This window comes from Corynebacterium falsenii (assembly GCF_020099275.1).
Lineage (GTDB): Bacteria > Actinomycetota > Actinomycetes > Mycobacteriales > Mycobacteriaceae > Corynebacterium > Corynebacterium falsenii.
Genome location: NZ_CP083646.1, coordinates 57672 through 115342, shown reverse-complemented (window position 1 = coordinate 115342; position 57671 = coordinate 57672). Strand labels below are relative to the sequence as shown.

Annotated in this window: 50 protein-coding genes, 4 tRNA genes and 1 pseudogene (2 of these 55 cut by a window edge); 42 read left to right on the top strand and 13 right to left on the bottom strand. The window is 62.5% G+C overall.

The genetic code is table 11. The features are described 5' to 3' along the window. Together LA343_RS00595 and LA343_RS00590 are read left to right on the top strand one after the other, a co-directional pair. Positions 1–381: the 3' portion of a fluoride efflux transporter FluC gene (locus LA343_RS00595; protein ID WP_052337591.1), read on the top strand. The gene continues 120 nt to the left of window position 1, outside the view; the window shows 381 of its 501 coding nt (coding positions 121–501); its start codon lies beyond the left edge, outside the window; its stop codon occupies positions 379–381. Positions 382–384: 3 nt separating this feature from the next. Beyond that, on the top strand, positions 385–858 hold the full coding sequence (locus LA343_RS00590; RefSeq protein ID WP_025403626.1) for a fluoride efflux transporter FluC: 474 nt from the start codon (positions 385–387) through the stop codon (positions 856–858). Between the two features lie 9 nt (positions 859–867). Here LA343_RS00590 and LA343_RS00585 read toward each other — a convergent pair whose 3' ends face one another. Beyond that, the gene (locus LA343_RS00585) at positions 868–1833 is read right to left on the bottom strand and encodes a 1,4-dihydroxy-2-naphthoyl-CoA synthase (protein ID WP_025403625.1); all 966 of its coding nucleotides are present in this window, start codon (positions 1831–1833) and stop codon (positions 868–870) included. 44 nt (positions 1834–1877) lie between these two features. Between LA343_RS00585 and LA343_RS00580 the strand changes: the two genes are divergently transcribed. The 8 genes from LA343_RS00580 to LA343_RS00545 all read left to right on the top strand — a co-directional run bounded on the left by LA343_RS00580 (position 1878) and on the right by LA343_RS00545 (position 13543). Next, positions 1878–3005: an o-succinylbenzoate synthase gene (locus LA343_RS00580; RefSeq protein ID WP_025403624.1), complete on the top strand. Its 1128-nt coding sequence runs from the start codon at positions 1878–1880 to the stop codon at positions 3003–3005. Positions 3006–3011: 6 nt separating this feature from the next. After that, entirely contained in the window at positions 3012–3698 is a 687-nt protein-coding gene (locus LA343_RS00575) for an SA1002 family membrane protein (RefSeq protein WP_025403623.1), read from the top strand. 352 nt (positions 3699–4050) lie between these two features. Beyond that, positions 4051–6534 (top strand): Ig-like domain-containing protein, encoded by a 2484-nt coding sequence (locus LA343_RS00570; protein WP_224209178.1) that lies wholly within the window; start codon positions 4051–4053, stop codon positions 6532–6534. Positions 6535–6583: 49 nt separating this feature from the next. Then, the gene (locus LA343_RS00565; RefSeq protein WP_025403621.1) at positions 6584–8857 is read left to right on the top strand and encodes an Ig-like domain-containing protein; all 2274 of its coding nucleotides are present in this window, start codon (positions 6584–6586) and stop codon (positions 8855–8857) included. A 111-nt stretch (positions 8858–8968) separates the two neighbouring features. Further along, a complete protein-coding gene (gene menD, locus LA343_RS00560; protein ID WP_224209177.1) occupies positions 8969–10774 on the top strand; it encodes a 2-succinyl-5-enolpyruvyl-6-hydroxy-3-cyclohexene-1-carboxylic-acid synthase in 1806 nt (601 codons plus the stop codon). Further along, entirely contained in the window at positions 10771–11289 is a 519-nt protein-coding gene (locus LA343_RS00555; protein ID WP_025403619.1) for a DUF3592 domain-containing protein, read from the top strand. The genes menD and LA343_RS00555 overlap by 4 nt, the downstream gene beginning before the upstream one ends. Before the next feature lie 91 nt (positions 11290–11380). After that, a complete protein-coding gene (locus LA343_RS00550) occupies positions 11381–12751 on the top strand; it encodes a glycosyltransferase family 4 protein (protein ID WP_025403618.1) in 1371 nt (456 codons plus the stop codon). A gap of 63 nt (positions 12752–12814) precedes the next feature. Next, entirely contained in the window at positions 12815–13543 is a 729-nt protein-coding gene (locus tag LA343_RS00545) for a lipocalin family protein (protein ID WP_025403617.1), read from the top strand. Positions 13544–13551: 8 nt separating this feature from the next. Here LA343_RS00545 and LA343_RS00540 read toward each other — a convergent pair whose 3' ends face one another. Further along, on the bottom strand, positions 13552–15075 hold the full coding sequence (locus LA343_RS00540) for an SDR family oxidoreductase (RefSeq protein ID WP_025403616.1): 1524 nt from the start codon (positions 15073–15075) through the stop codon (positions 13552–13554). 132 nt (positions 15076–15207) lie between these two features. On the opposite strand from LA343_RS00540, the gene LA343_RS00535 reads away from it, so the two are divergent. Beyond that, the gene (locus tag LA343_RS00535; RefSeq protein WP_025403615.1) at positions 15208–15900 is read left to right on the top strand and encodes a demethylmenaquinone methyltransferase; all 693 of its coding nucleotides are present in this window, start codon (positions 15208–15210) and stop codon (positions 15898–15900) included. 30 nt (positions 15901–15930) lie between these two features. Here the strand turns inward: LA343_RS00535 and LA343_RS00530 are convergent, their stop codons facing one another. After that, entirely contained in the window at positions 15931–17292 is a 1362-nt protein-coding gene (locus LA343_RS00530; RefSeq protein ID WP_025403614.1) for a geranylgeranyl reductase family protein, read from the bottom strand. A 121-nt stretch (positions 17293–17413) separates the two neighbouring features. On the opposite strand from LA343_RS00530, the gene LA343_RS00525 reads away from it, so the two are divergent. The 9 genes from LA343_RS00525 to rplA all read left to right on the top strand — a co-directional run bounded on the left by LA343_RS00525 (position 17414) and on the right by rplA (position 22427). Then, the gene (locus LA343_RS00525) at positions 17414–18451 is read left to right on the top strand and encodes a polyprenyl synthetase family protein (RefSeq protein WP_025403613.1); all 1038 of its coding nucleotides are present in this window, start codon (positions 17414–17416) and stop codon (positions 18449–18451) included. Between the two features lie 138 nt (positions 18452–18589). Further along, a tRNA-Tyr gene (locus LA343_RS00520) sits at positions 18590–18671 on the top strand. Positions 18672–18964: 293 nt separating this feature from the next. After that, positions 18965–19037 (top strand) — tRNA-Thr (locus LA343_RS00515). A 71-nt stretch (positions 19038–19108) separates the two neighbouring features. After that, positions 19109–19185: transfer RNA gene (locus LA343_RS00510), tRNA-Met, on the top strand. 286 nt (positions 19186–19471) lie between these two features. Continuing rightward, positions 19472–19544, top strand: a tRNA-Trp gene (locus tag LA343_RS00505). Positions 19545–19600: 56 nt separating this feature from the next. Further along, on the top strand, positions 19601–19942 hold the full coding sequence (secE, locus tag LA343_RS00500; protein ID WP_025403612.1) for a preprotein translocase subunit SecE: 342 nt from the start codon (positions 19601–19603) through the stop codon (positions 19940–19942). Positions 19943–20144: 202 nt separating this feature from the next. Further along, on the top strand, positions 20145–21038 hold the full coding sequence (gene nusG / locus LA343_RS00495) for a transcription termination/antitermination protein NusG (RefSeq protein ID WP_025403611.1): 894 nt from the start codon (positions 20145–20147) through the stop codon (positions 21036–21038). 153 nt (positions 21039–21191) lie between these two features. Beyond that, the gene (gene rplK / locus LA343_RS00490; RefSeq protein ID WP_025403610.1) at positions 21192–21632 is read left to right on the top strand and encodes a 50S ribosomal protein L11; all 441 of its coding nucleotides are present in this window, start codon (positions 21192–21194) and stop codon (positions 21630–21632) included. 84 nt (positions 21633–21716) lie between these two features. Further along, the gene (rplA, locus tag LA343_RS00485) at positions 21717–22427 is read left to right on the top strand and encodes a 50S ribosomal protein L1 (protein WP_025403609.1); all 711 of its coding nucleotides are present in this window, start codon (positions 21717–21719) and stop codon (positions 22425–22427) included. 71 nt (positions 22428–22498) lie between these two features. On the opposite strand, the gene LA343_RS00480 is transcribed toward rplA, so the two are convergent. Next, positions 22499–23428 carry an esterase/lipase family protein gene (locus LA343_RS00480; RefSeq protein ID WP_025403608.1) on the bottom strand — a complete coding sequence of 310 codons (930 nt, stop codon included), beginning with the start codon at positions 23426–23428 and terminating at the stop codon, positions 22499–22501. A gap of 437 nt (positions 23429–23865) precedes the next feature. Between LA343_RS00480 and rplJ the strand changes: the two genes are divergently transcribed. The 17 genes and pseudogenes from rplJ to tuf all read left to right on the top strand — a co-directional run bounded on the left by rplJ (position 23866) and on the right by tuf (position 47074). Further along, positions 23866–24381: a 50S ribosomal protein L10 gene (gene rplJ / locus LA343_RS00475; protein ID WP_025403607.1), complete on the top strand. Its 516-nt coding sequence runs from the start codon at positions 23866–23868 to the stop codon at positions 24379–24381. Positions 24382–24519: 138 nt separating this feature from the next. Further along, positions 24520–24906 (top strand): 50S ribosomal protein L7/L12, encoded by a 387-nt coding sequence (gene rplL / locus LA343_RS00470; protein ID WP_025403606.1) that lies wholly within the window; start codon positions 24520–24522, stop codon positions 24904–24906. Positions 24907–25597: 691 nt separating this feature from the next. Further along, the gene (locus LA343_RS00465) at positions 25598–26710 is read left to right on the top strand and encodes a cell envelope lipid trafficking protein PgfA (RefSeq protein ID WP_025403605.1); all 1113 of its coding nucleotides are present in this window, start codon (positions 25598–25600) and stop codon (positions 26708–26710) included. Positions 26711–27043: 333 nt separating this feature from the next. Next, a complete protein-coding gene (rpoB, locus tag LA343_RS00460; RefSeq protein WP_025403604.1) occupies positions 27044–30556 on the top strand; it encodes a DNA-directed RNA polymerase subunit beta in 3513 nt (1170 codons plus the stop codon). 78 nt (positions 30557–30634) lie between these two features. Further along, on the top strand, positions 30635–34603 hold the full coding sequence (locus tag LA343_RS00455) for a DNA-directed RNA polymerase subunit beta' (RefSeq protein ID WP_025403603.1): 3969 nt from the start codon (positions 30635–30637) through the stop codon (positions 34601–34603). A 247-nt stretch (positions 34604–34850) separates the two neighbouring features. Continuing rightward, positions 34851–35624 (top strand): glycosyltransferase family 2 protein, encoded by a 774-nt coding sequence (locus tag LA343_RS00450; RefSeq protein ID WP_039910987.1) that lies wholly within the window; start codon positions 34851–34853, stop codon positions 35622–35624. Then, on the top strand, positions 35624–36655 hold the full coding sequence (locus LA343_RS00445) for a polyprenyl synthetase family protein (protein ID WP_144084525.1): 1032 nt from the start codon (positions 35624–35626) through the stop codon (positions 36653–36655). The genes LA343_RS00450 and LA343_RS00445 overlap by 1 nt, the downstream gene beginning before the upstream one ends. 85 nt (positions 36656–36740) lie before the next feature. Further along, positions 36741–37652, top strand: a complete 912-nt coding sequence (locus LA343_RS00440) for a phytoene/squalene synthase family protein (RefSeq protein WP_052337590.1) — start codon at positions 36741–36743, stop codon at positions 37650–37652. A 95-nt stretch (positions 37653–37747) separates the two neighbouring features. Further along, positions 37748–39472, top strand: a complete 1725-nt coding sequence (gene crtI / locus LA343_RS00435; RefSeq protein ID WP_025403599.1) for a phytoene desaturase family protein — start codon at positions 37748–37750, stop codon at positions 39470–39472. 4 nt (positions 39473–39476) lie between these two features. Next, positions 39477–39851 (top strand): lycopene cyclase domain-containing protein, encoded by a 375-nt coding sequence (locus LA343_RS00430; protein ID WP_025403598.1) that lies wholly within the window; start codon positions 39477–39479, stop codon positions 39849–39851. Continuing rightward, the gene (locus LA343_RS00425; RefSeq protein WP_025403597.1) at positions 39848–40252 is read left to right on the top strand and encodes a lycopene cyclase domain-containing protein; all 405 of its coding nucleotides are present in this window, start codon (positions 39848–39850) and stop codon (positions 40250–40252) included. Before LA343_RS00430 ends, LA343_RS00425 begins: the two co-directional genes overlap by 4 nt. Further along, a complete protein-coding gene (locus LA343_RS00420; RefSeq protein WP_025403596.1) occupies positions 40249–41250 on the top strand; it encodes a prenyltransferase in 1002 nt (333 codons plus the stop codon). Before LA343_RS00425 ends, LA343_RS00420 begins: the two co-directional genes overlap by 4 nt. A 34-nt stretch (positions 41251–41284) precedes the next feature. Beyond that, positions 41285–41835: pseudogene (idi, locus tag LA343_RS00415) on the top strand (isopentenyl-diphosphate Delta-isomerase). 308 nt (positions 41836–42143) lie between these two features. Further along, on the top strand, positions 42144–42515 hold the full coding sequence (rpsL, locus tag LA343_RS00410) for a 30S ribosomal protein S12 (protein WP_010268949.1): 372 nt from the start codon (positions 42144–42146) through the stop codon (positions 42513–42515). A gap of 3 nt (positions 42516–42518) precedes the next feature. After that, complete coding sequence (gene rpsG, locus LA343_RS00405) at positions 42519–42989, top strand: 30S ribosomal protein S7 (RefSeq protein ID WP_025403595.1); 471 nt, start codon at positions 42519–42521, stop codon at positions 42987–42989. A gap of 363 nt (positions 42990–43352) precedes the next feature. Further along, positions 43353–45470 (top strand): elongation factor G, encoded by a 2118-nt coding sequence (fusA, locus tag LA343_RS00400; RefSeq protein ID WP_025403594.1) that lies wholly within the window; start codon positions 43353–43355, stop codon positions 45468–45470. Between the two features lie 413 nt (positions 45471–45883). Continuing rightward, positions 45884–47074: an elongation factor Tu gene (gene tuf / locus LA343_RS00395; protein WP_025403593.1), complete on the top strand. Its 1191-nt coding sequence runs from the start codon at positions 45884–45886 to the stop codon at positions 47072–47074. 211 nt (positions 47075–47285) lie between these two features. On the opposite strand, the gene LA343_RS00390 is transcribed toward tuf, so the two are convergent. The 9 genes from LA343_RS00390 to LA343_RS00350 form a co-directional block, all read right to left on the bottom strand. Further along, a complete protein-coding gene (locus tag LA343_RS00390; RefSeq protein WP_025401756.1) occupies positions 47286–48602 on the bottom strand; it encodes an ISL3 family transposase in 1317 nt (438 codons plus the stop codon). 248 nt (positions 48603–48850) lie between these two features. Next, the gene (locus LA343_RS00385) at positions 48851–49354 is read right to left on the bottom strand and encodes a MarC family protein (protein WP_081737362.1); all 504 of its coding nucleotides are present in this window, start codon (positions 49352–49354) and stop codon (positions 48851–48853) included. A gap of 471 nt (positions 49355–49825) precedes the next feature. Continuing rightward, on the bottom strand, positions 49826–50623 hold the full coding sequence (locus LA343_RS00380) for a GntR family transcriptional regulator (protein ID WP_025403592.1): 798 nt from the start codon (positions 50621–50623) through the stop codon (positions 49826–49828). 3 nt (positions 50624–50626) lie between these two features. Continuing rightward, the gene (locus LA343_RS00375) at positions 50627–51184 is read right to left on the bottom strand and encodes an Asp23/Gls24 family envelope stress response protein (RefSeq protein ID WP_025403591.1); all 558 of its coding nucleotides are present in this window, start codon (positions 51182–51184) and stop codon (positions 50627–50629) included. Further along, positions 51184–51804, bottom strand: a complete 621-nt coding sequence (locus LA343_RS00370) for an Asp23/Gls24 family envelope stress response protein (RefSeq protein ID WP_025403590.1) — start codon at positions 51802–51804, stop codon at positions 51184–51186. The genes LA343_RS00375 and LA343_RS00370 overlap by 1 nt, the downstream gene beginning before the upstream one ends. After that, the gene (locus LA343_RS00365) at positions 51791–53143 is read right to left on the bottom strand and encodes an Asp23/Gls24 family envelope stress response protein (RefSeq protein WP_144084524.1); all 1353 of its coding nucleotides are present in this window, start codon (positions 53141–53143) and stop codon (positions 51791–51793) included. Before LA343_RS00365 ends, LA343_RS00370 begins: the two co-directional genes overlap by 14 nt. Positions 53144–53282: 139 nt before the next feature. Beyond that, entirely contained in the window at positions 53283–53477 is a 195-nt protein-coding gene (locus LA343_RS00360) for a hypothetical protein (protein WP_025403588.1), read from the bottom strand. 49 nt (positions 53478–53526) lie between these two features. Further along, positions 53527–53961: a hypothetical protein gene (locus LA343_RS00355; protein ID WP_039910986.1), complete on the bottom strand. Its 435-nt coding sequence runs from the start codon at positions 53959–53961 to the stop codon at positions 53527–53529. Between the two features lie 184 nt (positions 53962–54145). Then, entirely contained in the window at positions 54146–54694 is a 549-nt protein-coding gene (locus tag LA343_RS00350; RefSeq protein WP_025403585.1) for an Asp23/Gls24 family envelope stress response protein, read from the bottom strand. Between the two features lie 576 nt (positions 54695–55270). On the opposite strand from LA343_RS00350, the gene rpsJ reads away from it, so the two are divergent. The 5 genes in view from rpsJ to rplB are tightly spaced (at most 48 nt apart) and all read left to right on the top strand, a layout consistent with a single transcriptional unit that may run on beyond the window. Next, the gene (gene rpsJ, locus LA343_RS00345; protein WP_010120790.1) at positions 55271–55576 is read left to right on the top strand and encodes a 30S ribosomal protein S10; all 306 of its coding nucleotides are present in this window, start codon (positions 55271–55273) and stop codon (positions 55574–55576) included. 48 nt (positions 55577–55624) lie between these two features. After that, a complete protein-coding gene (gene rplC / locus LA343_RS00340; protein ID WP_025403584.1) occupies positions 55625–56281 on the top strand; it encodes a 50S ribosomal protein L3 in 657 nt (218 codons plus the stop codon). Then, complete coding sequence (rplD, locus tag LA343_RS00335; RefSeq protein WP_025403583.1) at positions 56278–56943, top strand: 50S ribosomal protein L4; 666 nt, start codon at positions 56278–56280, stop codon at positions 56941–56943. The genes rplC and rplD overlap by 4 nt, the downstream gene beginning before the upstream one ends. Continuing rightward, positions 56940–57245, top strand: a complete 306-nt coding sequence (gene rplW / locus LA343_RS00330) for a 50S ribosomal protein L23 (RefSeq protein ID WP_025403582.1) — start codon at positions 56940–56942, stop codon at positions 57243–57245. Before rplD ends, rplW begins: the two co-directional genes overlap by 4 nt. A gap of 38 nt (positions 57246–57283) precedes the next feature. Continuing rightward, on the top strand, positions 57284–57671 hold the 5' portion of the coding sequence (rplB, locus tag LA343_RS00325) for a 50S ribosomal protein L2 (protein WP_025403581.1). Its footprint extends 455 nt past the window's final position; only the first 388 of its 843 coding nucleotides appear in the window; its start codon is at positions 57284–57286; its stop codon lies off the right edge, out of view.

The window sequence follows — 57671 nt, the reverse complement described above, 5'->3', positions numbered from 1 at the left end:
CGCACTGTCGCCACAGAGGTGTGGGGCACGAACACGGGAGTGATGGTGTGCAACATCGTTGGCTGCCTGGTTCTCGGTGCCCTCACCCCGGTGATGGCGTCCACGAGTCACTGGCGCCGCCTCGTGTGCACCGGCCTGCTGGGAACACTGACGACCTATTCCTCCCTGGTGGTCTTGACCCTGGATAAGTCAGCCGGCTGGGGTTACCTGCTTGGCACGCTCGTCGGCGGACTCTCTGCTGCCGTGGTGGGGCTTGTGGCGGGCTTCGAGATCGTGCGTGCGCGAGCCATCCACGAGGACAAGCGTAACGAGGTTAACCGTGGTGCCGAAGACAGTGCCGACAGTGCCGACAGCGCAGACAGCACAGGGGAGGGCCGGTAACTCATGAGCGATCTCCCCTCCCTCCTCATCACCTCCATCCCCCTGACCATCGGCGCGATGCTTGGTGCCGTGGGCCGCGCCATGACAGAAAGCCTCACCGCCCCGCAACACGAGCGCTTCAGCGCAGCCCGGCGCTGGCCTGCCCCGTGGCCGCTGGCCACCTTCGTGGTCAACATTGGCGGTTCATTCTTGCTCGGCCTCGTCACGGGCCTTACCGTTCACTTTGGCGGTGGCTTCGGGTCCTCGCCGATCGTGGCCGCCCTGATCGGCTTCACTGGCGGTTTCTCTACCTTCTCGACCGCTCTTGTCGACGCCGCCAAGCCCGCCGTTACCGCAGGCCATGGACAGTATCGAACGAAGACCGGCGAACGGTTGGAACTGAAGCACCTACTTTCGGCACTCCTGCACGCCTTCGCAATGGTGGGGATCTGCCTGGCGGCGGCAGCACTGGGCATGTGGATCGGAAAGCTGGTCTAGCGCCAGCCCCTAGTAGTAGTACGGGAATTCCTCCCACCGCGGCGGGCGCTTCTCTAGGAAGCTATCGCGACCTTCCACAGCCTCGTCGGTCATGTACGCCAAACGCGTGGCCTCACCAGCGAACACCTGCTGGCCCATGAGCCCATCGTCCGTGAGATTGAACGCGAACTTCAGCATCCGCTGGGCCGTCGGAGACTTCGAGTTGATGGCTCGAGCCCATTCCACGGCCACGTCCTCCAGGTCGGCGTGATCGGCCACCTCGTTGACCGCGCCCATGCGGTGCATCGTCTCGGCGTCGTAGGTCCTGCCCAGGAAGAAGATCTCCCGGGCGAACTTCTGACCCACCTGCTTGGCCAGGTAGGCGGAGCCGTATCCGGCGTCGAAGGATCCCACGTCCGCATCTGTTTGCTTGAACTTGCCGTGCTCCCGGCTGGCCAGCGTGAGGTCGCAGACCACGTGCAAGCTGTGCCCGCCACCGGCCGCCCAGCCGTTGACGACCGCGATGACGACCTTCGGCATCGTGCGGATCAGCCGCTGGACCTCGAGGATGTGAAGCCGCCCACCCTCGGCCTTCACGCGCGCTTCGTCCACGCCGTCGGCGCCAGCTGCCTCCACGTTGCCGTCGTGCTCCGTGGCGTACTGGTAACCGCTGCGGCCACGGATGCGCTGGTCACCGCCGGAGCAAAACGCCCAGCCGCCATCCTTCGGCGACGGCCCATTGCCCGTCAGCAGGATCGTTCCCACGTCCGGGGTGCGGCGCGCGTGGTCGAGGGCGCGGTAGAGCTCATCCACCGTATGCGGGCGGAACGCATTGCGCACCTCCGGGCGGTCGAAGGCGATGCGCACGATGCCATCGGCCCGCTCCGTGCCCACGTGCCGGTGGTAGGTGATGTCCGTGAAGTCGAACCCCGGCACCGGCTTCCACTGCTCGGGCTTGAACGGATTGGTGCTGTCGCTGTTATCGCTGTTGGTCATGCCTCGCATTCTAACGACGGTCGAAGTTTGGCATTGTTAGAACCATGACGTCTGCACCCCACTCTGAACCCCACTCTGAACCTCATCCCGAACTCCACCTGCCCTCCTTCGATGAGCTCGCCGCCCGCGCCACCGTGGTCGCGCTGCCGATGCGCGTGCCGTTCCGTGGTGTTCGGCTTAGGGAAGCCATGGTGTTCGACGCCCCAACGGCCTGGTCAGAATGGGCGCCATTCGTGGAGTACGAAGCAGCAGAGGCCGCCACGTGGCTGCGCTCGGCGATTACCTTCGGGTGGGGTCCGGATGCGTCCGTCCGCGATTCCGTGGCAGTCAACGCGACCATCCCCGCCGTTGACGTCTCCCGCGACCCCGAGGTCATCGACGCCCTCATGCAGCGCTACCCCGGCTGCACCACGGTCAAGATCAAGGTTGCGGAGAAAGGCCAAACCGCCCAGCACGATCTCAACCGTATCGCGGCCGTGCGTCAATGGTTCACCGACAACGCCGGAGGCGCCGCCGCCACAGCGCACCCCACCATTCGCCTTGATGCCAATGGGGGTTGGAGTGTCGATGAGGCTGTTGATGTGGTGACCGCGGCGGCGTCGAACCAAGGGATCGACTACGTAGAACAACCGTGCCAGAGCATCGACGAGCTGGCCGAAGTGAGGCGCCGGCTGATGCGAGCCGGGGTGTTCGCGCGCGTGGCGGCTGACGAGGCGATCCGGAAGAGCGGGGACCCGCACGCCGCCGTCCGCGAGGTCGTGGACGCCGGTGCCTGCGACGTTGTGGTGCTCAAAGTGCCGCCGCTGGGTGGAGTGGACGTGCTCCTCGACGTCGCGGCGGACGTGGCGCGCAACGGAGTGGCCGTGACCGTGAGTTCCGCGCTCGATACGGCTGTGGGGCTCGGCGCGGGACTCCGCGCGGCGGCGAGCCTGCCGACCCTGACCGATGACGACGGCATGCTCGTGGAACCCCAACCCGCAGGGCTGGCGACTGGGTCGCTGTTCACCCACGACCTGGCGCGCCGGGAGATCATCGACGGACGTATGGACGCCCGAGCTGTGACTCCTGACCCGGCAGCACTCGACGACCTTGAGGTCACCGGTGCGCGGCGGGATTGGTGGCTGAATCGCCTCAAGGAATGCCGCCACGAGCTGCACCGTCGGGGGATGTGATCAACCATGATGGCGCTGCTGGCGATCGTGGTGATCGCACTGATTTTCTACGCGATCGACCACCTGGTGTACCGCGGGCAGAAAGATCTGAGCCCCACGACATTTCTCAAGGTGCTGTTCAATTTTCTGTTCATGCTCGTGACCAGTGCGGTATGTCTGCTGCTGATCATGACCGTGATTCTGGGTGGGTTGGCACTGTTCGACTGGGCTATTGACGGATTCTCGCAGGAACAGATCCTGGGGCGCATCAATGGAACGGAGATGCTCTTTTTCATCTTCGTCATCATCTTCCTGGGCGCGATGGTGCATTTCCTGTTCCGCGAGTTTCTCATCAAACACGGGTGGATATTCCGATTCCGAGACGACGACTACGTGATCAACGAGTACCTCATCCAGTGGTCGACCATTTACCTGGCTGTGTATCAGTTCATGTTCGACGGGGTGAAAAACGTGGCCAAAGAGCTGGTGGCCTCCGATAACACGCAGGAGATCTTCAACATCGTCCTGTCGCCGGAGAACATCAACTTGGCCGTGCAACCGCTGCTCATCTGCTCGTGGATCGCCTTAGTGATGGAGCGGCTGCGGTTCCGCAAGGGGCTGGGCGTGCACGCGGATGAGGACGTGGTGCGGGTTGCTGAAGAGGAGGAGGAAGAAGAGGCAGGAGAGAGAAAAGAACGGGAACGGGAGAAGTAGGGGCGCAAATAGGGGATGTGGTGGGGGATGTGGTGGGGGAGAAAAATTTTTCTCTAGCGGTTGTGAAGCCCTTTTGCTGGATTTAGTCTGAACGCGTTGATGACATCGCCCATGCTGGCATGACTATGGAGGGGATGCGGGGTCGGTCGACGTGAATATGCTTCGCGCGACTATCGCTTCAGTCCATCTCTATCTCTATTTCCGGCACATTCATCTGGGGATACGTCAACTTTAATCATTTTGTCGAGCAAAATATGGTTGACTACACGTGATTGCTAGTCACTACACGCTCACAGACTGCATCACCCTTGGGGCATGCCCCAAGACCATCACTCCACCCACAAAACCTAGGATGAGCATGCGCAAAATTTCCGCAATTGTTTCGGCCGCAGCGGTGGCCGTCACGGGCTTCATCGTCCTGCCAATGGCATCAGGAGATGAAGTCACAACGACCGCTTCCATCTCACTCACATGCAAGGCGACACCCAGCACAAGCCTGGCCGGGGCTCAGACCTTCTCCGCCGAAGATGTCGCTGTGAACGTCACGGCCCCCACCAACGTCGATGTCGGCGATAACTTCAGTACAACATTCTCGATTGACCCCGTCAGCGTCGAGGTTCCGTCGCTTCCCCTCGGTGCCCGGCTGGAAAAAGCATCGCGGTTGAAGCTGGACTTCGCACTTCCGGATGGCGTGACGTTCCAGAACGCAGAGATCGACGAATCCAATGCGAACCTCAAGGGGTTCACTGTGCTTCGCGTTAACGAGGCGGGTAGCCCCGATCCCAACGGCCGCATTTTGCGCCTGACAAGCGCTGATAATGCCACGATCGGCAATGGACCGAACTCCAGCAAGACTTCGCACGGTGGCATCGAGTACACCATCACCGGGTCGAAGATCGACCTTCGATTCCCCGTTGTGAAGCTCAACCTGAAGGCTGATACCGCAGGTGAGAAGAACTTCGGCGTGCGCACTGCAGGAGCAGCGGGCAACTTCGGCACGGACGAGAACTTCCTCACCATGAACGCTCAGACCTCGAGCATTGCCTTCGTCGGTCGCGTTTGGGCGCCGACGCAGTGCTCCCCACGGGCATCGGAAAGCGCTCCCATTGATCAGCGGGCGACCCGGCTCGCCACCGTCACGGTCAACCCGGAAGCGGCTGCTACCGAAACATCGGTGACGCTGTCTCGCCCGGCCGAGGCTGTGGCAGGTCAGCCGACAGAGCTGGTGGCCACCGTGGCGCCCCAAGATGCGCAGGGCACGGTCGTGTTCTCCTCAGGCCAGCTTTCGACCGCCCCAGTCGAGGTCAAGGACGGCCGGGCTACCGGCACCCTGACGTTCCCGGAAGCGGGCAATTACGACGTCACCGCCACCTTTACCCCCGCGAATGACAAGAACTTCACGGCATCGTCGATCACCGAGAACGTGACGGTTGCTGGCCAGGTGGCCGAGATGCAACTCAAAGCCCCGGCATCTGCGCCGGCCCGCAACAAGGCAGAAGTATCCGCGACTCTGCCGAAGGGCGCGAGCGGTACGGTGACGTTCCGCATTGGCGACGCCACCGAAGTGACCGCAGATGTGCAGGCCGCTGATGGTGTCGCCACGGCACCCGTACCCACGGGTACGGCCACCGGCCCCCAGAAGCTCACCGCCGTGTACCAGCCAAGTGCGGGTTCACCGTTTGCGAAGGCCCAGGCAACGGCCGACATCACGATTGACGCCGTGGCTGGAACGAGCCTCGAACTCGCCGGTTTGGATGGCTCCACCCGCCCAGGAGATCCCGTCACCATCTCCGCGAATGTCATCCCCGCAGAAAACACCGACTCTGCAGCAGGGCAAGTGATCTTCACTGTCGATGGACGGGATTTCCCTGTACAGGTTGAAGGCCAGCGAGCCGCCATCGAATTCACTCCAGATCGAGCTGGTGAATTCCCTGTGACCGCCCGCTTCGTTCCTGCTGACGCAACTCAAACACCCGCCGAGGCGACCGGCACCCTCAAGGTTGTTGGCGCCACCGAGACGTCTATCTCTGCGGCGGTGCCCAAGAACATCGAACCGTTGGTTGAGGCTCCCACGACGTTCACGGTCACCCCGGCTGCAGCCGGAACCCTCGTGGCCACGATTGATGGTCGCAAGATTTCTGGCGCAGTAGACGCTGCGACCGGCACCGTGACACTGCCCCTCGTCTTCCCCCGCGAAGGCGATTACGCCGTGCCAGTCGATTTCACTCCCGCCGACCCGCGTGCCGCCCGACCCGCGTCGACTGTGGTCAACGTTTCTGTCAAGGCTCCCAGCTACGACGCAGTCTCCGTTGCTCTCACGACCAACCCTGAGGGCAAGGTGGGGGACAAGCATGCCTTCCGCGCGAACGTGACTCCCAACACCGGCAGTGCGTCCAACGTCTCAGGTTTCGTCACTCTGACGAACAACGGGGAGAAGGTCACCAAAGATGGTGCTGAAGTCAGGATTTCTGTCGTCCGCGGCGTCGCGGAGTTCGACCTCACATGGAATGACGCAGGCACGAAGAACATTGTCGCCACGTTCGTCAACGCCGAAGGAACGTCCATGGGCTCTGGCAGCGCCACGGTGACCGTTGCAGATCCCAACGGCGAAGTTCCGCCCACCGACGGTGGTGGAACCGATAACCCCGGCACTGACAATCCGGATGTCGATGGAGATCTTTCTTCGTCATCGTCCAGCGGATCAGTCTTCTCCTCGATCATCTCGTTCTTCGAGAAGCTGTGGAAGTTCATCGTTGATCTTTTCACCGGCGCTGGCAGCCACGGTTCCTCAAGCCTGTCCAGTGGAACCCAGTCCACCCCGAATCCCACGATCTAACTAGTTCGTGACGAGCCACAACTAGTACCTACGCGACAAAGGAAAAGACGTGAAAGCTAAGAATCTCCGACTGCCCGCCGCAGTCGTAGCCAGCACCGGGCTGGCGTTCGGCCTCATCCATGTGGCCTATGCCCCAGAGTCCCACGCTGCACCCGTGTCAGAAGTAAAGCGAGTCAACCAAGAGTGCGTTGAAGACCGAGGGACGTTCTCGAACGGATCCGCACTCACACTGTCCCCCGACAATGTGGCAGTGGAGTACCCGGCTCAGGTGTACCCGGGCGAAACCTTCACTGTGAAGCTGCAACCCGGACAGATGGCCACCGGGGACAAGGACACCGGGCGCATGAAGTACGACGTCAAGCTGCCCGACAACGCCCAAATTTCCAACCTGCGCATCGCAGGCCAAGGAAGCGGATTCAACAACAGCGCAGTCGTGCAGCGGGTGGACGAGAGTGGAAACCCGAGCAGCACCGGAGCCTACGCCCGCATCTGGGACGGGGCGAACTCCGTCAACAACGGCGGCAACGAGAACAACAACTGGGGTCAGGTGTGGTTCACGAACCATCCTCGAGCTGGCCTCCAGGTGGACAAGAACAAGACGTGGCGATTCCCGCAGATCGCCTTTGACGTGACTGCGCCGAACACCGAAGGGGCGACCATCGTCACCGGCCTGCGAAACGCAGGTGGCGGTTCAGGACCCGCGAATAACAATAACCGCGCCAACACGATGTCCATGCTGGCTCGGGCAAACGTCACCGACGCTGTGTATTGCACCGCTGATGCAACGGGTAAGTTTTTGACCTCCACCCAGGTTGTTTCCCGCGGAACCGCGACTCAGTTTGCAGAAACTTCGACCAACCTCGAGGTCACCTCCGGTGGAGGCCCGACCACATTGACCGCGAACGTCACCTATGACGACGGTTCTCCCGTGACCGAAGGCCAAGTGGAGTTCGATTTCGGAGACGGCTCGGACAAGGTCACCGTGCCCGTTACCAACGGTGTAGCAACCACGAACCACACGTACCCGGAGCTGGATGACCGGAATCCCGTTGGCCACAAGGTCACCGCCCGCTATCTCGGAATCGAGGGACGCGTCAAGGGCTCGCAGGATGAAACGACCGTGACCGTCAACCCTGTGCCGCGCGAGCAAATCCAGGCCGTTGTGGACCTTGCCGCCAAGGCCCGACCTGCGGAAGCCAACGACGGGACTCTTCCCGTCGATCTTGATGCTTCCGTGACCACCAAGGACAACAAGACTCTTCCTGAGGGCACCGAAGTGACCTTCTACCAGGGAGAAAAGGAGGTCGGACGCTCCGCAGTTGTCGATGGACACGCGCGATTCACCGCCCAGGTTCCAGACCAGAAGGCAACTCTGACGTTCCGCGCCGTTGTTGCCAATGCAGAAACCGAGACTCAGGAACTCACCGGAGCTGAAGACACCGTTGAGGTCGCTATCGCTCCGGTATCGCGAACCTCGATCAGCGTGAGCGCCAACGAGGACGGAGCCCTTGTCGGACAGAACGTCACGTTTACCGCCAAGTATGCAGCTACCCCTGCCGTGCCAGAGGGAACGGTTGTTATCTTCCGCGCCGATGGCATTCGAATCGGCACCGCACCGGTGGCTGCAGACGGCACCGCGACGATCTCGCATGCATTCGACATCAGTGGCGCCAAGCGAGTAACCGCAGTCGTCGAGGAACGTACCGTCGATGACCGGCTCTATCCCCGCGCGGAATCTCAGCCTGCCGTCGTCACCGTAGCCGATCCCGCGAACCAGGATACGACCACGGAGCTGACCTACACCCGCCCCGATGTGGATGTGGAAGCCGAGGTTCTGACTGGCGATGTGATCCGGTTCGTGGCCCGCGTGGATGCTGGCGGTTCAGCCATTGAGCCGGGCGCGACCGTTTCCTTCTTCGATGGCCAGACCTTCCTAGGAACGGCGCCTGTCGATCCGGCTACGGGTACCGCCACCTTCGATCACCGTTTCGCTGAGCGTGGACAGCACCAGGTCCACGCAGTGTTCAACGGCCAGGAAAAGAAGGACGGCGAGGGCGTCATTACCGAGGTTCTGGAGCCATCGACATCCGAGGCAGTCACGCTCGACGTGAATGCGCACGAGGTGGTCATCGACAACCCTGAGCCCGGCAACAACCCGGATCCGGGTGCAGGTAGCGGATCTGGATCGGGTAGCTCTGAGGGATCGAGCGGCTCCAGCGGTTCTTCGAGTGGCTCTTTCCTCACTCAGATCCTCTCCTTCCTGACCGGGCTGGGCATCGTCAGCGCATTTATGGCGTTCATCGCCCAATTGACCGGCCGCTAGGACAAGGCCGGTTGGACGGACCGTGAGAAGGGTTGGGGTCGGCTAGCTTCGGTGAAGTCAAGCGCACGTCGACGACTATCGGGTAGCCGCAAAGCGGTAAATTAGGTAGCTGTGACTGACTTCCAAGCCGACCCTGACTCGAATCAAACAGCAAGAGTGGGATGCCCCGAATCTCTTGCGACGGCGCTGCGCATTGTGGATCAGCTCATCAGGCGCGGCGTTCAGGACGCCGTGGTCTGCCCTGGCTCGCGAAACTCGCCGCTCAGCTTGGCCCTTGTGGAAGCCGAACGTGCCGGTCGGCTCCGGCTCCATGTGCGCACTGACGAGCGGACGGCAGCCTTCCTCGCGCTCGGCTTGGCGAAATACGACGGTTCCCCGGCCCCCATCATCATGACGTCGGGGACAGCGGTGGCGAACTGCATGCCAGCCGTTGTCGAGGCCACCATGTCCCATGTTCCTGTTCTCGTCGTCTCGGCTGATCGTCCGCGAAAAATGGTGGGCACTGGTGCCAACCAGACGATTGATCAGGAAGGCATCTTCGGAAAGCACGTCGTTGCCAGTGTCACCGTCAGTGACGACGCGCGCGATCGAGTGAACGAAGCGTGCGATGCGGCGCTGGATCCCATCACGGGTGGCGCTGCCCACGTCAACGTCCCCTTCGCCGAGCCGCTCGTCCCCACCTCGCTCGATGCGCTCTCGCTCGCTGCGCAGGATCTCGCCTCCCAAGGCCCCGAGACGCACAACTCTGAGCCCCAGAGCGCAGCCCCGAAGGACCAGCCAACCCGCGGCCCGCGTCGGCCGCTCCCGCACGGCCAAGCGACCATCGATCTGGGGAAGCGCACTCTTGTCATTGCAGGCAGCGTCACCGATCGCGCCTGGGCTCGCGCCGTCATGGACGAGCTCGCGGATGTGCCGACCATCGCCGAACCCGTGGCACCGGCACCCGATTTCCCCGTCCACCCGGCAGCAGCCGGATTGTTCAGCAGCGGCCTCGTCTCCCAAGGTGAGTACTCCGCGCACACCACCCCAGAGCAGATCGTGGTGGTGGGCCGCCCCACGTTGCACCGCGCGGTGAGCCGCCTACTGGCCAACACCGATATCCGCGTGGTCGTTGTCACCGAGACGTCCACGGTCACCAACGTCACCGGCAATGTTGCCGAGGTCGCCAGCTCCGTCCGCGTCACCGGCGAACACCCGGCGGGTTGGGAGAGCGTGTGTCAGGCCGTGAGCGATCTCGGCGCCGAGGCCGTGCGGGAAGCCCTCAACGCTACGGAGTTCAGCGGCGCCCACGCCATGGCCGTGGTGGCTGATAGCCTGCGCGACGGTGATGCCGCTGTGATTGGGGCGTCGTCGACCATCCGAGACGCCGCCCGCGCCGGGATGCCCTTCGACGGTGTCGCAACGTTCGCCAATCGCGGCGCGGCGGGGATCGACGGCACGATTTCCACCGCGGTGGGCATTGCTATGTCCCATGCCCGGCAGCATCGCGACCTCGTGCGGGCGCCGCGCACGGTCGCTGTCATGGGGGACCTCACGTTCCTCCACGATCTCGGCGGCCTCAACATCGGCCCGTTGGAGCGGCGCCCCGAGAACCTGCTGATCGTCGTCATCAACGATGCCGGCGGTGGGATTTTCGAAACCCTCGAACCCGGCAGCGAGGATCTGCGCACCTTCACCGACGGCACAGCCGCCTACGAGCGCGTCTTCGGAACTCCGGTCGACGTGGATATGGCGGCGCTCTGCGACGGTTTCGGGGTGACCTATCACGTCGCGGATAGCCCCACTGACCTGGCCATCGCCATCGACGATCACGCTGAGGCGGGGGAGGCGGGCATCACCGTGATCGAGGCACGCGTGAGCCGCGCTGAGCGCGTCCGCGTCGACGAGCTCATTGCCGCGAAGGTGGCTCCGCGATGACTGATCACACTAGCCCTGCGCCGGAAGCTCCGCAGGCGGCACAAGCGGATCAGCCGGTGCGGTCGTTGCGGGAGAATGTAATTCGACGCCTCCGCCAGGCGATCCTGGCCCTCGGTGGATTAGCGGTGATTATTTGCGGCTCCATGGTCGTCACGGCGGCCATCGATGATGCCCGGATCGCTAGCGACAAAGCCGTGGCCACGGCTGAGGTCACCAGTGTCAACACGCTGCGCACGTACGTGAGTTTCCGCGACGAGCGGGGCACGTATCACCAGCCCTCGGTGGGTCTGAAATACCCCACGGGCCTGTCCGTGGGGCAGCACGTGACAGTGGAATACCAGGCCGATAATCCGGAGAACGTCGAGGTCCAGGGGCGAGGGTGGGCTCTCGCGATCATTCCGGCGCTGTCCTCCATCGCGGTAGTGTTGGTGATAGCCGGAGCGCTGTGGCTTCTTATTCGCCAGCTGGAACGCAAGCTCATGAGGCCGCCGGAGCGTTCCCATACTACAGAATAGCTTTCAGAGTAACTTTCAGTTCAAAAACAATTGGGCTGATCTTAACCTTGAGTTCCTGTGAACGTGGTTTGCGAAGGGAAAGGTAGTCGGTATGCGTGTAGCCATTGTCGCCGAGAGTTTCCTGCCCAACGTCAATGGAGTAACGAACTCCATTCTGCGAGTGTTGGAGCACCTTCGCCGCACAGGTCACGAAGCGCTGGTCATCGCCCCGGGCGCGCGCGACGATCAGGAAGAAATCTTTTCCTACCAGGGGTACCGCATCGCCCGTGTCCCCACCGTTGAAGTTCCCGGCATCAACTCACTGCCCATTGGCGTGCCGATGCCTTCCATCGTGACGGAGCTGCGCGCCTTCCAGCCGGACGTGGTTCACCTCGCCAGCCCCTTCGTACTCGGTGGGGCAGGGGCGCTGGCGGCAAAGTCCCTGCGGTTGCCCTGCGTGGCCGTGTACCAGACGGACGTGGCTGGCTTCGCGAATAACTACAAGATGCGGGCGCTCTCGCGCGCGGCGTGGCAGTGGACCCGTGCGTTGCACAACCGGTGCGCCGTAACGCTCGCGCCCAGTTCCCCGGCGATGGATGAGCTCAAAGCCCACGGCGTCAAGGGCGTGAACCACTGGGGACGCGGCGTGGATACCGTGCGATTCCACCCCTCGAAGCGCAGCGCTGACCTGCGGGCGGAATGGTTCGCCGCCGGTGAAATCAAGCGTGGAAAGGCCCGGCCCTCAGCAGCGCGCATCCAGGATCTCAGCACGACCCGCAAGGTGGTGGGCTTCGTCGGGCGCCTCACCGCGGAGAAATCCGTAGAGAAGCTCGCCGCCCTCGACGGACGCGATGACATCCAGCTGGTGATCGTGGGCGACGGCCCGGAAATGGGCCAGCTCAAGGAGCTCATGCCCACCGCAGTGTTCACCGGCGGACTCTACGGCGATGATCTGCCGCAGGCGTATGCCAGCCTCGACGTATTCGTTCACGCCGGGCAATTCGAAACCTTCTGCCAGGCCATCCAGGAAGCGCAAGCCTCCGGAGTCCCCACCATCGGCCCCGCCGCCGGTGGCCCCATCGACCTCATCGCACCCGGGTTCAACGGCTACCTGCTGGAACCAGACGAATTCGCCGCAGCACTGTCGGGCACGGTGGAATCCATCATCCACGGCGACCTCGACGCGTTCCGTCGTAACGCCTTCGAGGGAGTGCAGCACAAGTCCTGGGCAGACCTCTGCGACCAGTTGCTGGGCTACTACAAGCAGGCGATCATCGCTAAGCAGAACCGCACGTACGTTCCGGAGGCCGTGGCCAACGTGGCCGATTCGCTGCGCACCCGCCCCGCCCTCGCGCATTCCCAGCGAGCCAACTCCACACCCGTGGATGCCGCCTGCGCTACCGATCCCGGCCTGGCCGAGGAACTGGCTCGGGGTGGCGTCGGCAGTAAGAAGGCACAGCGGGAAGCGGCAGCACTCCGGTAGTTTGAAGGGAACGCTGGCGGGCACCACCGCCGGCGCAACCGACGCACACAGGAGACCACCACCATGCACCACCGCACCACTCGTTCTGCACGCACCACTCGGTCCACAGTGACCGGAGCGCTTTTCGCCGCCGTCCTCGGCGCCACCATTTCCGCAGCTCCCGCGGCCAGCGCGCAGTCCTCGTTACCCCAAGGAGACATCACCAACGGCGGGCGTGGCAGCTCCGTCCCAACCGGAACACGCTTGCCGGAGGGCGTGGCCATCGGCTCCATCGGCGGCACCGAGCTGACCCAAGTCGACCACCTGGACCCCGAGAAGTACGTGGGGAAGTGGTACCAAGTGGCCGCGATTCCGCAGCCGTTCTCGCTGCAGTGCGGTTCCAACACCACCGCCGACTACGGCGTGATCGATGCGAACACCATCTCCGTGAAAAACAGCTGCACCACGTGGCTGAACAACACCTCCAGCATCGACGGCAAAGCACGGATCAAGGACACGCAAACCAACGCCTCGCTCACCGTGGCCTTCGACGGAGTCCCCGTGCAGAACCTCGATGGTCCCGTGAACTACCGGGTGACCTACCTGGCGAGCGACTACTCACTCGCAATCGTGGGGGATCCGCAACGGCTCTCCGGATTCGTACTCAGCCGCACGCCCAATCTGAGCTCGGAACAGTGGGAGCTGGTGAAGAAGACCGTCACCGACCGCGGCTACTGGGATTGCGCGTTCTTCACCACGCCACAGGCCGGCGGGCGCTCTGACACGCTGCCGTTGTGCCTCGCGGTGCGTTAGCCGCCGACTTACCGGCCATCTGCCGCGGCTCGAAGAATATTCTTGCGCATCAACGGGAAGATGAAGCCGTGGAAGGGGTACACAGCCCACCAATATATGTGACCAAGTGTTCCCTGCGGGCAATAGATGGCACTTTGTTTGTAAAGCGAACCACCTCCATCGCGTGGTTGAACCTCTAGTTTCAGCCACGCCTTGCCGTTGAGCTTCATTTCGGCGCGTAGAACGAGGTGCTCGCCACGCTTAATGTCCTCAACGCGCCACCAGTCCACCCGGTCTCCCTCCTCGAGGTGCTGTGGGTCACGGCGCCCACCGAGACCCGGTCCGCCCACGATCTTGTCCATGAGACCACGGACTTGCCATAGGACCGGTGCGGAATACCAACCGTGCGAACCGCCGATGCCTTCAATAACTTTCCAGACCTGTTCAGGGGCTAGATCCGATTCGCCTTCGCGCACGTCTGTGTACACCTGTAAGCCGGCCCATTCTGGGTCTGTTGGAAGTGAATCGGCCGGATCTAGGGAGTACTTCCAACTGTCGTCCCACGACGTTGCGACGGCTCCGATTTCCTCCCGCTCTAGTGCAAGATCAACGGCAGTGGGGTAGTCGATGAGCCCCTCCGGCGGATCCGGAATGAGGGGCTTGATGGAGTATTCGGGATCTGTGACGGCATCCTCGGCCATCGACTGAGCAAGAGGGAATGCCAGTTGTGCGGGCACCGGAGTGACGAGGCCGATCCACATACCGGACAGTGTGTCCATGGGTAGCGGGATGGGTACTGAGGTGATGAAGCGGTGCATGTTGCGGGCACGAGCGTACAACCGAATGAGGTCAGCAAATTCGTACGTCTTGCCACAACCAACGTCATAAGCGCCATTGTTCGGATCGTCGAGATCCGCCACACTGACCAAGTAGTACAAGGCATCGCGGATGGCCAAGGGCTCGATCTTGTTCGTGATCCATTGGGGAGCCACCATCACTGGCAAGCGTTCTGCCAAGTGGCGGATAATTTCAAACGATGCAGAGCCAGATCCGATAAGTGTGGCGGCTTGAAGCACCACCGTCGAAACCTCAGAGTCCAGCAGTATGTGCGCAACACGTTCCCGTGAACGCATGTGTTTGGAGAGCTGCTCGAGGGATTTGTCTTTCGGGTGGAGGCCAGATAGGTAGACGATTTGGCTGACGTGCTCTTCTTCCGCTGCCTGGGCGAAATTTCGAGCGGCTCGGGACTCTGCTTCCTCGAAGTCCTCGTCCTTACCTCCCATTGAATGGACCAGATAAAACGCGACATCTACGTCCTTCAAAGCCATGCGGAGGGAGTCGAGGTTGTCGAGATCTCCTTCCACGATATCGACGTTCTCCGACCAGTCGAAGCGTTCAAGGCTGGAAGCATTCCGGGACATGGCGCGTACGCCGAATCCTGCTTCGAGGAGTTCTGGGATGACACGTCCGCCAACGTAGCCGGAAGCGCCGGTCACCAGAACCTTGCGCTCAGGGTGATGTGCGGTGATATGGAGAGTGGTGCGACTGTGCATAGCACCAGCATAGAGCTCGAGGTGTGCCGGACGTCTGCGTCGGCGTTGCTGCCGTGCCTGCTCACGTTCACGCCCAACAGCTAGATCGCCTGGCTGTCCGAACCGCGCGTGCAGGCAGGTAGGATGCAAAGCGTGTCTAGGGCAAGTTTGGATAAGAAGCCGCACGAGGTCGCGTCGATGTTCGACGCTGTGGGCAAAAAGTACGACCTCACCAACACCATTCTGAGCTTCGGCCAGGACCGCTATTGGCGCAAGCGCACCCGCCGCCGCCTGGGACTCAAGCCCGGCGACCTTGTGCTCGACCTCGCCGCTGGCACCGGTGTGTCCACCGAGGAGTTCGCCACCACCGGCGCCTACTGCATCGCCTGCGACTTCTCCTTCGGCATGCTTGCTGCGGGCAAGCGTCGCGACGTGCCCATGGTCTGCGGCGACGGCACTCAGCTGCCCTTCGCGGACAACACCTTCGACGCCGTGACCATCAACTACGGCCTGCGCAACATCGTGGACTTCCGCGCCGGGCTGCGCGAGATGGCCCGCGTCACCAAGCCCGGTGGCACCCTCGTCATCGGCGAATTCTCCACCCCGGTCGTCCCGATCTTCTCGACGATCTACAAGGAATACCTCATGCGCGCCCTTCCGCGAGTCGCCCGCGTGGTGAGCTCCAACCCGGATGCCTACGAGTACCTCGCCGAGTCCATCCGCGCCTGGCCTAACCAGGAAGAATTGGCCCGCGAGATCGCCGACAACGGCTGGGAGAATGTGGGCTGGCAGAACCTCACCGGTGGCATCGTGGCCCTCCACGCGGCTACGAAGCCCCTGGATTAGATCCAGAACTGGCCCCAGAACTAGCCCCACCTACCCGGCCGTCCCGAACAACGGCCGCGAATCCGCCGCCCACAGCGCATCCACGCCCCGGGACAACCGCCCCGCCCCGCGCCACAGCCGCGCGGCCACGTCGCGATCCTGCGGCGTGACCAAATTGCCCATGAGCCGCGCCGCCGTGCCCATCACCGAGCTCGCCAGCGGCCCGCGCATCCCCACCGGCCCAATCGCCGCCAGCAGCCCCGGCACCGTGAGGATCATGGCCAACCTCCGCGCCAGACTGAACGCATCGCCGTAGTGCTCCCGCAGCACGGTCGGCCACATGTGCGTGAGCCCCTCGGGGTTGCGCCCCGCATCGCCCAACAGGTCCACCACGAGCTGCGCCGACTCCAGCCCATAGTCAATCCCCTCGCCGTTGAGCGGATTGACCAGCGCGGCCGTATCGCCAATCGCCGCCCAGTTGCGCCCTGCCACGCGCGTGACCGCCCCGCCCATCGGCAGCAGCGCGCTCGCTACCTTCTGCGGCTCGCCGCTGATCTGCCACTCGCCGCGCACCTGGTTGGAGTACGTGACCAGCAGCTTCTTCGTATTCACCCGCGCCGGCCGGGACGTGGTAGCCAACGCGCCGCATCCCAGATTCGCCGCCTGGCCGCCGAGCGGGAACACCCACCCGTACCCCGGCTGAGCCACCCCGTCATCGTCGCGCAGTTCCAGGTGACTGTGGATCCACGGCTCATCACCCCGCGGGGTCGTGATGTAACTCCGCGCGGCCACCCCATGAACCATGCCCCGCAGCCACTGCACACCCATTTTTCGTGCGACGCCGCTACGCACGCCCTCCGCCAGCAGCACGAATCGCGCCTCGAATGTTGCTTCCCCACCGGAAGCAACGCGGCCGCGCAGCCCCGAAATGTGGTCTGGGTGGGGGCCCGTGGTGGCGTCGATAATCTTGACCCCGCCCACGAAACGCGCCCCGGCGGCCACGGCGTGGCGCAGCAATTGCGTGTCCAACGACCGGCGAGCAACGGCGCTGCCGCGCGCCGGAAACGCGCTGGGCTCGGGCCACGGGGCGGTCGCCGAGCCGCCGAACCCGTGCAGTTTGAGGCCGCGGATGGTGGGGGCGTCGTCGAGGATATGACCGGCCCCCATGGCCTGCAGAGCACCGACGGCGCGGGGAGTGAGCCCGTCGCCACACGTCTTATCGCGGGGCGTGACGAGCATGTCCGCCATGTCCACGACCAGCGTGTCGTAGCCCGCCCGAGCGGCGTGATACGCAGCGGCCGAACCGGCGGGACCGGCGCCCACAATGACCACGTCGGCCGAGTAGTGCGACCGGTCCCGGCGGGGCTGATCGCCGGACGGCGAGGCGGGGGTGGGCTGTGTTGTATCCATCATCGACATTCTTACACGCAATGGGGACGAAGACGGGTGGTGGGCTAAGGTATCGTGAAAGAGCGATACAAAGCGATACTCAAAACGCGAATGACGTTAACGAAGGACGAGGCTGACCACGGACATGGCAAGCACTGACCCTGCCGCTGCGACTCCACACTCCGCGGCCCCGAACCCAGCGGCACCGGATCTGGGAAACCCAGAGCTCAACGCCACGCTGGAAGCGGGGATGCAGCGCGTAGAGACGATGCTGCTGGACCAGCTCGCACAGGGTGAAGACTTCCTGGTCGACAAGATCAGGCACCTTGCGCTGGCCGGCGGTAAGCGATTCCGCGTGGCATTCGCCCTGCTCGCGGCTCAGTACGGTGACTCCCCGACGAACACGAATGTGGATCGGGCCGCAGTGGTCGTTGAGCTCACCCACCTCGCCACGCTGTACCACGACGATGTCATGGACGAATCCGACCGCCGCCGCGGTGCCGAGAGCGCTAACAAGCGGTGGGGAAACTCCATCGCCATCCTGGCTGGCGACTACCTGTTCGCCATCGCCTCGGACATCATGGCCGAGCTGGGTACGGAGACGCTACGGCACTTCGCTGCGACGTTCCGCGAGCTCGTGACCGGCCAGATGCGCGAGACTGTCGGCGCGAAGCCAGGCGAAGATCCCATCGAGCACTACATGCAGGTCATCCAGGAAAAGACCGGCGTGCTCATCGCTTCTGCCGGCTACTTGGGGTCACTGCACGCGGGTGCCGCACCGGAGCACCGCGAGGCGCTGTTCCAGTTCGGCCGGCACATGGGTCAGGTGTTCCAGATTGTGGACGATATCATCGACATTTGGGCCGACCCCGAAGTCTCCGGCAAGGTTCCGGGAACCGACCTGCGCGAGGGTGTGTGGACCCTGCCGGTGCTGTACGCGATGCGTCAGGAGGACGAGATCGGTGCCCGGTTGCGCGAGCTGCTCGTGGGGCCGGTGACCGACGACGCCACGGTGGACGAGGCCCTGGAGCTCATTAAACGGTCCCGCGGCAGGGAACTGGCCGAAAAGGACGTGGAGCACTACCGTGCGCTGGGCGAGCAGGAGCTCGACAAACTCCCCGCTAACGAGGTCACGGAAGCGCTGCGTCACCTCATGGGCTTCGCGCTGAAGCGCCTGGGCTAGATCACCCATTTCACTGCGATGAGCAGTGCATTTGTGAAAAAGTGGGGCGTTCATAGTAAGGTTACGAGCGCACCATCAAGGGGCGCGAGACACTGTGTGACATGCACTGTGACAATCGTGGCTGTTGATAGGACTGCTGCCAGATTGCCCGAGCGGCCAAAGGGAGCGGACTGTAAATCCGCCGGCTCTGCCTTCGTTGGTTCGAATCCATCATCTGGCACACTTTCCAGCCCTGGTTGGCGTGATCGTCGGATCGCGCCGGCCAGGGTTTTGTCGTTGCTGGTGCTCACTGGCCTTATGGGGCGGTTACTGGAGTTGAGTGACTGGATGAGTCGGGCGGGTGAGTCGGGTGGGTGCAGGACAGGGTGAATGTACCGACCGCTCACAAGTGCCATGTACCCCCGCCGAAACTGCCATTACGCTGCTGATTTGTGGAATGTGCAGTGGGCTGGTTAAGCTACATCAGGCTTCAACAGCAACGGGCATGCGCCCAGAAGCGCAGTAGAAGCGATTGCCCCCTTAGCTCAGTCGGCAGAGCGTTTCCATGGTAAGGAAAAGGTCGACGGTTCGATTCCGTCAGGGGGCTCTGTCAATTTTTACGGCCGTCGCGAGACGTGATTCCACAGACCGTGGTCGGTCCGTGAGAAGCTGACACGTGGCGGTGTAGCTCAGCTGGTTAGAGCGCACGACTCATAATCGTGAGGTCGAGGGATCGAGTCCCTCCACCGCTACCACCAACCCCGCCCCGGAGTTTCGATACGGAACACTGGGGCGGGGTTCTTTGCTGCCGTAGCTGTGCTTTCTGGTGCTTTCTTGTGTTTTCCTGCAGCTGGGCTCGGGCTCTTGCTGTGGCTTTTCCTGTGGCTTTTGCGTTGCGTAAACAAACGCTGGTAGTGTTCACCCCTGTTGCTAGTCAGCTCGGATGAAGCCGCGTGCTATCATCAATGACTTGTAACACCGAAGCAATGCGTTGTGTGAACGTCCGCGAGAGTTCTCCGGCACCAGCACAACACGTTGATTAGGGGCGTGGCTCAATTGGCAGAGCAGCGGTCTCCAAAACCGCAGGTTGCAGGTTCAAGTCCTGTCGCCCCTGCAAAGATCTTCACCACGAATGATCGTCCTAAGCAGGAAACCCTTGAGGAGCTTATAGTGAGCGACGAGAGCACCAAGTCTCCGGCCGCCGGTACCCCCGGCGACGGCGGCGCACTGCGCCCGTCCGGAAAGCGCCAGGTGGCTGGCCAGGCCACCACCGCCGCTGCCACCAGTCGCTCCAAGGCACCTGAGGTCGTGAAGACCCGCCGTAACCCCTTCACCGCGATCTTCGACTTTTTCCGCGGTGTCTTCTCCGAAATCGGCAAGGTCATCTGGCCCACCGGCCGCGAGATGGTGAACTACACGCTTATCGTTCTGGCCTTCCTCATCTTCATGATCGCCCTCATCGCGGGCGTGGACTGGGTCGCTACCTTCCTGCTGCAGAAGATTCTGGCCTAAAGACTCAGGCCCAGTGATTGTGGCCCAGAGATTCTGGCTTAGTGATTGTGGCTAAGCCCCGCCCCTCGTGGTAGAATCACTGACATCAACCGCCTAGCGCTTCCAAGCGCAGGCGGATTTTTAATGGACACAACCGCACCCAGCCGCCCGCCCCACTCCTCGGGGCGGACGCGCCCCGGGGCACCCACGGAGGATTCTTCACATGAGCGAAGACAACACTGGAAACGCCGAGCACAACGAACTCAGCGCCGAAGGCCTGGCCGCCGCGGCACAGGAAGACGTGCAGCAGGCCGTCGCAGAAGCCAACAATGAAGCAGCCAGCGGAGCTGACTCCACTGACGCAGCTGACTCCGCCAGCACCGACGAGAACGCCGGGGCTGGGGAAGCTGGTGGCGTCGACGGCGAAGAGCAAAGCCCCGAAAATGCAGCCATGGCGGCGTACAAGGCCCGTCTGCGCGAGTTCATGCGTGCGCTGAAGAAGCTGCCCGGCGACTGGTACATCATCCAGTGCTACAGCGGCTACGAGAACAAGGTGAAGACCAACCTCGAAATGCGCGCCCAGACCCTCGGCGTGGACGAGCAGATCCACGAAGTCGTGGTCCCCATCGAGGAAGTAACCGAACTCAAGGACGGCAAGCGTAAGCAGGTCAAGCGCAAGCTCCTGCCCGGCTACGTGCTGGTGCGCATGAGCCTGGAGGATGCCTCCTGGTCCGTCGTGCGCGACACCCCCGGCGTGACCAGCTTCGTGGGCAACGAGGGCAAGCCGACCCCGGTGAAGATCCGCGAAGTCGCCAAGTTCCTGCTGCCCCCGGAGACCGCCACCGCGCAGGCTTCCGAGGATGCAGAGGGCGGCGAGGCCACCGTGGACGTGTCCTCCACCGGCGTGGCAACCCCGCCGAAGCCCGCCAGCGAGACCGTGGTCGTGGACTACGAAGTGGGCGAGTCCGTCACCATCCTCTCCGGCCCCTTCGCCTCCGTCTCCGCCACCATCTCCGAAATCGACGCGGAGAACAACCGCCTCAAGGCCATGGTGTCCATCTTCGGCCGCGAGACCCCGGTTGAGCTGGAATTTGATCAGGTGGAGAAGCTCAACTAGGGTTGGAATGTCTTGCGCCCAGAATCTCCAGAATCTGGGGCGCAAGAAAAGCACAATAAACGTTTCCCGGTGGCCGGTGAGACTCCGGCATCCGGTCGATGACCCGCGCCAGCCAAACGCGGAGTCGTTGATAACACAAAGGTAGGTACCAACATGGCAAAGAAGAAGGTCACAGGCCTCATCAAGCTGCAGATCCAGGCCGGCCAGGCCACCCCGGCACCGCCGGTTGGCCCCGCCCTGGGTGCCCACGGCGTGAACATCGTTGAGTTCACCAAGGCATACAACGCAGCAACCGAGTCCCAGCGCGGCAACATCGTGCCGGTCGAGATCACCGTCTACGAAGACCGTACCTTCGATTTCAAGCTGAAGACCCCGCCGGCAGCCAAGCTGCTGCTGAAGGCCGCTGGTCTGCAGAAGGGCTCTGGTGTGCCGCACACCGACAAGGTCGGCTCCGTGACCTGGGATCAGTGCAAGGAGATCGCTGAGACCAAGAAGGAAGACCTCAACGCCAACGACATCGAGAACGGCGCACGCATCATCGCAGGCACCGCCCGCTCCATGGGCATCGTTGTCGAGGGTACACCGGGCAATTAAGCCCGCAACTCCACTGAAATACACCGTGGAAGGGCCGCTTGCTGGCCCGCAACCACAACTCCAACACCCAAGATTGGAATGATCATGAGCAAGACTTCTAAGGCTTACCGCGCCGCAGCGGAAAAGATCGACGCTGGTCGCCTCTACAGCCCGCTGGCAGCCGCCAAGCTGGTCAAGGAGACCTCCTCCAAGAACTTCGACGCCACCGTGGATGTTGCCATCCGCCTGGGCGTTGACCCCCGCAAGGCCGATCAGCTGGTCCGCGGCACCGTCTCCCTTCCCAACGGCACCGGTAAGGACGTCCGCGTGATCGTCTTCGCCGAGGGCCCGAACGCCACCGCGGCCCAGGAAGCTGGCGCTGACCACGTTGGCACCGCAGAGCTGATCGAGAAGATCCAGGGCGGCTGGACCGACTTCGACGCCGCCATCGCCACCCCGGACCAGATGGCCAAGGTCGGCCGCGTGGCCCGTGTGCTGGGCCCCCGTGGCCTCATGCCGAACCCGAAGACCGGCACCGTGACCACCGACGTGGCCAAGGCCGTCTCCGAGATCAAGGGCGGCAAGATCTCCTTCCGCGTTGACAAGGCTGCCAACCTGCACGCCATCATCGGCAAGGCATCCTTCTCCGAGGAGAAGCTGGCTGAGAACTACGGCGCCCTCATCGAGGAGCTGCTGCGCCTCAAGCCTTCTTCCTCCAAGGGTCGCTACCTGAAGAAGATCACCCTGACTTCCACCAACGGCCCGGGTGTGCCGGTGGACAACACCGTGATCAAGGGCTTCACCGAAGAGGCCTAAGCTTCCTCAGCACACAACAATCGTGCATCACCGCCGACTGTCGGCCGGATGATGCACGGTTGTTTTTGTGTCTAGCGGCGTCGACGAGAAGAACGAGAAAGTCGAGAAAGCGGCAGCTTGGGCAGGTTGAACTCACCCAGCATCGGCAGAATCCGCGGGCGCCGGAACGTGCGATCCTGCGGATCCAGAGCCTCCAGCACGATGTCCACCACGCGCGGGGAGTACAGCATGGATAGGTGGCTGGAGAAGTCGAGACGGCTGCCACCATCTTGCAGGTGCACGTTATTCACGGTCGCGCCCTCGCCAGCCTCGAAGACCTGATCCTGCCAGGGCGTTGCGATGCCGTCGAAGGCCGTGGTGATCAGCGTGTAATCCACGCCAGGAACGGTATCGCCGTTCTGGTTCAGGTATTCGCCGAATTCAGAGCCCAAGCGCTGGTCGATCGCGGCGCCGCCGAGGATTTTCTCTAGCAGACCATGAACCTTGTTGGAGGGATCGAGCTTGCCCGCGATCGTGGAGATGCCGCTCAGCGTGGTGCCGTGTGATGCCGGGCCAATGCCAATGAGCTTGCGCACCCGGTTCTTGGTCGGATCATCCGCATTCGACCCGCCAGAGTCACTGAGGAATAACCGCGCCTGGGCGGCGCCCTGCGAGTGTCCCACCAGATCTACCTGGTCGGCGCCGGTGCGCTCGATGACCTCGTCGATGAACTGGGCGACCTCGCGGTGCGAGCGGCGCAGGTAACCGCAGGCATACACGCCGCTGGCCTTGCCCACGAAGCAGTTCGGGTCCTTGCCGTAATTGAACGCGAATACCGCGTGCCCGGCCTTGATGAGCTCTGGGGCGAGGTAATCCCACGTGTTGTACGCATTGAGCCACGTGCCGTGGATGAGTACCACTGGAACGCGCCCGTTGAGTGGCTCGTCCCACTTGTTTACGCCGTCGGGGAGGGGGTTGTCCGTGAAGATCGATCCGAGGAACTTGGGAATGAAGGCATCCATGGGTACAGCGTAGTGAACGGCGACTCACTGCACTGGTGTTTTCGGTGGAAGGATGGCGGAAGGATTTTGGCCTCGACGCCGCCAGGGTGTAAAGTCCTTCGAGGAAGTTTGACAACGTCAAGTTTTCACCGAAGACCGTCGGTCATCATACTCCGGCACCGTCTCGCACAAGATCTCTCTTCACGCGAGCCCGGCCGCTGGGGGATGGTTGAAGGTTCATCGCTTACGATGACGGCCCACGCAGGTAACACTGAGACGTTCACGACGATTCCCACTGAGTTCGATAACCGAGCCGCCGAGTGGTTGAATCCGACTGGATGCGCCCTGTGCCCCTGCGGGTACGGGGCGCTTAGTCGTTGGAGAGTGTTGCCCTTCACACCATGATCGTCGGTGCACGTACAGACGTACACCGTGAATATCAGGAAGGAGGCGAGAGTATGGCTAACCCGAAGAACACCGCTGCACTGGCAGAGCTCAAGGAGCGTTTCGAGAAGGCAGACGCAACGCTGCTGACCGAGTACCGTGGCCTGTCCGTGGCTGAGACCACTGAGCTGCGTCGTGCACTGGGTGCGGATGTCACCTACTCCGTCGCCAAGAACACCATGATCAAGCTGGCTGCTCAAGAAGCCGGCGTTGCTCTTGATGAATCCCTGCTGGTCGGTCCTACCGCTATTGCTTTCATCTCCGGCGAAGCCGTGGATGCAGCGAAGGCCATGAAGGACTTCGGCAAGGATCACAAGAACTTCGTGATCAAGGGTGGCTACATGGACGGTGCCGCGCTCGATGCAGCTCAGGTTGAGGCAATCGCCGAGCTGGATAACCGCGAAACCACGCTGGCCAAGCTGGCTGGCGCCATGCAGGGTTCCTTGGCAAAGGCCGCTGGCCTGTTCAACGCACCGGCTTCCCAGGTTGCACGCCTGGCTGCCGCTCTGCAGGAGAAGAAGGACCAGTAAGGCCCCACGGGATCCTCCGGGATCCTTGGCCGGGATCGCACACCGCGTCTCGGCCGGTGTAGTTACTCGAAGCGGTTCGCGCCGCAGTAGCTACCACAACTACAGACTTTTCAACACCACAAACGAAAGGATGCCATCATGGCTAAGCTCAGCAAAGACGAGCTCATCGAGGCTTTCAAGGAAATGACCCTCATCGAACTGTCCGAGTTCGTGAAGGAGTTCGAGGAGGTATTCGACGTGACCGCTGCCGCTCCGGTTGCAGCTGTTGCTGCTGGCGCTCCCGGCGCTGCTGCTCCCGCTGAGGAGGAGAAGGACGAGTTCGACGTCGTGCTCGAGGATGCCGGCGCTAAGAAGATCGGCGTGATCAAGGTTGTCCGCGAGATCGTCTCCGGCCTGGGCCTGAAGGAGGCCAAGGAGCTGGTTGAGTCCGCTCCTAAGGCTCTGCTCGAGGGCGCTTCCAAGGACGACGCCGAGGCTGCCAAGACCAAGCTGGAAGAGGCTGGCGCCAAGGTCTCCCTCAAGTAAATTCTTCATCGAATTTGCTTTATCCCCCGCTTCACGGCGGGGGATTTTTCCATGGTCGGGTGGGTGATTGCTTCGAATCATTCGCGCTACATCGCCGCAGAAAAGGGATCGCTTTCCGTATTAGTACTTGTACTGCCCCATAGCATCATCGTCGTGGGGGTCGATCGTGCCGCCTCGGGCAGTCATCAACACTCGTCTGCGGGCGAGTATCGGGAGGGTGCAGTCAGTAGTGCTGTCCATCCTCAACTAGGCTCTCATAGGCTTTGCTGTCGACAAGTTTGGTTTTCCTGTGTTCCTTAGTGGAACGTGATGTTGCACCTCGTCGGAGGTTCTTTTTGGACGCCTTTGTTGCCTTCGCGGCGCTCCAAGAAAGATCCCGCGACAGGCTGTGGTCAACTATGAGGAAAAGGTCATCGAACTAGGAAATGACGACAACTATGGTCTCGGCAACACCTTCTTCCCGAGGATGAGGGCCTGCTAGGAAAGTTAGGCCCCGCTGATCTGCGTCAACCACGAATATCGCCAACTAATGTCATTGAATAACCTCAGTATTACGTAAGGCCCAGGCCCAGCCACTGCTGGTGTGCGTTTTGGTGAGCAAGAACTTTCAGCAGATCACCGTGGAGTAGGTTAGTCTTGCCCACAAGGCCCCGCTGCCCCTGTCGTCACGAGACCTCCGAGGAAGAAACACATGAAAAGTAAGTCCCGCATCATCGCGGTCTTCACCCTGTTGGCTGGGGTTGCCATGTTCACAACGGGACTGTTGCTTCCGAAGGTCGTTTCCAAGGACAAGCCGATTCCTCTGAACCTCGCGGCGACCACGCTCACGCTCACTGATCCGGCCGCCACGATTGGCCCCGCCTTCCGCCCCAATGGCAAGGAGGAGACCATCACGGCCCCGGTCAATCGCCAGTTCAACATTTCCCTCGGTCAGCCGGCCACGGAGGAGACCGCGTCGGCACGGATGGGCGTGTCCACCGCTCGCACGGACGTCAAGGACGATCTGCAGTCGTTGCTTAGCGCCGAGGTGTGGAGCTTCACGATTGACCGCCTCACGGGTGATGCAGAGGGCGATGCGAAGGTGCAGGACACTCCCGCCGCCCCACCTGCGGAGGTTCCCATTGACGGGTTGTGGGCCAAGTTCCCGCAGTGGACTGAGCAGAAGACCTATCCCTATTTCGACGCCACCCTGCGCCGGACCGTCCCGGCGGAGTTTAAAGGGACTGTCAATCGTGTGAACTCCCAAGGCCAAGACGTGGAGCTCTACGTCTTCCGGCAGGAGATCGAACCAACGAACGTGGCGAAGCTCTACAACGGTTTCCGCAATAAGACCGCCGTGGATCAGGATGGCACGCTTGTGGAGGGTTACCTCTTCCACAGCGGATGGCGTGAGATCCTTGTGGAGCCTAGGACGGGGCTCATGGTGGGTGTTGAAGAGAAGATCGACGATGTATACCGCGACCGGGATGGTAAGGAGCTACAGCCGCTGTTGCGTTTCCATGGAAAGACCCGCCAGGGCATCCAGGAGGCGATGCTGACGCAGGCGATGGATACGAGTGGTCAGCGGGAGACCACGAAGGTGAGCGTGGTGCTCATGGTTGCTGGTGTTATCATTGCTGCAATCTCGCTGTTCGTTGTCCTGTGGCCGCGGAAGAAGCGGGCAAACGGTGCCGACGACCCTGACGGCACCGATGGCACAGACGTCATTGGTGGCACTGACGGCACCGGCGAAGAGCACGAGACGCAGGACACAAAGGACGCGCACGATTCCGAGCGTGGTGGCGCGGGCGATGGGCGCGCGTAAACGCAATGTCAAGTTAGGGGTAGACAAGGCGCGCCACATGCTATAAGATAGCTCGTTGCGCTGGATTAAGGTGCACGAGGACTGTGACAAGCGAGCGATGTGATAGTGGCCGTGGCTGCCAACAACTTTATAGCTGGTGGCGACACCGATCACAATGCAACACTTCAAGAGGCTTTGGCAAATTCGCTAAAAATGCGATTTGACAAGGTCGTTTAGTCATTCCTTGAGACAGTTTCTCGGACCCATAATCCATCTTTAACGACCATCACAAGACCGTACACTCGCACCGTCATGTTGCGCTGCAGCTCCACCACGTGGCGCGGCGTGACAGGTGTGCTGGAAGGACCCATCTTGGCAGTCTCCCGCCAGACAAGCTCAGTGGCTGGAATCCCCGGAGCTTCGCAGCGTTACTCGTTCGCGAAGATCGATTCTCCGATCGAGGTTCCTGGCCTTCTTGACCTCCAACGAGAGTCCTTCGCCTGGCTCGTCGGCAGCGCCGATTGGCGTGCCCGCGCTCAGGCCGAGGCAGGGGAGGGCGTCCGCGTCACCAGCGGACTGGAAGACATTCTCGAGGAGCTCTCTCCCATCGAGGACTACTCCGAGAACATGTCCCTGACCCTGTCCGAGCCCCGTTTCGATGAAGTGAAGTCCACCATCGACGAGGCGAAGGATAAGGACATTAACTACGCGGCACCGCTGTACGTGACCGCGGAATTCACCAACGCAATGTCTGGTGAAATCAAGTCCCAGACCGTGTTCATCGGCGACTTCCCGATGATGACGGACAAGGGCACCTTCATTATCAACGGCACCGAGCGCGTCGTCGTGTCGCAGCTCGTGCGTTCCCCCGGCGTGTACTTCGACGAGTCCATGGATGCTTCCACCGAGCGTCCGCTGCACTCCGTGAAGGTGATCCCTTCCCGCGGTGCTTGGTTGGAGTTCGACGTCGATAAGCGCGACACCGTTGGCGTGCGCATCGACCGCAAGCGTCGCCAGCCCGTGACCGTGCTGCTGAAGGCCCTCGGCCTGACCACGCAGGAGATCACCGATCGTTTCGGTTTCTCCGAGATCATGATGTCCACCCTGGAGAAGGACGGTGTTGCTAACACCGACGAGGCTCTGCTGGAGATCTACCGCAAGCAGCGTCCGGGCGAGTCGCCGACGCGCGATTCCGCTCAGGCTCTGCTGGAGAACTCGTTCTTCAAGCCGAAGCGCTACGACCTGGCCAAGGTGGGTCGCTACAAGGTCAACCGCAAGCTTGGCCTGGGTGGCGACAACGAGGGCACCATGACCCTCACCGAGGAAGACATCCTCACCACCATCGAGTACCTGGTTCGCCTGCACGCTGGTGAGCGCACCATGACCTCTCCCGCTGGCGTCGAGATCCCGATCGCTACGGATGACATCGACCACTTCGGTAACCGCCGTCTGCGCACCGTGGGTGAGCTGATCCAGAATCAGGTCCGCGTGGGCCTGTCCCGCATGGAGCGCGTTGTCCGCGAGCGCATGACCACCCAGGATGCGGAGTCCATCACTCCGACCTCCCTGATCAACGTGCGCCCGGTTTCCGCTGCCATCCGCGAGTTCTTCGGCACCTCCCAGCTGTCCCAGTTCCTGGACCAGAACAACTCTCTGTCGGGCTTGACCCACAAGCGTCGTCTGTCCGCTCTGGGCCCCGGTGGTCTGTCTCGCGAGCGCGCGGGCCTTGAGGTGCGCGACGTTCACCCGTCTCACTACGGTCGCATGTGCCCGATTGAGACTCCTGAGGGTCCGAACATTGGTCTGATCGGCTCTCTGTCGTCCTACGCTCGCGTGAACCCCTTCGGCTTCATCGAGACTCCGTACCGCCGCGTCGTGGACGGCCAGATCACTGACGAAGTGCATTACTTCACTGCCGACGAGGAAGATCGCCACGTCATTGCACAGGCGAACACCCCGTTCGACGAGAACCACCGATTCACCGAGGATCGAATCGAGGTGCGCCTGCGCGGCGGCGACGTGGAGGTCGTGCCGTTTGATCAGGTGGACTTCATGGACGTGTCGCCACGACAGATGGTTTCCGTGGCTACCGCCATGATTCCGTTCCTCGAGCACGATGACGCTAACCGTGCCCTCATGGGTGCGAACATGCAGCGTCAGGCTGTGCCGCTGCTGCGTTCCGAGGCTCCCTTCGTGGGCACCGGTATGGAGCTGCGCGCTGCGTACGATGCCGGCGACATGATCATCGCTCCGAAGGCTGGCGTGGTGGAGTACGTCTCCGCTGACTACATCACCGTCATGGATGACGATGGTGTGCGCGACACCTTCATGCTGCGCAAGTTCGAGCGCACCAACCAGGGCACCAGCTACAACCAGAAGCCGCTGGTCGATGAAGGCGAGCGCGTGGAGGCTGGCCAGGTGCTGGCTGACGGCCCAGGTACCGACCAGGGCGAGATGGCTTTGGGCAAGAACCTGCTCGTTGCGTTCATGCCGTGGGAAGGCCACAACTACGAGGACGCCATCATCCTCAACCAGCGCATGGTTGAAGAGGACGTTCTGACCTCCATCCACATCGAGGAATACGAGATCGATGCCCGCGACACCAAGCTGGGCCCCGAGGAAATCACCCGCGACATCCCCAACGTGGGCGATGACGTTCTCGCTGACCTTGACGAGCGCGGTATCGTGCGCATCGGCGCCGATGTGCGCGATGGTGACATCCTCGTCGGTAAGGTCACCCCGAAGGGTGAGACCGAGCTGACTCCGGAAGAGCGCCTGCTGCGCGCCATCTTCGGCGAGAAGGCTCGCGAGGTTCGCGATACCTCCATGAAAGTGCCGCACGGTGAGACCGGCAAGGTCATCGGTGTTCGCGTATTCTCCCGCGAGGACGATGACGATCTGGCTGCGGGTGTCAACGAGATGGTGCGCGTCTACGTGGCTCAGAAGCGCAAGATCCAGGACGGCGACAAGCTCGCTGGCCGCCACGGCAACAAGGGTGTTGTCGGCAAGATCCTGCCGCAGGAAGACATGCCGTTCCTCCCGGATGGCACCCCGATCGACATCATCCTCAACACCCACGGTGTGCCGCGCCGTATGAACATCGGCCAGGTGCTGGAAGTGCACCTCGGCTGGTTGGCCAAGGCCGGTTGGAAGGTTGACACAAACTCTGAGGATCCGAAGATCCAGAAGATGCTGGAGACCCTGCCTGAGGACCTCTACGATGTGCCCGCTGACTCTCTGACCGCCACCCCGGTGTTCGACGGTGCGTCCAACTCCGAGCTCTCCGGTCTGCTGCGCTCCTCCCGCCCGAACCGCGACGGCATCCGTCTCGTGGATGACTTCGGCAAGGCGCAGCTCATGGACGGCCGCTCCGGCGAGCCCTTCCCGTACCCGGTGTCCGTTGGCTACATGTACATGCTGAAGCTTCACCACCTGGTCGACGAGAAGATTCACGCTCGTTCCACCGGCCCGTACTCCATGATCACCCAGCAGCCGCTCGGTGGTAAGGCCCAGTTCGGTGGCCAGCGCTTCGGTGAGATGGAGGTGTGGGCAATGCAGGCATACGGTGCTGCCTACACCCTGCAGGAGCTGCTCACCATCAAGTCCGACGACGTGGTTGGCCGCGTGAAGGTCTACGAGGCAATCGTTAAGGGCGACAACATTCCGGATCCGGGAATCCCCGAGTCCTTCAAGGTGTTGCTCAAGGAGCTGCAGTCCCTCTGCCTCAACGTTGAGGTTCTGGCGGCAGACGGCACTCCGATGGAGCTGTCCTCCGACGATGACGATGAGCTGGAGAACGCCAACGCAGCCCTGGGCATTAACCTGTCCCGCGATGAGCGTCCAGACGCTGACCTCGACGTCAGCTAGGAACTCCACAGACCTTAAGAAACATCTGACCTTCGTTCACTTTTCAAGGCCCTCCACAGGAGGGGAAAGGAAGTTCACGTGCTGGACGTCAACTTCTTCGACGAGCTTCGCATTGGCCTAGCCACCGCTGACGACATCCGTCGTTGGTCCCGTGGCGAGGTCAAGAAGCCCGAAACGATCAACTACCGTACTCTCAAGCCCGAGAAGGACGGTCTATTCTGCGAGCGCATCTTTGGTCCCACCCGCGACTGGGAGTGTGCCTGCGGTAAATACAAGCGTGTCCGCTACAAGGGCATCATCTGTGAGCGCTGTGGTGTTGAGGTCACGAAGTCCAAGGTGCGCCGTGAGCGCATGGGCCACATCGAGCTCGCCGCTCCGGTGACCCACATCTGGTACTTCAAGGGTGTTCCCTCTCGCCTGGGCTACCTGCTGGACTTGGCTCCGAAGGATCTGGAAAAGATCATCTACTTCGCAGCCAACATCATCACCTCCGTGGATGAGGAGGGTCGTCACAACGACCAGTCCACCCTCGAGGCTGAAATGATGCTGGAGAAGAAGGAAGTCGAGGCCGACCGCGACGCCGATCTGGCCGACCGCGCCAAGACCCTCGAGGACGACCTCGCCGAGCTCGAAGCCGCCGGCGCCAAGGCCGACGCCAAGCGCAAGGTGCAGACCGCCGCGGAGCGCGAGATGCGCCACATCCGCGAGCGCGCCGAGCGCGAGATCGACCGCCTCGATGAAATCTGGAACACCTTCGTCAAACTTGCTCCCAAGCAGATGATCGTGGACGAGAACATCTACACCGAGCTGGTGGACCGCTACGAGGATTACTTCACCGGCGGTATGGGTGCCGAGGCTATCCAGACCCTCATCCGCAACTTCGACCTCGAGGCCGAAGCTGAGGAGCTGCGCGAGATCATTCGCGACGGCAAGGGTCAGAAGAAGCTGCGCGCCCTCAAGCGCCTCAAGGTCGTCGCCGCGTTCCTGCGTTCCGGCAACGACCCGGCAGGCATGGTTCTCGACTGCATCCCGGTGATCCCGCCGGAGCTGCGCCCGATGGTGCAGCTGGACGGTGGCCGCTTCGCGACCTCCGACCTCAACGACCTGTACCGTCGCGTGATCAACCGCAACAACCGCCTCAAGCGCATGCTCGACCTCGGCGCCCCCGAGATCATCGTGAACAACGAGAAGCGCATGCTGCAGGAGTCCGTGGACGCACTGTTCGACAACGGTCGCCGTGGTCGCCCGGTCACCGGACCGGGCAACCGCCCGCTGAAGTCCCTGTCGGACCTGCTCAAGGGTAAGCAGGGCCGCTTCCGCCAGAACCTGCTCGGTAAGCGCGTGGACTACTCCGGTCGTTCCGTGATTATCGTCGGTCCGCAGCTGAAGCTGCACCAGTGTGGTTTGCCGAAGCTCATGGCACTCGAGCTGTTCAAGCCGTTCGTCATGAAGCGCCTGGTGGAGAAGTCCTACGCACAGAACATCAAGTCCGCCAAGCGCATGGTGGAGCGCCAGCGCCCCGAGGTGTGGGACGTGCTGGAAGAGGCCATCGCGGAACACCCCGTGATGCTCAACCGTGCACCTACCCTGCACCGCCTGGGCATCCAGGCGTTCGAGCCCATCCTCGTTGAGGGTAAGGCTATCCAGCTGCACCCGCTGGCGTGTGAGGCGTTCAACGCTGACTTCGACGGTGACCAGATGGCTGTCCACCTGCCGCTGTCCGCAGAGGCTCAGGCCGAGGCCCGCATCCTCATGCTGGCATCGAACAACATTCTGTCCCCGGCATCCGGTAAGCCGCTGGCTATGCCCCGTCTGGACATGGTTACCGGCCTGTACTTCCTCACCCTGGTGAAGAAGCCCGGCGAGCTCGGCGGCCAGGGTGCCTACACCCCGGCAACCGAGGACGCACCGGCCACCGGCGTGTACTCCTCCCTGGCCGAGGCCATCATGGCCTACGACCGTGGCGTGCTGGGCCTGCAGGCTCCGATCCGCGTGCGGATCAACCACCTGCGCCCGTCCGCCGAGGTGGAAGCGGAGCTGTTCCCGGATGGCTGGCAGCGCGGCCAGGCCTGGCTGGCTGAGACCACCCTGGGTCGCGTGCTGTTCAACGAGCTGCTGCCGTGGAACTACCCGTACGTCGAGGGCGTCATGGCCAAGAAGCCGCAGGCTACGGTCATTAACGACCTCGCTGCCAAGTACCCGATGATCACCGTTGCTCAGACGGTGGACAAGCTCAAGGATGCTGGCTTCTACTGGGCCACCCGCTCCGGCGTGACCATCACGATGCACGACGTGCTGGTTCTGCCGAACAAGCAGGAGATCCTGGACAACTACGAGGCCAAGGCTCGCGTCATCGAGAAGAAGATGGCACGCGGCAAGATCAACGAGGCCGAGCGCTACCAGTCCCTCGTGGACCTGTGGAAGGAAGCGACCGACTTCGTGGGTCAGTCCGTGGAGGACCTGTACCCGGATGACAATCCGATCCCGATGATCGTGAAGTCCGGTGCGGCCGGTAACATGCGCCAGATCTGGACCCTGGCCGGCATGAAGGGCATGGTCACCAACTCCCGCGGTGAGTACATCACCCGCCCGGTGAAGACCTCCTTCCGTGAAGGCCTGTCCGTGCTGGAGTACTTCAACAACTCCCACGGTTCTCGTAAGGGCCTGGCCGATACGGCTCTGCGTACCGCAGACTCCGGCTACCTGACCCGTCGTCTCGTCGACGTCGCCCAGGATGTCATCGTCCGCGAGGACGACTGTGGTACCTCCCAGGGCGTCGTCATGCCCGTCACCGAGCCGATTCTGGACGCTCAGGGCAACCCGACCGGCCAGTTCATCGCCGCTGACTTCGTGGAGACCTCTGTGCTGGGCCGCTACCTGGCCGCCGACGCCGCTGATGGTGACGGAAACGTCATCGTCGCCGCTGGTGACGTGGTGGGCGAGGCTGAGCTCAACAAGCTCATTGCCGCTGGCATCCCCGATGTCAAGGTCCGCTCGGTGATGACCTGTGCCACCGCCACCGGCGTGTGCTCCACCTGCTACGGCCGCTCCATGGCGACCGGTAAGAAGGTGGAGATCGGCGAGGCCGTGGGCATCGTGGCTGCACAGTCCATTGGTGAGCCCGGTACCCAGCTGACGATGCGTACCTTCCACCTCGGTGGTGTGGGTGGCGACATCACCGGTGGTCTGCCGCGTGTCCAGGAGCTGTTCGAGGCTCGCGTTCCGAAGGCGAAGTCCCCGATCGCGTCGGTGGACGGCACCGTCAAGATCGAGGACGACGACAACTTCTACACCCTCACCATCGTCCCGGATGATGGTTCTGAGGACGTCGTGTACGAGAAGCTGTCCAAGCGCCAGGGCCTGGCAACGCTGGGCACCGGTGGCGTGGAGCGTCCGATCCGCGATGGCGACAAGGTCAAGATGGGCCAGCAGCTGCTCAAGGGCGCTGCCGATCCGCACGAGGTCCTGCGCGTCATGGGCCGCCGCGGTGTGCAGCAGCACCTGATCAACGAAGTGCAGAAGGTCTACCGTGACCAGGGCGTGGCCATCCACGACAAGCACATCGAGATCATCGTGCGCCAGATGCTGCGCCGTGTGACCGTCATCGACTCCGGTTCCACCGAGTTCCTGCCGGGCTCCCTCGTGGAGCACGCGGATGCCGTGGCTGCCTCCAAGGAGGCCGTGAAGTCCGGTGGCCGCCCGGTCGAGGTTCGCGCCGAGATCATGGGTATCACCAAGGCATCGCTGGCAACCGAGTCCTGGCTGTCCGCCGCCTCCTTCCAGGAGACCACCCGTGTGCTCACGGATGCCGCGATCAACAAGCGCTCCGATAAGCTCATCGGTCTCAAGGAGAACGTGATCATCGGTAAGCTGATCCCGGCCGGTACCGGCATCGCCCGCTACCGCAACATCTCCGTAGAGCCCACCGAGGAGGCACGCGCTGCGGCCTACTCGCTGCCGACCAGCTTCGGCGATGGCTTCTACGGCGATGACAGCTACGGTGACTTCACCGGCGCCGCCGTGCCGCTGGATGACCTGGACTTCTAGGAACTTCTAAGTCCCAGCCAGCGCACCCCGCGCGCTAGACCGATAACCCCGTCCGCCCCCGCCGCCCCGGCGAGGAGCAGGCGGGGTTTCGCGCGTTGATGGGGCCCATCACAAGACTTTGGGCGGGGGATGCGTGGGGTGGCGTCGAGGTGAAGAAAAGGGGGTAGGTAGTATCTAGTTTTAGATGAGATATGCCGAGCAACCCGCACTCACCACCGGGCTGCGACGAGAACGAATAGACACCACCGTGACACCACCACCGACGTTGAGCGTGGTCATTCCCTGCCTCAACGATGCACCACTTTTGCGGCGCTGCCTCACCACCATCGCCGCGCAGACCGACCCGCGGCATGAGATCATCGTGGTCGACAACGGCTCTACCGATGATTCGGCCGCCGTCGCGCGCGAATTCGGCGCGCGGGTCGTTGATGAGCCGCGCCGCGGCATCACCTGGGCCACGCAGTCTGGGTTCGACGCCGCCACGGGCGACATCATGCTCCGCACAGATGCGGATATCACGATGCCCCGGGATTTCATGGCGCGCCTACGGGCCACCTGGACCCGAGCGTTGCGCAACCCCGGCCGCAGGGTCGTGGGCGTGACCGGGGGAGGGGAGTTTGAGATCCCCGGCTGGCACGGTCGTGCGCTCACGGCTGCCTACCTGGGTTCTTACCGCCTCACGGCCGGGTGGGCGCTGGGGCACCAGCCCTTTTTCGGCACGAACTATTCCATCAGCCGCGCGTGGTGGAACGAGGTGCGCGAATCGGTTGACTTCTCCGACACGCTCGTGCACGAGGACATGCATCTGTCGTTTGCCGTGCGTCCCGATGAGACGGTGTGGCTGCAGCGTGATCTTGTGCTGCCGATGGATCCGCGGGCGGTGCAGGGCGCGGGCCAGGTGGCGCATCGGTTCCGCCGCGGTTTCCACACCATCCGTGTGAACTGGGCGCGCGAGTTGCCGCAGGACCGCCTGAGCAGGCGCGGGGCGCTGCCCGCAGCGCTGGATCGGTGGGTGCGGTGATGACCGGAAACGATGTGAGCCGTGATCAGAACCGCGATCCGCAGCGCGCGTCGCTGGAGCTGGTGCGCCGCTACCTTGCCGACCGTCGCCCGGACCCGGCGGAGGGCAACGACGTTTTGGCCTTCGCCTACGATGAACTTTCGCGCATCACCCTCGCCGGTAAGCACGTGCGCAGTTCTCTGGTGCACGCCAGCGCGGGCACGGTGACGAGCGAGACCGCCGAGGCCACTGGGGCCACTGAGGCCACTGAGGCTGCGGTGGCGTTCGGTGCTGCCGTTGACCTGCTGCACGGGGGGTTTCTGCTGCACAATGACCTCGTGGATCAAGATGATCTCCGCCGCGGCGAGTGGTCTTTCCACGCGAGTTTGCGCGAGGCCACGAGCAGTGCACACATGGGCCACTCGCTGGCGTTGCTCGCGGGCGATATTGCCCTGGCCGGCGCGATGGATCTGGTGACCTCGCCGCAGGTTCCGCAGCACATGGCGATCCCGGCCACGCGCATCGTGGTGGAGGCGATCACCGAATCCATCGAGGGCGAGCTGCGCGACATCACCCATCGCATCCCGCAGGTCCGCACCAGCGTGGCGGCCGTGCGCACGGCGAATGCATGGAAGACCACGGCGTACACGTTCCGCGCCCCGCTGATGCTCGGCGCCGTGGCCGCAGGTCGCGATCCACATCAGATGGTCCCCGCCGCCGAACTGTTGGGCTTCGCCTACCAGGCCACTGACGACATCGCGGGTTTTCAGGGCGACGCCGCCATGGGGCGCGTCACCATGGTCACCGAGATGCTCGCTGACGACCCCGCGGGCGGGGTGGACGGTGCGGTGCACCGGCTCGCCGCGCAAGTGCGGGACGCGGTGCGCGACGCGCGCGAGGCTCTCGACCGCGAGGGCCTGCCGGCCGACGTGGTGGCCGGGGTCGGCGAGGTGGCGGATCTGCTGGTGCAGCGGGTGGATAGCGCAGTGGAAGCACTGGGCGCAGCCGACGTGAGCGAGGGCTGGGAGAGTGAGTGCCGGGATGACGAGTAAGACACCCCAGCAGGCAAGGCGGACACGCATGTTGTCCAGCACAGTCCGCGCGGGTTGGACAAAAGGACAGGACGTGTTGAAAGGAATGACCGGGCGTGCAAGGAAACGCGGCGCTCAGGTGACGCCCGCCGATGTGGGGCTTTACAACCGCACGTCTAGCTTGGCATCGCGGCAGGTCATCTCCACGTACTCCTCGAGCTTTTCCCTGGCTACATGCTTGCTCGATGCGCGCATGCGCGAGGATATTCGCAACCTCTACGCCGTGGTACGCATCGCCGATGAAATCGTCGATGGCACCGCAGAGCACGCGGGGCTTGGCCGCGACGACATTGTTGAGCTGCTCGATTCCTACGAGCGCGCCGTGCTTGCGGCCCCGTCCACGCGCTTTTCCACGGATCCGGTGCTCCAGGCCTACGGGCGCACCGCCGAGCGCTGTTCCATCAACCCCGAGCACGTTACTGCTTTTTTCCATTCGATGCGGATGGATCTGCACCAAGCCACGCACGATGCCGAGAGTCTCGGCGAGTACATCTACGGCTCGGCCGAGGTCATCGGGCTCATGTGCTTGGACATCTTCCTCGCCGAGCGCACCGTGACCGACGAGGAGCGGGCAACGATGGTCGCCGGTGCCCGCGCGCTGGGCGCAGCGTTTCAGAAGATCAACTTCCTGCGCGACTACGCCGAGGATGTCGATGGCCTGGGGCGGATCTACTTCCCAGACGCGCTGCGCCATGGACTAACCGATGAGGCCAAGCGCGTGATCATCGCGGATATTCGCGAAGACCTGGAGACCGCCGATCGCAGCATCGACCTGCTGCCCTTCGGCGCCCGCGCCGGAGTGATCGCCGCCATGAACCTCTTCGCCGAGCTCACGGATGCCATTGATGCCCTGCCCGCCGAACAGGTGCGGCACGAACGGGTCAGTGTGAGCTCGCCGCGGAAGGCGGCCATCGCCGCGAGGGCGCTGCTGGAGGCGCCGAGGCGCAGGCAGAAATAGCCGCCACAAAACACCACAGAACACCACAAGCACAAAAGCACCAAAGCACAAAAGCACCAAAGCACCAAAACAAGAAACGATAAGGACACAACACCGTGAACTCGCCAACCCCGCCCAGCCACACCACCGGCAGCGACACCACCGGCAGCGACACCACCGGCAGCCACGCTGCGGCGCCGAAGGCCGTTGTCATCGGCGCCGGTATCGCCGGCCTAGCCACCGCCTCCCTCCTCGCCGACGAGGGCTACCACGTCGAGGTCTTCGAGAAGAACTCCGAACCGGGCGGCCGCGCCGGGCTGCTCGAGGACGCCGGCCACCCCGGCTTCCGCTGGGACACCGGACCCAGCTGGTACCTCATGCCGGAGGCTTACGATAACTTCTTCACCCTCGCCGGAACGTCCACGCAAGAGCAGCTGGACCTGCGCCGCCTCGAGCCCGGATACCGCGTCTTCCCGCAGGGCGATGCCCCGATCGACGTGGAGGCGGAGCCGCACCGGTTCAAGGAACTGTTCAACTCGATCGAAACTGGTGCGGGGGAGAAGGTGGCGTCGTACCTGGAGGAAGCCCGGAGGATCTACGACCTGAGCGTGGAGAGCTTCCTCTACACCACGTTCACCTCCCTGGCGTCCTTCAAAGCTATTCGGGATCTGCCGACCCTCGGCAACCTGCTGAAGAACCTGGTCACGAGCCTGTCCAGCCACGTGGCGGAGCGGTTCGAGGACGTACGCCTGCGGCAGGTGCTGTCGTACCCAGCGGTGTTCCTCTCCGGACGCCCGGAGACCACCCCGGCGCTGTACCAGCTCATGAGCTACACCGACCTCGTGCAGGGCGTGCAGTACCCGGCCGGTGGTTTCACCGCCGTGGTCGACGCGCTGTATCGCCTCGCCGAGCAGCGCGGCGTGCGGTTCCACTTCAACGCCGAGGTCACGGCCGTGGAGACCACGCCACTGCACGCCACTGATCTCGTCGGCAAGGCCCGGGCTCGGCTCGGCGGGCAGCGCGCCCGCGCCGTGGGCATCGGCGTGCGCACTGGAGACGGCGCCGGAGGAGACACTGGAGTGCGCCACGTGCCCGCCGACGTGGTGGTGAGCTGCGCCGACGTGCACCACACCGAGACCGCGCTGCTGCCCAAGCGCCTGCGCAGCCACTCCGAGGGCTGGTGGCGCCGCCGCAACCCGGGCATCGGCACGGTGCTGGTGATGCTGGGCGTGCGCGGGGAGCTGCCGGAGCTGTCCCACCACAACCTGCTGTTCAGCAAGAATTGGACACCGGACTTCGACCAGGTCTTCGAGCAATATGGCCAGCCGGACGGCCGCTCGCATTCTATCTACGTCTCCAAGCCCTCGCAGTCCGATGCGTCGGTTGCCCCGGATGGCCACGAAAACCTCTTCATGCTCATTCCAGTCGCCCCCGATCCGACCATCGGGCACGGGTCGGCGTACCGGGCTGTGGCGTCGAACAAGGTGGAAAAAATTGCCGACGCCGCCGTGGATCAACTTGCCGAGTGGGCTGGGATTCCGGATCTCAAGGACCGGATCGTTGTGCGGCACACGGTGGGCCCGGCCGATTTCGAAGGCCGGTATCACTCCTGGTCCGGCGGGGCGCTCGGCCCGGCGCACACGCTGCGCCAGTCGGCGTTCCTGCGGGGCAAGAACGTGGCGAGCAAGGTGCCGAACCTCCTGTACGCTGGCGCGACGACCGTGCCGGGCGTGGGCGTGCCGATGTGCCTGATCTCTGCGGAGAATGTCATCAAGCGCCTGCGCGGCGATTCTTCCCCGGCGCCGCTGGCGGAACCGACCCAGCCCGGCAAGGACTCGTAGCGCTATGCCCGCCCTCAGCCTGCTCTACCTCGCGCTACTCGTCGCGGTCATCTGCTGCATGGCCTTGTGCGATTACCGCTGGAAGCTCGCCTTTTTTCTCGACGCCGCCAGGGCCGCATTCATCGCCGTTGGCATGGTTGCGTTGTTCCTCGTGTGGGATGGGCTGGGGGTGGCCTTCGGAGTGTTCTCCCGCGGCGATTCGCCGTACATGACCGGCATCGAGCTGGCCCCGGACATTCCCCTGGAGGAACCGTTCTTCCTGTTCTTCCTCACCTACCTCACGCTCAACTTCACGACGGCGGTGCGCAGGCTGCTTAACGGCCGGGCGCCGGTTAGCGGGGGCAGCGAGAGCGACGGGGCCGAAGGGGGAGCGCCATGACTTACACCCTCATCAGCCTGCCGTTCCTCGCGATTGCGCTGGGGCTCACCGTGTACAGCTGGCGCACTCTAGCTGCGGCGGATCGCAGGCAGGGCACCCGCATCGCGCGGCGCTACCTGCAGGTCGTCGGCGTGGTGAGCGTGATCGTGCTGGTGCTCACCGCGATCTTCGACAACATCATGATCATCGCGGGGCTTGTGGACTATGGCACTACCCAACGGTTGGGAATCCACATCGGCGCGGTCCCCATCGAGGACTTCTTTTACTCCCTGTTCGTCACGCTGGTCGTGCCGGCGCTGTTCCACCCGGGGGCTTCTCGTTCTGTACCGTCGGCGCCAACCGCACCACTTCATTCACCACCTACCACACCACCAAAGCAGCGGAAAGGACACCGCTCATGAACCACTCACCATCACCTCGCTCAGTCGCCCAAGCCTCAGCCACCCAAGCCTCTGTCACCCAAACCTCTGTCACCCTGACGTGGAAGGACAAACTCTGGGCGATCTTCAGCTCGTCCCGCCCCATTAGCTGGATCAACACCGCGTTCCCCTTCGGTGCGGCCTATCTGCTCGTCGGCGGCCGGTTGGACTGGGTCTTCGTGGTCGGTGTGCTGTTCTTCCTCATCCCCTACAACATTGCGATGTACGGCATCAACGATGTATTCGACTACGAATCGGACATCCGCAATCCCCGCAAGGGCGGGGTCGAAGGCGCCGTGTTGGATAAGCGCCTGCATCCCACGCTCCTGTGGACGTCGGCGATCACGGTCGTCCCGTTGGCGATCATCCTTTACGCGGCGGGCACCCCGGCCTCGGCGTTCTGGCTGACGGTCTCCCTCGCGGCGGTGCTGGCCTACTCCGCGCCGGTGCTGCGTTTCAAGGAGCGCCCTGTGCTGGACTCGATCACCTCCTCGACGCACTTCGTCACGCCCGCGCTGGTGGGTGGCACCATGGCGCAGGGGTTGTTGGATAGCGGCGAGGCCACCCGCCAGTTGGGGCAGACCGGCCCGCCCTACGGGCTTACACCCCAGTTCTGGATCGTCATGGCCGCCTTCTTCCTATGGGGCACGGCATCGCATGCGCTCGGCGCGGTGCAAGACGTCCAATCCGACCGCGAGGGCGGGCTGAAATCCGTCGCCACAGAGCTTGGCCCGCGCCTGACCGTCCGCCTGGCCGTCGGGTGCTATGCCCTGGCCAGCCTCTTGCTGCTCACCCTCGGGTGGTACGGCGCCATCGTGGCGGTGGCAAACCTGCTCTACGTGGTCAACGCTGCCCGATTCTGGAACGTCGACGATGCCGGCGCCGTGGGCGTCAACCGCGCCTGGAAGGTCTTCCTGTGGGCCAACTACGTGGTCGGCGTTGTGGTCACCATGACGCTCATCTGGCTGGTCATTCACTAGCCCCTCACTCACTCCACCGAAAGGCCCTCCCTTCATGCCGCATACCCACGCGACCGACGAACTCGTGGTCCTCCTCGACGAGCACGCCACCCCCATCGGCCAGCACCCCAAGGCCACGGTTCACACGGATCACACCCCGTACAACCTGGCGTTTTCCAGCTACCTCCTCGACGGCCACGGCCGGGTCCTCATCACCCGCCGGGCCTTGGGTAAGGCCGCCTGGCCCGGCGTGTGGACCAACTCCGCCTGTGGCCACCCCGCCCCTGGTGAAGATATCGCCTCCGCTGTTCGACGCCGTACCGCGCACGAACTCGGGGCAGACATCGGTGAGCCCAGGGTTGTCCTGCCGGAGTTCAGCTACCGCGCCGTGGATGCCAGCGGAATCGTCGAGTGGGAGTCTGCCCGGTGTACGTTGCGCGCCTGGAGGCGTCGATAAACCCAAACCCTGACGAAGTCTGCGACTGGGCGTGGGTGGAGGCAGATAAGCTGGTGCAGGCCGTGAGACTTATGCCGGAGGTGTTTAGCCCGTGGATGGTTGAGCAGCTGTCGGATCGGAGACTCGTCGATGCGATCAGCGAGTCCTAGCCCCGCAAAGGGCAGCTGAGCGCCGCCCCCAGGGGAGTGGACGGTGATTTGGGATCCACCAGGGCTTCTAGTAGTGTCCTACGTTAGTCCCCAAACTAGGACGATCCGGCGGCAAGCGCCGCGTGACCATGGGTCACCAGCGAGCCACTGTTTTTGAGCCACTGAAACCGGCCGAGAACGTGCTCCATGTTGGATCTTTTTTGCCCCGTAGGCCAGCGAGAGCGGCTGACGGGCTTACGCACGTTTAAAAGCCGGTTCATCGTCCGTGAGGGAAACAGACCACACATCCATTGACAGAAAGTCGGTTCATGCCAACTATTCAGCAGCTGGTCCGCAAGGGCCGTCACGATAAGACCGTGAAGGTAAGCACCGCTGCGCTGAAGGGCTCCCCGCAGCGCCGCGGCGTGTGCACCCGCGTGTACACCACCACCCCGAAGAAGCCGAACTCCGCTCTCCGTAAGGTCGCTCGCGTTCGCCTGACCTCCGGCATCGAGGTCTCCGCATACATCCCCGGTGAGGGCCACAACCTGCAGGAGCACTCCATGGTGCTCGTGCGCGGCGGTCGTGTGAAGGACCTCCCCGGTGTTCGCTACAAGATCATCCGCGGCTCCCTCGATACCCAGGGCGTCAAGGATCGTAAGCAGGCCCGTTCCCGCTACGGCGCTAAGAAGGAGAAGTAAGACATGCCACGTAAAGGTCCAGCACCTTCCCGCCCGCTCGTCAAGGATCCGGTTTACGGCGACGTCTTGGTTTCCCAGCTCGTCAACAAGGTCCTGCTCGACGGCAAGAAGTCCACTGCAGAGCGCATCGTCTACGGCGCACTCGAGCAGTGCCGTGAGAAAACCGGTACCGATCCGGTTCTGACCCTCAAGAAGGCTCTCGACAACGTGAAGCCCGCCCTCGAGGTTCGCTCCCGCCGCGTCGGTGGCGCCACCTACCAGGTGCCGGTTGACGTTCGCCCGGGCCGTTCCACCACCCTGGCCCTGCGTTGGTTGGTGACCTTCACCCGCCAGCGTCGCGAGAACACCATGACTGAGCGTCTCGCCAACGAGATCCTGGATGCCTCCAACGGCCTCGGTGCTTCCGTGAAGCGCCGTGAGGATACTCACAAGATGGCAGAGGCCAACCGCGCCTTCGCTCACTACCGCTGGTAAGCGGTGTTCGATGCCTCATCTTCCACGAGTGAAGATGGGGCTCGAATCAAGTTTGGCCTGGTAAAAGCCTGGTAGAATATAGAGCTTGCGTGCCTGAGATACTGGCGCACAAGGCCAGCACCGTGCTCCCCAGCGCGGCGAATCGACTGTGATCCACGATCGCGAAGGCCAACACAACACCGGACGTAGCGGCGTCGGAGTAAAAGCACCGAGAAAAAGTGCGATCTCCAACAGGAAAAAACCGCAACGAACTGGCACAATGGATCAAGTACGTAAAAAACCCGCGGCTCCTGCGGTGTCCTGAACGAAACAGAGATGACGGGCGCCTGGGCCGCTCAACAACGAAATGAGTGGGGTTACCCAGTGGCAATTGAAGCGTTGACCGACCTGAAGAAGGTCCGCAACATCGGCATCATGGCGCACATCGATGCCGGTAAGACCACCACCACCGAGCGCATCCTCTTCTACACCGGCATCAACCGCAAGATCGGTGAGACCCACGATGGTGCGTCCACGATGGACTGGATGGAGCAGGAGAAGGAGCGCGGTATCACCATTACCTCCGCTGCTACCACCTGCTACTGGAACGACAACCAGATCAACATCATCGACACCCCCGGCCACGTGGACTTCACCGTTGAGGTGGAGCGTTCCCTCCGTGTCCTCGACGGTGCCGTTGCTGTGTTCGACGCCAAGGAAGGCGTGGAGCCGCAGTCCGAGCAGGTGTGGCGCCAGGCCACCAAGTACGACGTCCCCCGTATCTGCTTCGTCAACAAGATGGACAAGCTGGGCGCGGACTTCTACTTCACCGTGGACACCATCATCGATCGCCTCGGCGCCAAGCCGTTGGTGATGCAGCTGCCGATCGGCGCTGAGGACACCTTCGACGGTGTTGTGGACCTGCTGAACATGCGCGCCATCACCTGGCGCGGCACCGTGGAGATCGGCGCAGAGCCGACCTACGAGGAGATCCCGGCAGAGCTGCAGGACAAGGCTGAAGAGTACCGCGAGAAGCTCATCGAGACCGTCGCTGAGTCCGATGAAGAGCTCATGGAGCGCTACTTCGCCGGTGAGGAAATCACCGTTGACGAGCTGAAGAAGCAGATCCGCCAGCTGACCATCAACTCTGAGGTCTACCCGGTTTACTGTGGCTCCGCCTACAAGAACAAGGGCATCCAGCCGATGCTGGACGCTGTGATCGACTTCCTGCCCAACCCGATGGACGTCGGCTCCATCGTGGGCCACGATCCGAAGGATCCGGAGAAGGAAATCACCCGCAAGCCCTCCAAGGACGAGCCGTTCTCCGCTCTGGCCTTCAAGGTTGCCGTGCACCCGTTCTTCGGCAAGCTGACCTACGTGCGCGTGTACTCCGGCTCCGTGGAGACCGGTGCACAGGTGCAGAACGCTACCAAGGACAAGAAGGAGCGCATCGGCAAGCTGTTCCAGATGCACTCCAACAAGGAGCAGCCGGTCGACAAGGCCTCCGCTGGTCACATCTACGCCTTCATCGGCCTGAAGGACACCACCACCGGTGACACCCTCTGCGATCAGCAGAACCCGGTCATCCTGGAGTCCATGGACTTCCCGGATCCGGTGATCGAGGTGGCCATCGAGCCGAAGACCAAGTCCGACCAGGAGAAGCTGGGTACCGCTATCCAGAAGCTCGCCGAAGAGGACCCGACCTTCACCGTCAAGCTGGACGAAGAGACCGGCCAGACCGTCATCGGCGGCATGGGCGAGCTGCACCTCGACGTGCTGGTTGACCGCATGAAGCGCGAGTTCAAGGTCGAGGCTAACGTGGGTGCCCCGCAGGTTGCGTACCGCGAGACCATCCGCAAGCCGGTCGAGAAGCTCGAGTACACCCACAAGAAGCAGACCGGTGGTTCCGGTCAGTTCGCTCGCGTCATCATCGCCGTGGAGCCCTTCGAGCCCGAGGAAGGCTCCGACGAGACCTACGAGTTCGTCAACGAGGTCACCGGTGGTCGCGTGCCGAAGGAGTACATTCCTTCCGTGGATGCTGGTATCCAGGACGCCATGCAGTACGGCTACCTCGCCGGCTACCCGCTGGTGAACATCAAGGCCACCCTGCTCGATGGTGCTTACCACGAGGTTGACTCCTCCGAAATGGCCTTCAAGCTCGCCGGTTCCCAGGCGCTGAAGGAAGCCGTTGCGAAGGCAAAGCCGGTTCTGCTCGAGCCGCTCATGGCCGTTGAGGTCATCACGCCCGAGGAGTACATGGGCGACGTCATTGGCGACATCAACTCCCGCCGTGGCCAGATCCAGTCCATGGATGACCGCGCTGGCGCCAAGGTTGTCAAGGCTAAGGTGCCGCTGTCTGAGATGTTCGGCTACATCGGTGACCTGCGCTCCCGCACCGCCGGCCGCGCAAACTTCACCATGATCTTCGATTCCTACGGCGAGGTTCCCGCGAACGTCTCCGCAGAGATCGTGGCCGAGCGCACGGGCAACTCCCAGAACTAAAACCTGGCCAATCGCATCACTGCAATCCGCTACCAACGCCGCTGTTGCAGTACGGATGGGTGCTTGAAGAAAGCATCTGACCGAAGGCAGCGCGGCGGGGTAGGGGCCAGCAGCTCGCATCCTGCGAACACGCCGTAACCAGCTACCACAAGTTGGCTACAAAGTGAGTCAATTTTTCCGCTGGCGTGTTTTCACGTAGGATGCGTAGTGCTGGCCGTTACCCAGTTGTGTGTAACGCATTTGTCCTCTGCACAGAGGTAAAGATTTTCGTTGCACCGTAAATCTGACAATCGGCAAGAAGAAAGACCAGTCGAAGCTGGGACCCTGCAACCGGTAGGGAACCGATTCGCTGGAAATGAAAATTCATGTGGCTGCGAAAGTCGTAGCCACCGAGCAGTCCAGGAGGACACAAAGTGGCGAAGGCTAAGTTCGAGCGTTCTAAGCCGCACGTTAACATCGGCACCATCGGTCACGTCGACCACGGCAAGACCACCACCACTGCCGCTATCACCAAGGTTCTGGCTGACAAGTTCCCAGAGTCCAACAAGTCCTTCGCTTTCGACGCCATCGACAAGGCGCCGGAGGAGAAGGAGCGTGGCATCACGATCAACATCTCCCACGTTGAGTACGAGACCGAGAAGCGCCACTACGCACACGTCGACGCTCCCGGCCACGCTGACTACATCAAGAACATGATCACCGGTGCTGCCCAGATGGACGGCGCTATCTTGGTTGTTGCTGCTACCGATGGCCCCATGCCTCAGACCCGTGAGCACGTGCTGCTGGCACGCCAGGTTGGCGTTCCTTACATCCTCGTTGCACTGAACAAGTGCGACATGGTTGACGATGAGGAGCTGCTGGAGCTCGTTGAGATGGAGGTCCGCGAGCTGCTGGGCGAGCAGGAGTACGACGAAGAGGCTCCCGTTGTCCACATCTCCGCACTGAAGGCTCTCGAGGGCGATCCCGAGTGGACCGAGAAGATCCTCGAGCTCATGGACGCTTGCGACAACTCCATCCCGGATCCGGAGCGCGAGACCGACAAGCCGTTCCTGATGCCCATCGAGGACATCTTCACCATCACCGGCCGCGGTACCGTTGTTACCGGCCGTGTTGAGCGTGGCATCCTGAACCTCAACGACGAGGTTGAGATCCTGGGTATCCGCGAGAAGTCCCAGAAGACCACCGTTACCTCCATCGAGATGTTCAACAAGCTGCTGGACACCGCTGAGGCCGGCGACAACGCTGCTCTGCTGCTCCGTGGCCTGAAGCGCGAAGATGTTGAGCGTGGTCAGATCGTGGCTAAGCCCGGCGCTTACACCCCGCACACCGAGTTCGAGGGCTCCGTGTACATCCTGTCCAAGGACGAGGGTGGCCGCCACACCCCGTTCTTCGACAACTACCGTCCGCAGTTCTACTTCCGCACCACCGACGTTACCGGTGTTGTGAAGCTGCCTGAGGGCACCGACATGGTTATGCCTGGTGACAACGTTGACATGTCCGTCACCCTGATCCAGCCGGTCGCTATGGACGAGGGCCTGCGCTTCGCTATCCGCGAGGGTGGCCGCACCGTTGGCGCTGGTCGCGTTACCAAGATCACCAAGTAAGGTCGATCGACTTATAGGATCGCGCAGCTAGGTAGTCCTCTCCGAAGCCTCCAGGGCTGAGCAGAGAGGTTCCCTGCAAGCGAGACTGTACACAGAAGCGGGGCACGGCACTTCCAAAGAAGTGCTGTGCCCCGCTTCTGGTATGCGAGCACTGTTAAAACCCCGGCTCCATCGGGCTCCGTAACCTTGGCCGAAAGGGGCTCTTCACGATTTAGAGTGCGTTGATCCGGTTGTGTATCTGGCCGGAGTGGATCAGTGACCGCAAGATGTAGTGGTTGAGATTCCTGAACCCCAGAGCAATCCCGCGTAGATGCTCGAGCCGTCCGTTGATCGCCTCGACCGGACCGTTGGACGCCCCGATATCGAAGTACGCCAGGACATCCTCACGCCGACGCCACAATGTCCGACCCAGTTGCGCGAGCTCTTCCAGCCCCTTCGGTAGGCCCTTACGAATGCTGTTGATCACCCTGCTCATGAGCTTCTTGCCCTCCGACTTCTGCGGATGCCCGTAAGCCGCAATCATGTCCTGATAGAACATCCAGGTCACCTCCAGGGCCACGTATTCGTCATCGGTGGCCCACAGCATGTCCAGGCGCTGCTTCTGCCGCTCGGTGAGGTAGTCCGTCCTGGTCAGTAGCGTGCGACGGTGCTTGTACAGCGGATCGTCCTTGCGGCCCCGGTGTCCGGTGGTCTCTCGTTGGAGCCGTTGCCGGCATCCGGTGAGTTTGTCGGCTGCCAGATGCACCACGTGGAAGGGGTCCATGACCTTGGTGGCATCCGGGAGCATCTGATCGACGGCTGAGGCGTAACCGGTGAAGCCGTCCATGGTCACCACCTGCACATTTTCCCGGAAAGCAGGATCGCGTTCCTGCAGCCAGGTGCGCAGCACCTGTGCACTGCGGCCGGGGCGCATGTCCAGCAGTCGGGCAGGGCCACGGCCGTCGACCAGGGGCGTGAGGTCGACGAGGATGGTCACCAGACTGGATGGCTGACCTGACTTTCGGGTGTGTTTCCATACGTGCTCATCCACCCCGAGGATGCGCACCCCGTCCAGATGCGGAGAGTCGTCGTAGACAAGCTTGCGGCAGGCCTCGAGGGCGACCTGATTGACCAGCTCCCAACCCACGCCGAGTGCCTTGGCGGTGGCAGACACGCTCATCCGGTCGACCGCGAGGCGCTGGAGGATCCAGCGGGTCACCCGGTGGGTGAGTTTCGCTCCGTCATCGGCGCAGCTCAGTGTGGCCTGGAAGATCTTCCTGCCACAGGAGGCATTCGTACAGGTGAAGCGGGGCACGCGGACGTGCAGACGGGTCGGGAACCCGACCACCGGCAGATCGACGAGACGGCGAAGGACGTGGTCGCGAAGCTTCCCGGATTGTGCGCAGTCAGGGCAGGTGTTGCTCGCGGACACGGGTGTGGCGTCGATGATGGTGATGTTTCCGGCGTCGGCGGCACCGGTGATCGTCAGGCCGATCTCGGCGGTGCGGCAGATGGTGTCGGCGACGAGGTTGCCAGTAGTAGGCTGCACAGTAGGGTCCTGGTTCGGTTGGATGGAAGCGTCGTAACTCTCATCTTGTACCGGCCAGGACCCCTATATGTTGTGCCACCCCGAACCCCACCCCGCGGTCAACTACGCACTCCGAAACGTGAAGAGCCCCGAAAGGTCATAGGTCATGGGCTGCAAGCCGGGGTTATGTTCGTGTGTGGAGGTTTACGCAGTGGCTGCCCTCCCAGTCCCCGATGCTCCGAAGGGGACCGTACCGCGGCGATGCGGCGTTAGTGTAGAGCGCCGACGTGGATCAGCCAGTCGTGCAGGCCGCCGATGAAGATCTGTGTACCGATTGCAAGGATCAAGAAGCCCATGATGCGGGTCAGCGCGTCGATGGCGCCCGGCTTCAGCTTGTCGAACAGCGGGGTGGCGAAGTAGAGCAGCACACCGGTCAGCAGTGCCAGCAGGAAGTAGCCGAGGGTCAGGCCGATGAGCGTTTCCACCGATCCATTACGGGCACCGAGAGCGATGACAGCACCGATGGCACCCGGGCCGGCGAGCATGGGCAGAGCCATCGGGGAGAAGGAAATGTCCTGCCTGCCCTCGTGTTTGCTCTTGATGTTCTCCTCGTGCTCGGTCTTGGGGTTAATCATGCCGAAGCCCGCGGCGCCCACGATGAGGCCACCGGCGAGCTGCAGGGCGGGAATAGTAAGGCCCAGTCCCTTGAGGATCAGTGGTCCGAGGAGGCCGAACACGGCCAAGAGGATAAAGATGTAAATCGCGGTCTTGATGGCCTGCTAGCGCTTCTCGGCCGGATCCAAGTGCGAACTCATGCTGGCGTAAATCGCAACGCCGCCAACGGGGTTAACCAGAGGGAAAAGCGCAGCGAAGCCGGCAACAATGAAGTGGAACAAAGTCACTCGTTGTCAACTCCTGTCGTTTTCTTACGTCGTGTTTTCTTCTGCATTGCGTACGTGTCGTACGAGCTTGTTCATCAACGCTGATCAGAGTGGTCGATTAAGACTGGTTGATGACATTCAGTCGATCACATCCAACGACCCGCCAACTGCCTACGAGGAGGCGACGTCAGCGACGGCACGGATGGTGCATCTCTCGCCAGTTCCCAAAGCGAACATTTCGCCGTGAGGCGAACGGTCGTTGAACACATCTACCCAGTGTAGAGACGGTTGCTGCAGATTTCAGGGCGAGGCCCAGTCCGGCTAGCAGCCGTCAACTAACCAGCGCCCCCACCATGACGGCAATTACGACCAAGGAAAGCGGTCAGCGGACGTCCAGCTCAGACTGTTGTGGAACCCACTCGTCGGCACGGCGATGGCCAGTGCGTGCGCCACATAGTGATCCTCGCCCATCTCCAGAGGATTGCCGTGCCCATCCCGCGAGATCCTCCGGTGCACCAGGACAGGATCGCCAGTACTGATCGGCAAGTGTTCCACGTCGTCGGTGGTCGCGGTCTGTGCGGAAAACACATTGTCCGCAGCGATGAAGTGAATCCCGTACCGGTTGCGCAACTCGTTCGTCACCGAGGGGCATAGCGGAGACATCGGCTCGACCTTGACTCCTACCCATTCGGGATACCGCGTGCGCTCCATCATGATGGGGTGGTCATCGATAGTCCGGACGCGCAAGACTTCCAGGACCGGTGACCCCACAGCGACCCGCAAGTGCTCTGCGTCGGCATCCTGCGCGGGTGCCCATTCTTGTCGGATCACACGCCCGCCCGGTGTGCGACCCTGGCCGTAGACCCATTGCGCGAAGCTGCGGAATTTGCTCACTTCAGGGAATCGGGCGGGCTTGCGCATCACGACCTTGCGTGCACCACGCCTGCTCGACAGGGTGCCTTCTGCCAGCAGCTCATTGAGGGAGCGCCGCACGGTTCCGGCCGACACACCGAATCGGCGGGAGAGATCCGCTTCGCTGGGAAGCGAACTGCCCACCGCATAGATCTCCTCGCGGATATCGGCACGGATGGTGTCGGCGATTTCTTCAAAGCGAGGACGTTGAGAGCGGGCCGATCCCGCTGATCCGCGTGTTTCGGTCACGCTCTACTCGGCCACCCTCTCGACTTCCAAGCGGAAGCGCGGAGCGAAGTTCATTCCAGGCGTGGCAGCCACGATATCCTCTGCGGTCTGTCGGCACGCTGCTCGCAGCGCCGCAACGTCCACGGTGGAGTTGGCACGGATGACGAACTGCATCACGCGCTGTCCGCGGTCAACCGTGGCGATGTGGGTGGTGACTCGTACTCCGCGATTGCGTTCCAGCTCCTGCGCGGCGGCACTTGCAATGTCTCCGGCGTGGACGGTGAGCACCCCGTCCACCTGGGAGTGCGCGAGGTTCTTCTTCCCGATGCGCCGACGCTCGATGTTCATCACGATGATGACCAGTCCGATTACCGCACAGCCGAGTGCTACGGCGAGCATGATGATGTCGTAATTGCCGCTCTGCGGAACCGTTTCGCCCACCGTGTGCTGGACGTTCCTACCGGCATCGTCTGCCCAGTTCTGGTTGAGGTATTCACCGATCGCCCACGCACAGATGAGGCCAAACACAACAGCGACGATGAATGTGACGAGGCGGTTGATCGCCATCTTTGACTTGCTCATTACGCCTGCGCTCCTGGTTCGTTGTTGATTCGCACCTTTAAGGCGACGCCACCCTCATCGATCAACCCGCCGAGACGTTCGTGGAGGGCTTGGACGATGGATTGTTTCAAGGTCTCGAGGTCCGCCGTTCCACTGCCCCGGGCGGGAATCACGGTCACGGTCAGCTTCTTGCGCGTGGCAACCGAGTTGGCAGCAACAACACCCGCCACCCCACGCGTGGTGGAGGTGGCGAGGCGAGCGACGTCCACGGGGCGCAGCCAGAGGGGATCGAGCTCCATGTGCGTGCGGCGACGCGGCGCCACAACCGCGATGAGAAGCAGAAGCGCGATGACCCCCGAAATGATCGCGGTCGCGAGTGCGAACTGCTTGCGGTCGAAGCTACCGAACCAGTCGAAGACCGGGGGCAGCCAGGTGTCTCCGGACAAGTGGTCGGCGCGGATAAGAAGGTCGCGGCCGATGACGACGGCCACGGCGATGAGCAGTAGGCCGAACAGGACTGCGAGCCAGCGTGCCTTTGGGGAGGCCACCGGTGCTTTAGCCGGAGCCCGGTCTTCCTCTTTGGTGGCGATCTCCGACCCGAGGGAGTCGAAATCTACGGCAAACCGATTATCGATGGTCATGGTTGTTCTCCTCCGGCCCCTCGAACTCCTCGAGTTCCTCCCATGTCACGGGAGTGGCTTCAACAATGATGGGCTCACGATCCTCGCGCACGCTGGGTGTGACCGTGGTGGCCAGTCCCTCAGGCGTGGAGATGGTGTGGGTCGGCAAGCCCTCGGGTGTGGGAATATCCTCACGCAGCTTGAGCCCGGTGGCCTTCGGAATCGGGCGGTACACCGGACCAGACGGTGGGAAGACCGGGATCGTGATGGGCAGGCCATTCGCCATCGGGGCGGGACGCTGCGGTAGGCCGGTGGGCCGGTAGACCGGGATGGTCAGCGGCAACCCCTTGGGCTTGCTCACCTTCCGTTGCGGCAAACCACCGGGGCGTTGCACCGCGATGGTCAGGGGCAAACCTTCGGGTTCCCGCATTGGGCGAGTGGGAAGCCCGGTGGGGCGGTACACCGGAATGGTGAGCGGAAGGCCTTTGGGGGAGCGAAGCTTCTGCTTCGGCAGCCCGGTCGGACGCTGGACGGGGATGGTCAGCGGCAAACCTTGAGCCCGAGGAGTCGGGCGGTAGGGCAATCCATGAGGCCGAGCGACGGGAATGGTGAGCTCCAGCCCGTGGGGCTCCGGCACGGGCTGGACATCCACCACGTTCGTGATCTCGACGGGCCGGGCCGGCAGTGGAGTAACCTCCGGGAAGATCGTGACCGGTAGCGGATCCACCTGGGGATCGGCCTTGATGGGCAGTGGCCGAACCATGGGAGCTTCCGAGGGCGTGAGCGGCTCGGGCTGCTCCACGGATTGCTTGAGTGGCAGACCGGTCGGCTCTGGGAGGTTGCGGAGCTCCCGCCGGATGGGGTGATCCTTGATTTTCGGCTCAGCCTTGGGCAACACGGGATTAGCGATGATCTTCGCCAAGTCTGGATGGGGATCCGCGGCCTTCAGGTCGTCCAGCGTCACCCGCTCCTGCGGGATGCTGGGATCGACCTCGGCGGGCACTACTGCGGCGACTTCAACGTTGATCGCATTTACTCCGCGGCCGGTGTAATCGATGATCCATTGCGCCACCGTGTAGCGCACCATCTGCGCTACGGCGTTAACCGGGCTGGGCCAACGCACGGCGATCTGCATATCGATGGTGTAACCGCGTACCGCATCGGGCTCGGCCTGCGTATCTTCGACAGCTTCCGCTCCCGGACCGTGGTGGTCTTCTTGGATATCGCACAGGGGAAACTCCCGCCCGGTGAGGCGGTTGATTCCGGAGGTGTGGCGAATCACGCCGGGGACCGAGAGTGCGGCTCGGCGCACGATCGGTTCCAGACTCTTCGCGTTCAGTTGGTACGTCTGCGTAGACATGATGGTGACTGCCTGTTCAAGCTCTGTGGATCGGCCCGGTGTCACGAGGGTGTCACTAGGGTGTTACTAGAGTGTCTCTAGGGTCACTAGGCCGGGGGGACTGTCGCGGTGTGCGGCGGCGTGGTGGACAGCGCGGGCGCTAGCCGCGGCCGACGTTTCCACCGTTCATCTTGAAGGTGTCGCGGAGGTCAATGCGCCCCTCGAAGTGGGCGCCGATTGCTCCACCGATAGCCACGAAAACCAAGACAACGAGGAATCCGAGCAGGCCCTGCCACAGGGCGCCCACTGCAAGCATAAAACCGATGAGCAGGCCGTAGAGTGTTGCGTTCTTCATGGGGAAAATCCCTTCTTGCTGCCAATTGGCAACGTTTCCAATGGTGTTCTTACTGTGGCTTGCGCCGGTGCCGGTTGTTGTGGGAACCGCCTCGGTAGCCCTTGAGGAACTCCGAGGGAATGCGGTCGGTCACAGTGTGGCGAATATTTCCGGCCAACCGGCCCGCCCGCTGCGCGAGTTTCTCCGGGAAACCGTTGGCAACAATCTTTCCGCTCTTATCCCGGATGCCCGAGGTCGCACGGGAGATGCGGTCGATGTATTCGCCGGCCGTATCCGCCGCCTGCGTCGCCACATCTTCGGGGATGAACGATGGTCGGTGGGTACGTACTTGTTTACGAAGCTGAAGTTTGCGGGCCCATTGCTCATCGAGCTCATTAAGGGCAGCGATGAGAGCTGCATCCGAACCTCCCCGGTCGGGGTGGTTATCCCGAATCACCCGCCGGCGTTCGGCGAGGTAGTCAGGTTCACTTCGGAAGTCGTTCATGGGTCCTGGATCGTTGATGACGTTGATTAGTAGCGGATAGCCGAAAGACGCGCGCCGCCCGACCCCGGTGCGGGGACCCCACGCGAGATGTGATCAGGCGTGAGCACGGGGCGGCATAGTGGCGTCGAAAGGAAAAGAAAGAAAAGAAGGAGCAATGCTACCGACGCGGGAGGCCGGTGAGCACCTACTGAACGCGGGGAGCGGGGCGCTCCTCCTGCTCCTCAGAATCGTCCTGGTACTCCTCGTCGGGGAGGTGCACGTCGTGAACGGTGACGTTGACCTCGGTGACCTCGAGGCCGGTCATGCGCTCCACGGAGATGACGATGTTGCGGCGAATGGCCTCAGCCAGCTCGTGGATGGCAACGCCGTACTCGGCGACAATGGAGATGTCCACGGCTGCTTGGCGCTCGCCGACCTCCACGGACACGCCCTGCTGGACGTTGACGCGGGAGCCCGGGATGCGCTCGCGCAGGGCGCCGACCATGCGGGTGGCGCCGCCGCCGAGGTCGTAGACACCGGTGACGTCGCGAGCAGCGAGGCCAGCGATCTTGGAGACAACGGAGTCTGCGATAGCGGTGTTGCCCTGTTCGGTGATCAGTTCAGCATCACCCAAGGAGCTGTTGTGATCGAGCTCCTGGCGACGGGCCGGGACGTTGTTCTTGGTGGCGGACTGGTTGTTCTGGGACACAGAAGAGGTCTGCTGTGCTGTGGTGTTTGAGTTCGAAGAAGTCATGGTTCCGAGGATAGTCCAAAAGTGATTTGCTTGGCGGGTGATCAGTGTGGTTAGATACGTGACGTTGCTTTAACACGGCACATGAGCCATGTCCGATTAACAATTGGGGCTGGCAAGAGGGTGCCGATGGTGAAGTGAGCATGATCCATCGTCAGTAAAGAAACCTCGTCATGATGAACGGGGCAGGCTTTGCTGTGCGGTACTTTTCGCGGGTAAGGCCGACACGCCCGACCGCGGGTGCCGGATGATGGGGCATGGTAAATGAACAGCGGCAGTAAGCGAAGGTAGATACCTTCCTAGCGTGGATCACGCTTCCCCATCGCAATAGGGGAGGTGGGAGCCAGGTGTCTGATGAATATGGAATAGCAGCAAGAGGCTGAAAAACCTCGTGCCAGACCATATCGAGACGTTCATTTTCCATGGGCCCACACCAAGGCACTGGACAAGTAAATGTAAGACACCGAAAGCGAACTGGCGACTGGACCAGGCCCCTTTAGGCCGGACAGCGTTAAGACAAGACAAGAGGCGTGACAGTCTGCTGAGAAATCAGCGGACACGCTGAGGAAGAGGACAAGCGTGGCGGGACAGAAGATCCGCATCAGGCTCAAGGCCTATGATCACGAGGCTATCGACGCTTCTGCCAAGAAGATCGTCGAGACGGTTACCCGTACCGGCGCTCGTGTTGTCGGCCCAGTGCCACTGCCAACCGAAAAGAACGTGTACTGCGTCATCCGTTCGCCGCACAAGTACAAGGACTCGCGCGAGCACTTCGAGATGCGTACGCACAAGCGTCTGATCGACATTCTCGACCCAACCCCGAAGACCGTTGACGCTCTTATGCGCATCGACCTTCCGGCAAGCGTTGACGTCAACATTCAGTAAGCGACCCCAATACAGAGTCCTACTTACTGAAGGCAGCGGAGAGAAATTATGAGTGATATTGAGATGAAGGGCATCCTGGGCAAGAAGCTCGGCATGACCCAGATCTTCGACGAGGAGAACCGCGTTGTACCGGTGACCGTCGTCGAGGCTGGGCCCTGTGTCGTAACCCAGGTGCGTACCAAGGAAATCGACGGCTACGAAGCCGTCCAGATCGCCTTCGGCGAGATCGACCCGCGCAAGGTGAACAAGCCTGGCACCGGTCACTTCAAGAAGGCCGGCGTGACCCCGCGTCGCCACGTTGCTGAGATCCGCGTTGAAGACGCATCCAGCTACGAGGTCGGCCAGGACGTCACCGTCGAAATCTTCAACGACGTGAAGTTCGTTGACGTCACCGGCACCACCAAGGGTAAGGGCTACGCCGGCGGCATGAAGCGCCACGGCTTCCGTGGACAGGGTGCTGCCCACGGTAACCAGGCTGCTCACCGCCGCGTTGGCTCCATCGGCCAGGCCGCTACCCCCGGTCGCGTTTTCAAGGGAAAGCGCATGGCAGGCCGCATGGGCAACAACCGCGTTACCCAGCAGAACCTGAAGGTTGCCAAGGTTGACGCAGAGTCCAACCTGCTCCTGATCAAGGGTGCAGTACCCGGTGTCAACGGCGGCCTCGTCGTTGTCAAGACCGCAGTGAAGGGCGGTGCACACGCATGAGCAATCTAAAGCTTGATGTCCACACCGCTGACGGTAAGACCAACGGAACCGTAGAGCTGCCTGCCTCCATCTTCGATGCAGAGGTCAGCGTGGCCCTGATGCACCAGGTCGTTACCGCTCAGCTCGCAGCAAAGCGCCAGGGCACCCACGCCACCAAGACTCGTGGCGATGTCCGCGGCGGTGGCCGTAAGCCATTCCGCCAGAAGGGCACCGGTCGTGCTCGCCAGGGCTCCATCCGCGCTCCCCACTTCACCGGTGGTGGCACGGTGCACGGCCCGCAGCCGCGCGACTACAGCCAGCGCACCCCGAAGAAGATGAAGGCTGCCGCTCTCCGTGGCGCCCTCACTGACCGCGCACGCCACGACCGCATCCACGTGGTCGAGGAGCTCGTGACCGGCCAGGTGCCTTCCACCAAGGCAGCACGTTCCTTCCTGGAGCGTCTGACTGACCGGAAGTCCATCCTCGTTGTCGTGACCCGTGAGGATCTGACCTCGCGCAAGTCCGTCAACAACCTGCCCAACGTCCGCACCCTGGTGCAGGACCAGCTGAACACCTACGACGTGCTCAACGCAGACGACGTTGTGTTCTCCGTCGAGGCACTGAACAGCTTCATCAACGCCGCAGACAAGTCTGCAGATAAGACCAAGGAGGAGGCTAAGTGAGCACCATCGCCGATCCCCGCGACATCATCCTCGCACCGGTCGTGTCTGAGAAGTCCTACGGCCTGATGGAGCAGAACGTTTACACGTTCCTGGTTAACCCCAACTCCAACAAGACCCAAATCAAGATTGCCGTCGAGCAGATCTTTGGTGTGAAGGTCGCCAGCGTGAACACCGCTAACCGTGAGGGCAAGCGCAAGCGCTCCCGCACCGGCTACGGCCAGCGCAAGGCAACCAAGCGCGCCATGGTGACCCTGGTCGCCGGCAGCGATCCGATCGACATCTTCGGTGGAGCTACCGCCTAAGGCGGTCAGATACCGAAAGGTAAAGAGGAAGCACAAGTATGGCTATTCGTAAGTACAAGCCGACTACGCCGGGTCGCCGCCAGAGTTCTGTCTCCGAGTTCGACGAGATCACCCGCTCGACTCCCGAGAAGTCTCTGCTGCGCCCGCTGTCGAAGACCGGTGGCCGTAACGTTCACGGTCACATCACCACCCGCCACAAGGGCGGCGGACACAAGCGCCGTTACCGCGTCATCGACTTCCGTCGTAACGACAAGGACGGCGTGCTGGCTAAGGTCGCTCACATCGAGTACGACCCGAACCGCACCGCCAACATCGCCCTGCTGCACTACTACGACGGCGAGAAGCGCTACATCATTGCGCCTCGCGGCCTGAAGCAGGGTGCAGTCCTGGAGTCCGGCGCTAACGCCGACATCAAGGTGGGCAACA

Coding starts and splice junctions, on each gene's coding strand:
- LA343_RS00540 (WP_025403616.1), bottom strand. CDS start 15,075: ATGCACAGTCGCACCACTCTCCATATCACCGCACATCACCCTGAGCGC.
- rplC (WP_025403584.1), top strand. CDS start 55,625: ATGAGTGATATTGAGATGAAGGGCATCCTGGGCAAGAAGCTCGGCATG.
- LA343_RS00430 (WP_025403598.1), top strand. CDS start 39,477: ATGCCCGCCCTCAGCCTGCTCTACCTCGCGCTACTCGTCGCGGTCATC.
- rplJ (WP_025403607.1), top strand. CDS start 23,866: ATGGCTAACCCGAAGAACACCGCTGCACTGGCAGAGCTCAAGGAGCGT.
- LA343_RS00420 (WP_025403596.1), top strand. CDS start 40,249: ATGAACCACTCACCATCACCTCGCTCAGTCGCCCAAGCCTCAGCCACC.
- LA343_RS00585 (WP_025403625.1), bottom strand. CDS start 1,833: ATGACCAACAGCGATAACAGCGACAGCACCAATCCGTTCAAGCCCGAG.
- nusG (WP_025403611.1), top strand. CDS start 20,145: ATGAGCGAAGACAACACTGGAAACGCCGAGCACAACGAACTCAGCGCC.
- LA343_RS00355 (WP_039910986.1), bottom strand. CDS start 53,961: ATGAACGACTTCCGAAGTGAACCTGACTACCTCGCCGAACGCCGGCGG.
- rplK (WP_025403610.1), top strand. CDS start 21,192: ATGGCAAAGAAGAAGGTCACAGGCCTCATCAAGCTGCAGATCCAGGCC.
- LA343_RS00440 (WP_052337590.1), top strand. CDS start 36,741: ATGACCGGGCGTGCAAGGAAACGCGGCGCTCAGGTGACGCCCGCCGAT.
- LA343_RS00370 (WP_025403590.1), bottom strand. CDS start 51,804: ATGACCATCGATAATCGGTTTGCCGTAGATTTCGACTCCCTCGGGTCG.
- LA343_RS00465 (WP_025403605.1), top strand. CDS start 25,598: ATGAAAAGTAAGTCCCGCATCATCGCGGTCTTCACCCTGTTGGCTGGG.
- LA343_RS00425 (WP_025403597.1), top strand. CDS start 39,848: ATGACTTACACCCTCATCAGCCTGCCGTTCCTCGCGATTGCGCTGGGG.
- LA343_RS00375 (WP_025403591.1), bottom strand. CDS start 51,184: ATGAGCAAGTCAAAGATGGCGATCAACCGCCTCGTCACATTCATCGTC.
- rplD (WP_025403583.1), top strand. CDS start 56,278: ATGAGCAATCTAAAGCTTGATGTCCACACCGCTGACGGTAAGACCAAC.
- LA343_RS00550 (WP_025403618.1), top strand. CDS start 11,381: ATGCGTGTAGCCATTGTCGCCGAGAGTTTCCTGCCCAACGTCAATGGA.
- rpsG (WP_025403595.1), top strand. CDS start 42,519: ATGCCACGTAAAGGTCCAGCACCTTCCCGCCCGCTCGTCAAGGATCCG.
- LA343_RS00360 (WP_025403588.1), bottom strand. CDS start 53,477: ATGAAGAACGCAACACTCTACGGCCTGCTCATCGGTTTTATGCTTGCA.
- rplA (WP_025403609.1), top strand. CDS start 21,717: ATGAGCAAGACTTCTAAGGCTTACCGCGCCGCAGCGGAAAAGATCGAC.
- LA343_RS00570 (WP_224209178.1), top strand. CDS start 4,051: ATGAGCATGCGCAAAATTTCCGCAATTGTTTCGGCCGCAGCGGTGGCC.
- rplL (WP_025403606.1), top strand. CDS start 24,520: ATGGCTAAGCTCAGCAAAGACGAGCTCATCGAGGCTTTCAAGGAAATG.
- LA343_RS00575 (WP_025403623.1), top strand. CDS start 3,012: ATGATGGCGCTGCTGGCGATCGTGGTGATCGCACTGATTTTCTACGCG.
- LA343_RS00580 (WP_025403624.1), top strand. CDS start 1,878: ATGACGTCTGCACCCCACTCTGAACCCCACTCTGAACCTCATCCCGAA.
- LA343_RS00525 (WP_025403613.1), top strand. CDS start 17,414: ATGGCAAGCACTGACCCTGCCGCTGCGACTCCACACTCCGCGGCCCCG.
- rpsL (WP_010268949.1), top strand. CDS start 42,144: ATGCCAACTATTCAGCAGCTGGTCCGCAAGGGCCGTCACGATAAGACC.
- LA343_RS00445 (WP_144084525.1), top strand. CDS start 35,624: ATGACCGGAAACGATGTGAGCCGTGATCAGAACCGCGATCCGCAGCGC.
- LA343_RS00350 (WP_025403585.1), bottom strand. CDS start 54,694: ATGACTTCTTCGAACTCAAACACCACAGCACAGCAGACCTCTTCTGTG.
- LA343_RS00590 (WP_025403626.1), top strand. CDS start 385: ATGAGCGATCTCCCCTCCCTCCTCATCACCTCCATCCCCCTGACCATC.
- LA343_RS00365 (WP_144084524.1), bottom strand. CDS start 53,143: ATGTCTACGCAGACGTACCAACTGAACGCGAAGAGTCTGGAACCGATC.
- LA343_RS00545 (WP_025403617.1), top strand. CDS start 12,815: ATGCACCACCGCACCACTCGTTCTGCACGCACCACTCGGTCCACAGTG.
- LA343_RS00530 (WP_025403614.1), bottom strand. CDS start 17,292: ATGATGGATACAACACAGCCCACCCCCGCCTCGCCGTCCGGCGATCAG.
- LA343_RS00555 (WP_025403619.1), top strand. CDS start 10,771: ATGACTGATCACACTAGCCCTGCGCCGGAAGCTCCGCAGGCGGCACAA.
- LA343_RS00480 (WP_025403608.1), bottom strand. CDS start 23,428: ATGGATGCCTTCATTCCCAAGTTCCTCGGATCGATCTTCACGGACAAC.